This is a genomic window from Pantoea rwandensis, assembly GCF_002095475.1.
Classification (GTDB): domain Bacteria; phylum Pseudomonadota; class Gammaproteobacteria; order Enterobacterales; family Enterobacteriaceae; genus Pantoea; species Pantoea rwandensis.
The window spans coordinates 1-57,671 of sequence record NZ_MLFR01000033.1 but is presented as its reverse complement, the minus strand read 5'-3'; the positions used below and the strand labels follow the sequence as shown (position 1 = coordinate 57,671).

Sequence of the window (57,671 nt, the reverse complement as noted above, 5' to 3'; positions counted from 1 at the left end):
GTGGACGTGCAGCAGGCACCTGCTGTGTCGGGGCGTTGCCGTGCTGGATACGCTGCATCACTTCCGCCGTGGGGCCGAAGTCCGCTTGCGTGCCGTTGTGCAACACCATCAGCTTATCGGCCTGCTTAAGAATGTCGGGTTTATGGGTCACCACCACGCAGGTGATCTGCGCTTGTTTAATCCGTGTAATCACTTGCGCCAGCATGGCGTCACCCGCTTGGTCGAGGTTGGCATTTGGCTCATCCAGCACCACCAGGCGAGGCCGATCGTAAAGCGCTCGCGCGAGCGCCACGCGCTGCCGCTGGCCACCTGAGAGACCCATGCCGTTTTCTCCCAGTTGGGTTTGATAGCCTTCCGGCAGCTGCAGGATCAGCTCATGCACGCCAGCCATTTGTGCGGCATCCATGACTCGGCTGTCATCCATGTCACCAAAGCGGGCGATGTTCTCCGCCACGCTACCTGCAAATAGTTGGACATCCTGCGGAAGGTAGCCGACGCGTGCGCCTAATGCTTCACTGCGCCACTGTGTCATCGGAGCATCATCGAGACGAACACAGCCACGTAGCGGAGACCAGGCGTTAACGAGGCAGCGAGCCAGCGTGCTTTTTCCCGCGCCGGACGAACCGATGATCACCAGGGTTTCACCGGCGGGCAGGGTGAAATCGATGCCACGCAGCACCGGCTGTGTCTGAGTGGGCGGCGCCGCCGTTAAGGACTCGACTTTGAGTGCGCCAGTCGGGCAGGGAAAGTCCATGCCGGATTCCAGCGGTGGGAATTCAGCCAGCAACTGGCTCAGGCGTTTCTCCGCTTCTTTGACACTGCTCCATTGGCGTGAAGCCCCGATCAACTGATCGATAGGTGCCAGGGCACGGCCCAGCAGGATTGAACCCGCAATCATCATGCCGGCGGTCATCTCATGTTGCAGCACCAGCCAAGCGCCCACGCCTAATGCCAGAGACTGGATAGTCAGGCGCAGGCCCTTGTTCCAGCCCTGAATCGCCGACATGCGGGCGCTGGCCAAATTTTGTTCGCGGACATAGCCCAAATGTTGCGTGGCCCAGCGCTGGCGCAGATGCGCCAGCATGCCCATACCGGCAATCACCTCGGCATTACGCAGGTTGGCGCTGGCATCGCGGCGTGAAGTCATCGCCAGACATCCGGCTTGCTGCAGATGTGGGCGCGTCATACGTTCATTGAGCCAGCCGACAAACATCAAAATGGCTGTTCCGGCGAGCGCAAAACAGCCCAGCAACGGGTGAAACATAAACATCACCAGCAAATAGACCGGGAACCAGGGGGCATCAAACAGGGCAAACAGCGACTGACCTGTAGCGAACTGGCGGAGCTGCTGCAAATCTTCCAGTGGCTGAGCGGCGTTGAGTTTGCCGCTTTTCAGGTTGGCGCTGAAGGCCGCGTCATAGACGCGTGGCGCCAGTGTGCGGTCAAAGCCAGTGCTCAGGCGGAGTACTACCAAGCTGCGTACCCACTCCAGTGCGCCCAGCAGGGCATACATCATGATCACCATCAGTGAGAGCATCAGCAGCGTCATGGTGTTGTTGGAGGTTAAGACCCGATCGTAGACCTGGAGCATGTAGAGCGCCGGGGCCAGCATCAGGAGATTAATTACCCCGGAGAAGACGCCAATATGGATGAAACTGCGTTTATAGCTCAGCAGGGCGCGAGCAAGCTCGCCGCGCGCCTGATCTGCCAGCCGGGCATTGCCTGTTGTCATGTTACGTTAGCCTTGTTCCCCATGAAGTCGGGGCAACGAATACGGCCTGCGGCTTCTGTTTGCAGGCGATGTGGCAAACCGCTACACTCCGCGATTGCCGGAAAGTGAGGCCTGGCGCTGGAACGCCAAGCCTCGCCGCTGAAGGGCTTAACATTCATGCAGCTTCAACACTGCGTTGAAATTAGCCCGTCAGTGACGTCAGGTTTTCTGGCACCCTATCAGGCTGCATGCAGTAACTCGTGAGAGGTTTCTGCCTGCGCCACTGCTGCAGTGGTCACGCCACTCGCACTGCTTGCCTGGGCGTAGTAATTGATCGATACGCCAGAACCGGCCAGCGCAGTTTGAATATGCGCGTAGGTGTCGGTGATATCAGAACCTTTCGACTCAAGGTATTTATCCAGCACGTACTCAAAGGCTTGAGTGCTGGTGCTGTCGAAGGTCAGATCGTAGATGATGGCGGCATTCAGTGAGCTACTATCAAACAATGCAGCGTTGGACAAAAGACTGGCAAAGGTGCCGGTCACGGCAATCGCCGAGTTGCCGTTTGCTACGCCAAATTCATGCTGCGCAACATAATCTACCGCGACATTAAAGCCAGTCACTTTAATCAATGGCGCGGAGCTAAGGAATGATGTCAGAGTTGATGATGCGGGTGCGGCACCGTGATCCGTGGCTGGAGTCGTCCCCAGAGTCAGGGTATTCAGTGCGCCACTGGTATTGAATTCATATTTGCCATTTCCGTTACTGTCGGTGGTGGTCCAGTTGAATCCATTGGTAGAGGTCAGTACGTATTTACCCCCCCCAGCAGCGGGTGTGGTGTGATTAACCCCTTGGCCAGCATAAATGGTGAAGGGATAGGGGCTGTTAGTCCCCGCTTGATAGCTAGCAGCCCCGGTATGATAAACCCCACTGGTATCCTTGATTGACCCTAAATAAGCGGGGTTATTGGTGTTGATGTTGGTTTGGTCGAAGTTGTTACGCCAGGTAGTGACATCGGTCTGTAAAGACATACTGCTTACTCCTTTTGTGATGGGCCAGGTACCATCCTGACCCTGATTTCTTCAAGTTAACTTGCTCAAGTTTCTGGTTTTAAAAGCGATATTCCAAATTGGCGGTTAAGGTTCGGCCGGGGTAGAAGTTGTAGCCCATACTGGTGGTGGTACCGTCCATCTGATTGGTCAGATTGGCGAGATAAACGCCCAGTTTGAGATCGTCGGTGACTTTGTAATTCGCAAAAAGGTCGACTTTGAATGTTTTTGGCCATAGGTTGGCGGTAATCCAGCCATCATGATCGGGCAGTGATTGCTGTGAGTTCTCTTCTGCTGCCGAACCCGGCTGAGCATCTTTGACATACCAATAAGCGGCGCGCTGTTTGCCACGGTAGATAAGGGTTGCGCCCAGCTCCAATTGGCCATGATAAGGAGTGATCGCCGCGGTGAGACTGCCACGGATCGGCTCAATCTGGCTGGTTTCCATCCAGTTCCAGCCGGAGTAACAGCTCTGTCCACCATTTCCGCTACCGCGCGTAATCGTGGTAGTGCCGTCATCGGCAATGCTTTGGGTGTAATAGTTACCGCTGGGTGAATTCGCGCTGCACATTTTATTGTCGTGACGCAGTGGCACCGTCAAATTGCTGCGGATATAAAACAGTGGTTGCTGATAGGCGAGATTAAATTCAAATCCTTGGCGAATTACCGCGCTGAGATTATTAACACTGCCGACACTTTGTCCGGCACTGCCGCCATTTTCACCAATAATATCGTTGCTCATCCACAGTGGACCGTAGCCGATATAGTCTTTGATGCGGTTGCGGTAGAAGCCTACCCCGGCGCTGAAATCATCGGACTCGGTAAACAAGGCAGGGCGATGATAATTGAGCCCTAATTGTAGAGAGAGATTTTTTTCAGGCTTCAAATCAGGGTTGGCAACAAAGGCTTGGCGCATCCAGGCCCCGGATATGTACATCTCACCGCTGGAAGGCGCACGTTCACCATAACCTAATGAAGCATAAGGGGTGAGCCCAGTGCCCGGCAGGGTATACTGGACCGCTAAGTTGCCGGACTTGAGATTGTAATGATGCTTCTGGTTATCCGTCACCCAGCGCGTGTAGCCATTACTGTTGCTGGGGTCAATCTTAACTGCATCGGTTGCAGCGGTGAGTTCTTCGAGGGCTTTTTCCGTGGCATCCGCATAGCTGTCACCCGCACTAATGTACTTGTCTATTAACGGTTGGAACCCTGTAATTGTGCCACCCTTGCCGATATTCCCGCTGAGATAGCGAGGTGAATAAACATCCATTGCCACGTGCTGGAACCCGACTCCGGCGCTAATTTGTAGCGGGCCATCGTCGTCGGTGCTGAGATTAAGGGCGAGGCTTTGGGTGATAGTGCGCGAGTCGGTGTCCCATTTAGGCACCACATAGGTCAGACCCCATTGTGCATATTGTTTCTGCAGCGCATCTTCTTCAGAAAGGCTATCAACAGTTTTCTTTTCCCGGCGCAATTCTGCGCCTGCATCCAGTCGCCAGTTGCCCACCACCGGCAGTGAGAAATGACTGCTGTTAGCCAGCTTGATGCCATTGGACTGGTTATCGACGTCATAATGCAGCGGTTGGTTATAAGCGTAGGAACCACTAATACCAAGCCAGCCCTGCTTTCTTCTCTGCTGCTCGTGGTAAATCTGAATACTGGGGTTAATAAGGTCAGAAAATTCACCCTGATATTTCAGGCTGATCACACGGCTATCCAGCTCATTTTTCACCGACCACGGAGCACCGAACCATTCCGCTTCAGTGCCATTATTAGACGCTTTAATTTGCGGTTTTTGATCGCTTTCAAAACGCGAGTGGCTGGCTGAGGCGAACAAATCCAGACTTTGGTTGAATTCGTCGTTGAAGTAATGTCGCAGGCGGAGCATTTGTGAATCTGCTGTCCGCTCAGTGCCTTTTAACGCACCGGATTTAGCTGCCTGTTTTAGCCATTGCAAGCGCTGAGGTGTCAGCATGCAATTGTTCAGGCCATCCTGAAAACCGCCAGAGACGCCTGTAATGCCACCGTAGCGGCAGTTTTCGGCCGAATTGTAATAGGTGTTTTGATCATCATAGAACTGCAGATTGGTCGCGTGAAACCCATTAAGCATCTCACCTTGATTGAAATTGCTACCCACGCTGTAAGCATCATTTTTGCTGCGTGATACGCCGAGCAGTACATCCCAGCTTTCATCGCGCCCAGCAAGGAAGGCAGCACCCGAAGGTTTTTGCCCGTTGGCATACTCACTGAAACCCGTTGAGCCGCGCACCATACCGCCGAGCGATTTGCCAGGGCGCAACACATCGTCCATATCCAGGTAGCGGAAATTAACGCTGCCTCCAAGACTGCCGAGCGTGCCGGTGGAGGTATTCACGCCGCGCATGACATCAATTGATTGCAGGAACAGTGGCTCAACATAGATTGAACCGGTTTGACCGATATCTCTCGTAAAAGCGGTGAAGTTTTGTGAAATGCCTTCAAGTTGTTGTGAAACACGACCATAGCCCGCCACGCCTTGAATGCCAATCGACACATCTGGACGCGCATACAAGCTGTTCATCGAGGTGCCGGAGATCTGATCCACCACGTCACTCAGGTGACTGGCATTGCGGCGTTCCAGGTCTTTTTTGTTGGCACCGGCGTTCAGCATGGTTTTGGGTGGTGGTGCAGCAGGTTTACTACCCGTCACGGTGAGGGTATCTGCTGAAGTCGGCTTGGCGTCCGCTTCGGTGGTGGTGGTCTGCTGCGCCAGCGTCTGTGCGCTGGAAAATGACATCAAGATCAACAACGTAATCTTGGAGAGCGTGCCGGTGTATCTGGCCGCGTTACGATCCCAAATCATGTCGGTATCAGCCTGTTAAAAAGGAAACAATCCCTTATGTTTTTTATGAGTATGCGAATGATAATGATATTGATAAGTATTTCGTTTTTATCTCGCACATGTCCGGCGTTTGGATTCAGAAAAGGAGAGTTGCAATCGTAAAAGCGGCTCAACCAATCAAGGTTTATCTGAATACATTTTCTGCAGGTGCCAGGATGCTATGAGAAGAACAAAATATCGGCTACCGCATTCCAGACAAAACTTGTCAATTTCGGAAATATTTTTACATTAAAATTACGGTGGGATGACAAATTGCAACCATTTTTAAGTGAGTTCTCTGCAAATCGCCGCAAGAAGTGAAAGGCTATTCCTCAGGTAAATGCCCGTTCGCCCACTTTTTGGGTGCGATGCCAAATTGATTCCGGAACACTTTACTGAAGTGGCTGACATTGGCGAATCCTACGGCCTGCGCCGTTTCTGTCACATTGGATCCCGAGGAGAGCATGCCCAGCGCGACATCCAGACGGATGCGCGTTAAAGACTCGTGGACAGTGGCGCCGTATAACGCATTAAAGCCCGCCTGCAGACGCTTTTCATTCAGCCCAACTGCATCGGCCAGTGACTGCACGCTCCATGTTTCCTGATGACGGTCTTCGAGCATGGCACGCGCTTGCAGTAAACGCAGCCGGTCCGAGGGGACAGCACGCAGCGTTGAAGCATTACCGTGCTCACGGGAACACTTATCTAGCACCGCCGCAATGGCTTCGCTAACTTTGGCACAGAGAAAAACATTTCTCGCTTTATCATCAAGATAGCGGCACTGGCTGATTTCAGCCGCTAAACGTTGCAGTCCGCTAAAGATGGGCATTTGCGCTACGCTGGCGTTGATGTGTGGCATCCCGCCCAGGATGGATTTCATGTATTTCAACACGTCATCCATGCTGAGACCGGTCATGCCGTCTAGCGCGTCGGGTGTCAGGTGAATATTGACCAGACGAAACTCGGGTTCAGGGGTAAGCGTATCCCATCCTGACACCTGTTCACCGGTGGCAGTGAGGCTGACGCACCCAGCATTCAGCCGGAAGGTCTCTCCATTATCAAAGCCCGCCTCGATACAGCCGCGTAAAAGAATGCTCATCGACAGAGAAGCGCTACCCTCGACTTTAAAGGTCCAGGCGTCATCCGGGCGTCCATTCATAAAGCAAATATTCACACCGGGGCGTGGTTGTTCCATTTGTATAATACGCGCCCAGCTCTCGGGAAGGGCTTGCTGAGTCACTTGGGCGGGATTGTGGCGCGAGGTATCCATCGCACTCCTTGCTGTGTCTGCCATAACATTTTCCCTGTCGTGCATATCGCTGATGTTAGCGTGCGGCGTTATTTTTATTGTAAATGATTATCATTATTGATAATAACAGTGGGAGAAGTGATGACAAGCAATTATCAACCCATTCTTTTCTGCGGATTTAATGGATTTTAAGCCCTAACTTGAGCTGAATATGGGCCTGTTAACCACAACTGGCCAATAAGGTTTTCGCCGTGAAAAGCACAATGAGGATAGAGGACAGGCGCTAAAAAATACGCGATAGGGCTTGCCATCACCGGCAAATCAGTCCACAATAGCGACCTTTCCGGCATTTCATGCGGTAAATTCTATAAAAATCAATGAGTTAGGTATATTTTTTGCTTTCCAGGTAAAAATTCTCTTTTGCCGTTTGGTTTGAAAATTATCCACAGCGTAACCGCTATTCTGCCTTGCTACTCTTGCCATTTTACAAAATTTCGTAAACAGACTTATCCACAGCTTTGCATTGATGCAATTAAGCTAAATCCAGCTTTATTTATTTACATTATTTAAGTAAGTAATTGAATTTATTGAATAATATTTTATTTCGAAATGTGGAAATAATGCATTGCAACTGCTATGACAGTTGAATGACAACAAGTTTTTATTTTTATGCACAGCATGTGGAAAAGGTTTTAGCGCATAACCTTTGTTATTTTTTGTTCAGGCATCACGCGGCAATCCTTTCTCGATTACCCGTACCAGCCTTTTTTGCTGCGCAAGCTGGACTTCAATTGCATTTTCACTGCGTTTTTGCCGCTGTTGGCTGATTGCCCAATGAATATGTTCATCCAGCATCGGATGTTCACCCTGCCGCAACTTGAGTGTCTCAATGATCTCCGCACGATAAGGCGCATTCCCTAACGCCACTGCCACATTTCTCAACCAGCGCAGATGCCCAATACGTCGTATTGCGGAGCCTTCTGTGACACGCAAAAATTTCGCCTCATCCCATTTGAACAAGTCGATCAACGCAGGTGCGTGAAGAACGGCGCGGGGGGAAAAATCTTCTTCATCCGTCAGTTGGCCATAGCGATTCCACGGGCAAATCAGCTGGCAATCATCACAGCCATAAATCCGATTACCAATCATTGGGCGGAACTCTTCTGGAATCGCGCCTTCCAATTCGATGGTGAGATAAGAGATACAGCGGCGTGCATCCACGACATAAGGTTCAACAATGGCGGATGTTGGGCAAATGGTGATGCAGGCGACACAGCGCCCGCATTGTTCTTCTTGGGGGTTATCAACCGGCAATGGCAGGTCAATCAGCAGTTCGCCGAGGAAGAACCACGAGCCTGCTTCACGGTTCAGAATCAGGGAATGTTTGCCGGTCCAGCCCAATCCTGCTTTAACCGCAATCGGGCGTTCAAGAATCGGGGCGGAATCAACAAACGGGCGGAAATTAAGTTCGCCACAGTGTTCCTGGATCATTTCCCCGAGCTTTTTCAGTCGATTGCGCAATACTTTGTGATAATCGCGGCCCAGCGCATAGCGACTGACGTAGCCCAACTGCGGGTTCTTTAAGGTGCTAGCAAAAGCGGCTTTCGCGGGAAGGTAATTCATACGCACGCTGATCACGCGCAATGTGCCGGGCAGAAGTTCATGTGGGCGAGCACGCATCATGCCGTGACGCGCCATCCAATCCATCTCTCCGTGATACTGCTTTTCCAGCCAGGCTTGAAGTTTAGGTTCTTCGGCGCTGAGATCGGTATCGCAAATACCAACCTGCTGAAAGCCGAGTTCGCGCCCCCACTGTTTTATCTGTTGGGCAAGCTGTTGAAGATCGAGAGGGTATGACATGAGAAACCAGGAAGTTGAACCAAACGCACGCAGTTTATCACACTCTGTCTGGCCTGCGCAGGCGATGAGGAAACTGGAGCGTGATGCTGCTGACAGCTTGGGTGTCACGCTGTATGAACTGATGCAGCGTGCTGGACAGGCGAGTTATGAGCTGGTGCGAGCGCTGTGGCCGCAGGCGCAACATTGGCTGATATTGTGCGGTCATGGCAACAATGGCGGCGATGGATATGTCGTGGCGCGGCTTGCGCAGGCGGCCGGCCTGAATGTCACCTTGCTGGCTTGTGTCGGCAACAAGCCTTTACCTGAAGAAGCACGGCTGGCGCAGGAGGCTTGGCTGGCAGCGGGGGGAGTTATTCACGCTTCTGAAGCAGCATGGCCAGAACAGATTGATGTGATTGTGGATGCGCTACTGGGCACAGGTATCAATCGCGCCCCTGCTGCTCCCTATGATTATCTGATTGAATTAACTAATGCGCATGCTGCCCCCGTTCTGGCCATTGATATCCCATCAGGTCTTGATGCCGCTACCGGCACCACGCCCGGCAGCGCCGTTGTTGCCGATCACACGCTCAGCATGATCGCGTTAAAACCGGGTCAATTGACCGGTAAAGCGCGTGATCACGTGGGCCAATTGCATTGTGACCTGCTGGGTTTAGGTGGCTATCTTGCTGGGGAGGAGGCTCCCCTCTCGCGCTACGATGCACAGGATCTGACTCACTGGCTGAAACCGCGCCACGCGACCTCGCACAAAGGCGATCACGGCCGCCTGTTAGTCATCGGTGGCGATACGGGCACCGCGGGTGCCATCCGCATGACGGGGGAGGCGGCACTTCGCAGCGGTGCCGGGCTTGTGCGCGTGCTGACACATGAAGATAATATCGGCCCGATTCTCACTGCGCGGCCGGAGCTCATGGTCGAAACCTTGAGTGAAAAATCGCTGGAGCACGCGCTGGAATGGGCTGGTGTCATCGCCATCGGACCGGGGTTAGGGCAACGCGATTGGGCCCATCAGGCCTTGAAGAAGGTTGCGACCAGTGAAAAGCCGATGCTTTGGGATGCTGATGCACTCAACCTGCTGGCAATCAATCAGGATTACCGTCAGAATCGCATTATTACGCCGCACCCCGGCGAAGCGGCACGTTTATTAGGTGTGAAAACCGCTGAAATCGAACGTGATCGCTTGCACGCCGCGCAGACCTTGGCGAAACAATATGGTGGCGTGGTGGTGCTAAAAGGCGCTGGCACCATTGTGGCTAGCGCGGCGGGTGAAATGGCGATTGCTGATGTGGGTAACGCGGGCATGGCGTCAGGTGGTATGGGCGATGTGCTGACCGGCATCATTGCGGCCCTGATCGGGCAAAAACTAAATTTATTTGAGGCAGCCTGCGCGGGCTGTGTCGCTCATGGGGCAGCAGCCGATGCCGTTGCCCGGCAGCGCGGGACGCGAGGCATGTTAGCCACTGATTTGTTCGAACTGCTGTGGCAGTTTGTTAATCCAGAGATGATCCAACAATAAAGCATGAAGACCTGTGTTATTCCTTTGCCCGATGAGGCAGCAACCCTGAATCTGGGTGCGCAACTGGCGCGCGTATGCAGTAGCGCGGCGGTGATCTATCTTTATGGCGATCTTGGTGCCGGTAAAACCACTTTTAGTCGCGGCTTTTTGCAGGCGCTGGGCCATCAGGGCAATGTCAAAAGCCCAACTTATACGCTGGTTGAGCCGTACGAGATCGGTTCACGCACGCTGTACCACTTCGATCTTTATCGCCTTGCCGATCCCGAAGAGCTGGAGTTCATGGGGATTCGCGACTATTTCAGCGGCGATGCCCTTTGCTTGGTGGAGTGGCCGCAGCAGGGCACTGGCGTGTTGCCGGAGCCCGATCTGGCGCTGACGCTACGTTATGTGGATACGGCACGTGAAGCGGAAATCAGTGCCGCTTCTGCCATGGGGGAAACCTTGTTACAACAGTTCCAGCAAGGCAGGGAGCAGGCATGATTTCATGGATGAAAGGGATTTTGCTGGCGGCACTCTGTCTCTTCTCTGCCTCGACGCTAGCAGCCACACTGTCTGACATTAAAGTCGAGAACGGTGACAGCCAGGCGAAAGTGACACTGAGCTTCAACGGCCAACCTGTGTATGGTTTTTTTCCGTTACACAACCCTAGTCGCGTGGTGCTGGATATTCGCCAGAGCGGTGCGATTAAAGGCTTACCTCTCAATTTTAGCGGCGAGAATATCGTTCAGCGTATTCGTAATAGCCAGCCGAAAGACAAACAGAGCATTCGTCTGGTATTCGAACTGACGCAAGCGGCAAAAACCCGTGCAACCACACAACGTGACGGCAACCTATATCGCGTTGTGTTCACCATTCAGGGTACGCAACCCGTGCGCCGTAGCGCCGCTGCAGCGCCAGTCACGACGGCACGCCAAAGCGAAACGCCTGTGAGCCAGGCTAATCCTTTTAATGCAAATCCGGTCACCACGGTGTCGAACAGCAACACCACTGTGCATCCGGGTGGGGCGGTGACTCGCAACGACCAGGTGATCGTGGCGATTGATGCCGGTCATGGCGGCCAGGATCCCGGTGCATCGGGCCAGCACGGCCTGCATGAGAAAAATGTCACTATTGCCATTGCGCGCAAACTTAAAGCGTTAATGGATCCGGACCCCATGTTCAAACCAGTCTTGACGCGTAACGGTGACTACTTCATTTCAGTGATGGGCCGTTCAGAGGTGGCGCGTAAAGAGAATGCCAACCTGCTGGTCTCCATTCACGCCGATGCCGCGCCAAACCATTCTGCGACCGGTGCATCGGTCTGGGTACTGTCAAACCGTCGTGCGAACAACGAAATGGCCAACTGGCTGGAGCAGAAAGAGAAGCAGTCTGAACTGCTGGGTGGTGCCGGGGATTTACTGGCGAACAGCCAGGCCGATCCCTACCTAAGCCAGGCGGTGTTGGATTTGCAATTCGGCCACTCTCAGCGCGTAGGCTATGACGTCGCGGTAAAAGTATTGCAGCAACTACGCGGTGTCACACCGTTACACAAACGTTTACCGGAGCATGCCAGCCTTGGCGTGTTGCGTTCCCCGGATATCCCTTCTTTACTGGTTGAGACTGGCTTTATCAGTAACGCGGCGGAGGAGCGGCTGCTTGGCAGTAGCGCGTATCAGGAGAAAATTGCTCAGTCGATTTATAAAGGACTGCGTAACTATTTCCTCGCGCATCCGCTGCAATCCATCCCAAAGGAGGAAAACCGGCCGCTGGACAGCGCACCAGCGGTTAGCGTTGCCAGCAACCCGGCAACCGGCACGGTGCAATATACAGGCGCTACACAGCGCCATACGGTGACACGAGGCGAAACGCTCTCTGGCATCGCCGCAAAATATGGCGTCAGCATGGCGACATTACGCGATCTCAACAGTTTGAAACGCGATGTGGTTTGGGTTGGCCAACGTTTGAAGGTGCCAGCAAAATCCGGTGTTAGCGTTACGGCCGCGAGCCGCCCAGCGCGACATAAAGTGGTACGCGGTGATTCGCTCACCGGCATTGCCGCCCATTATGGCGTTAGCCCGAAAGCCATCATGCAGGCAAACAATATGAAGTCGAGCAATGTGATGTTGGGGCAAAATTTAAAGATTCCGCAATCCTGATTGCTGGCTCTTCGGAGCCAGCCCGCTACAAGGATCACCACCATGCCAATACAGATTTTACCCCCGCAGCTGGCGAACCAGATTGCCGCAGGCGAAGTGGTTGAGCGTCCTGCATCGGTTGTAAAAGAGCTGGTGGAAAACAGTCTTGATGCCGGTGCCACGCGCATCGACGTGGATATCGAAAAAGGCGGCGCAAAGCTCATTCGCATCCGCGATAACGGCTGTGGCATTGCTAAAGCGGAGCTGGCGATGGCACTCGCGCGCCATGCCACCAGCAAAATTTCCTCACTGGATGATCTGGAGGCGATTGTTAGCCTCGGTTTCCGCGGCGAAGCGCTTGCCAGTATCAGCTCGGTTTCCCGTCTGACGCTCACCTCACGTACTGCTGAACAAAACGAAGCCTGGCAAGCCTATGCGGAAGGGCGTGATATGAATGTCACGGTTAAACCTGCAGCCCATCCGATAGGTACCTCGCTCGAAGTGCTGGATTTATTCTACAACACCCCAGCGCGCCGCAAATTTATGCGTACCGAAAAGACTGAATTCACTCATATTGATGAAGTGGTTCGCCGCATCGCGCTGGCCCGCTTTGACGTGGCGATATCGCTCACGCACAACGGCAAACTGATGCGGCAGTACCGCGCGGTGGATCAGGATGCTCAGCGAGAGCGTCGGCTCGGCGCCATCTGCGGTACCACATTTATGCAGCATGCACTGCGCATTGACTGGCAGCATGACGATCTGGCATTACGCGGCTGGGTGGCCGATCCGGCGGGTTCACGTCAGGTTACCGATCTACAATACTGCTACGTAAATGGCCGTATGATGCGTGACAAGCTGATCAACCACGCCATCCGCCAAGCCTATCAGACGCAACTTGGCGATGATCAACAACCGGCTTATGTGTTGTATCTGGAAATTGATCCTCATCAGGTGGATGTGAATGTACACCCCGCCAAGCATGAAGTGCGCTTTCACCAGTCGCGATTAGTGCATGACTTTATCTGGCAGGGCGTGATGAGTGCACTGCAGGCCAGCCGTGCGGCGGCATTACCGATCGCGCATGCAGAAGAGCCGATCCCACAGTGGCAGCCGGAAAATCGCCAAGCAGCGGGGGCAAATCACTTCGCACAGCCCGCCAGCACACCGCGCCAGAGCGGTGGTGCGACCACGAGCGGCGCGCAAGCAGGTTGGCAAAGCAAAGAGCCGGTTTATCGCGCACGTGAAGGGGCCGCTTATCAGCAACTGATGAAAACACCAGTGGTTGAAGCGCCACGGGATGTTACTCCCCCCTCGAAGCCTGCTGCCCGGCAAGCTGACGTGCGAGAAGCGCCACTGGCTGCGCATGCACAGAGCTTTGGTCGCGTGTTAAGCGTAATACAGGAACGCTATGCGCTGCTGGAACGAGGCACGCAGTTGCAGCTTCTTTCGCTGAGTGTGGCTGCGCGCTGGTTAAAACAGGCCCAGTTACAACCGGGAGAAGAGGGGCTAAAGCCTCAGCCATTGTTGATCCCCGTGCGGCTGAAAATAGCCAAAGAAGAGTTAAATATTATTGAGTCTCAAGCCGCGCTGTTGGGCTTGATGGGCATTGATTTACAACGAGAAGGTCAGCATGTGACCCTACGCGCTGTGCCTTTACCGTTACGAACACAAAATTTACAAATCTTGATTCCAGACCTGTTAGGCTATCTCGCCCGGCAGCAAGAGGTTTCTGCATCCTCACTGGCCCAATGGCTGGCAAGACGGGATGATGCAGAAACAGCGAACTGGAATCACTCGCAGGCGATTGCACTGCTGACAGAGCTGGAACGGCTTTGTCCGCAACTGCTGAAGTCGCCGCCTTCAGGTCTGTTACAGACCATTGAGATTGAGAGCGCGATTAACGCGTTGAAGCATGAGTGAACTAAACCAGGCTGGCCGGCCAAAGGCAATTTTTTTGATGGGGCCTACAGCTTCCGGAAAGACGGCATTAGCCATTTCGTTGCGTCAGCAACTTCCGGTTGAACTAATCAGCGTTGACTCTGCCTTAATCTATCGCGGGATGGATATTGGCACGGCGAAACCGTCGGCTGAAGAGTTAGCACTGGCGCCCCATCGTTTGCTGGACATTCGTGACCCGGCGGAAGCGTATTCCGCTGCAGAGTTTCGTCGCGATGCTCTGGCAGAAATGGCGGAGATTACCCAACAGGGTAAGATTCCGCTGCTTGTTGGTGGAACCATGCTCTACTTCAAGGCGTTGCTTGAAGGATTGTCGCCGTTGCCCTCGGCCGATCCCGACGTGCGCCAGAGGATAGAGCAAATGGCGGCGGAGAAGGGGTGGGAAGCCCTGCACCGCCAACTGTGTGAAATCGATCCGGTCGCGGGTAGTCGTATTCATCCGAATGATCCGCAGAGACTTTCGCGAGCACTGGAAGTTTTTTTTATTTCGGGTAAAACTTTAACGGAACTGACAAAAACATCCGGCGAAGCGTTACCCTACGACGTGTACCAGTTTGCTATCGCTCCGGCGAGTCGTGAACTGATACATCAACGCATTGCGTTGCGTTACGACCAGATGCTAGCGTCAGGATTTGAAGCGGAGGCTCGTGAACTGTTTGCACGAGGTGATTTGCATACGGACATGCCTTCCATTCGTTGTGTAGGTTATCGCCAGATGTGGTCTTATCTTTCTGGTGAAATCGATTACGACGAAATGGTTTATCGGGGAATTTGCGCCACCCGGCAGCTCGCTAAACGCCAGATGACTTGGTTACGTGGCTGGCCTAACGTCCACTGGTTAGACAGTGACGAGCCAGAATTAGCCCGTAATGCGGTGCTTCAGGTAGTTAGTGCGTAGCAGGGATGATTGTGTACAATTGGTCCGTTATCGTGCGCAAATTTTTACGCAGTTTTTCTGAACCACGGTTCTTAAAGTAACAAACAACAAGCATATAAGGAAAAGATAGAATGGCTAAGGGGCAATCATTACAAGACCCGTTTTTGAACGCATTGCGTCGTGAACGTGTACCGGTTTCGATCTATTTGGTGAATGGTATTAAGCTGCAAGGACAAATTGAATCCTTTGATCAGTTCGTCATTCTGTTGAAAAACACGGTTAGCCAGATGGTGTATAAGCACGCCATCTCTACAGTGGTTCCTTCTCGTCCGGTTTCGCACCACAGTAACAACCCGGGCGGTAGCGGTGGTAGCAGCAATTACCATCATAGCGGAAGCAACCAGGGCGCTCAGTCGCAGCCACAACAAGACGGCGATAACGCAGAATAATTTTGCGATGCCGTAAAGCCAGGGCTGGGGAGCGTAAACGTTTTCCTGTCCTGGTTATTTTATTTTAGCGAGGTTATAGCTTGTTTGACCGTTATGATGCCGGTGAGCAGGCCGTACTGGTACACATCTGGTTCTCCCAAGACAAAGAGCTGGAAGATTTGCAGGAGTTCGAAACTCTTGTCTCTTCTGCGGGCGTCGAAGCGCTGCAAGTGATAACTGGCAGCCGTAAAGCGCCACATCCCAAATATTTTGTCGGTGAAGGAAAGGCAGTTGAAATTGCCGATGCGGTGAAAGCGAGTGGAGCATCGGTCGTGTTATTCGATCATGCCTTATCGCCTGCCCAAGAACGAAATCTCGAGCGCGTGTGCGAATGTCGTGTTGTCGATCGCACCGGCTTAATTCTGGATATTTTTGCCCAGCGCGCCCGTACCCATGAGGGTAAATTACAGGTCGAGCTGGCACAGTTGCGCCATATGGCAACCCGTTTGGTGCGTGGATGGACGCACCTTGAGCGCCAGAAAGGCGGTATTGGTCTGCGTGGTCCAGGTGAAACTCAGCTGGAAACGGACCGCCGTTTGTTGCGTAATCGCATTAGTCTCATCCTTTCCCGCCTCGAGCGTGTAGAGAAGCAGCGTGATCAAGGTCGACAAGCACGCGCCAAAGCGGACGTGCCAACGGTCTCGCTGGTGGGTTACACCAACGCCGGTAAATCCACGCTCTTTAACGCCATAACGTCTGCTGATGTTTACGTAGCAGATCAGTTATTTGCCACACTGGATCCCACATTACGTCGGCTAAATGTGGCCGATGTCGGTCAGGTGGTACTGGCAGATACGGTGGGTTTTATCCGTCATTTGCCCCATGACCTAGTGGCGGCTTTTAAAGCCACATTGCAAGAAACGCGTCAGGCGACGCTATTACTGCACGTGATTGATGCTGCCGATTTACGCGTTAACGACAATATTGAAGCCGTGAATGAAGTGCTGGCAGAAATCGAATCTGATGAAATACCAACGCTGTTGGTGATGAATAAGATCGATATGTTGGATGGCTTTGTGCCGCGCATCGATCGTGATGAAGAGAACAAACCCACTCGCGTGTGGCTTTCCGCTCAGAGTGGTGAAGGTCTACCCTTACTTTGGCAGGCGCTGTCTGAGCGTTTGGCCGGAGAAATTGCGCAGTATGATTTACGTCTGCCGCCGGAAGCGGGCCGCTTGCGCAGCCGCTTCTATCAGCTGCAGGCGATTGAGAAAGAATGGAATGAAGATGATGGTTATGTTGGTTTGCATGTGCGAATGCCGATTGTTGACTGGCGTCGTTTGTGTAAGCAGGAGCCATCATTAGCCAGTTATATTGTTTGATATTGCCCTAACGCCTTTACCCAACTGATTGAAAAGTGTTGTGACAATTGCTGTAAGCCGCAGATAAGCAGGTTTTGACCGACTATTTCGGATTTCAGCAAGGCGGCAACTGAGTGAATCTCCGGGAGCTTACGTCAGTAAGTGACTGGAGTGAACGAAGACAGCCAACGCAGCTGCAATTCGAAAGAAGAAGGGTAAAAAACGTAAATACAATAAATGGAGTAGAGACATGGCGTGGAATCAGCCCGGAAATAACGGACAGGACCGCGACCCGTGGGGAAGCAGCAATAATCAAGGCGGCAACTCTGGGGGAAATAAGGGAGGGCGCGAGCAGGGGCCTCCTGATCTGGATGATATCTTCCGTAAGCTGAGTAAAAAACTCGGCGGACTGGGCGGTGGCAAACAGAGTGACAACAATGGTCAGCGCGGCGGTGGTAGCGGTGGCAAACTGGTTGGCATCGTTGCTGTAGCCGCAGTAGTCATCTGGGCTGCCAGCGGTTTCTACACCATCAAAGAAGCGGAACGTGGCGTGGTAACTCGCTTCGGCAAATTCAGCCATCTGGTTGAGCCGGGCCTGAACTGGAAGCCGACCTTTATCGATCAAGTCCGTGCTGTCAACGTTGAAGCCGTGCGTGAATTGGCGGCTTCTGGCGTGATGTTGACTTCAGACGAAAACGTGGTGCGCGTTGAAATGAACGTGCAGTACCGTGTGACCGATCCTGAACGCTATCTGTATGCGGTGACGAGCGCTGACGACAGCCTGCGCCAAGCCACCGACAGTGCGCTGCGCGGTGTCATTGGGCGTTCCACCATGGATCGTATCCTGACGGAAGGCCGTACTGTTGTGCGTAGCGAAACCCAGCGTGAGCTTGACGAAACTATTCGTCCTTACAACATGGGTATCACGCTGCTTGACGTGAACTTCCAGGCGGCGCGTCCACCGGAAGAGGTGAAGGCTTCGTTTGATGATGCCATCGCGGCGCGTGAAAACCGCGAGCAGTACGTGCGTGAAGCCGAAGCCTACTCGAATGAAGTGCAGCCCCGTGCGAACGGTCAGGCGCAGCGTATTCTTGAAGAAGCCCGCGCATACAAAGAACGTACCGTGTTAGAAGCACAGGGTGAAGTGGCCCGCTTTGCGTTGCTGCTGCCTGAATACAAAGCCGCTCCACAAATCACCAAAGAGCGTTTGTATATCGAAAGCATGGAACGTGTGCTCAGTCATACTCGCAAAGTATTGGTTAACGACCGTGGTAACAGCCTGATGGTGCTGCCACTGGATCAACTGATGCGTGGTGGCCAGGCTTCTGGTAATCAAGGCGGTCAGAAAAATACCAATTTGATGAAGTTGCCATCGTCTGGCAACACTGCCAACAACGATGATTCTTCATCCTACAGTCCAAGCAGCATCATGGACCAGCGTCGCGCCAATGCGTTACGCAACGATACCCAGCGCGCAGGGAGGGAGTAATCGATGCGTAAGCCAATTATTGCCGTAATTATTGTCGTACTGGTGGCGCTGTACGCATCACTGTTCGTGGTGCAAGAAGGTGAGCGAGGCATCGTGCTGCGCTTCGGTAAAGTTCTGCGTGATAGCGAGAACAAGCCGCAGGTCTATGCGCCGGGTCTTCACTTCAAGATTCCGTTTATTGAAACAGTGAAGTCATTGGATGCCCGCATCCAGACCATGGACAACCAGGCCGATCGTTTTGTGACTAAAGAGAAGAAAGACCTGATCGTTGATTCCTACATCAAATGGCGTATCAGTGATTTCAGCCGTTACTACCTGGCAACCGGTGGTGGCGACGTTTCTCAAGCAGAGGTACTGCTGAAGCGTAAGTTTAGCGACCGTCTGCGTTCTGAAATGGGTCGTCTGGATGTGAAAGACATCGTCACGGATTCCCGTGGTCGTCTGACTACCGACGTGCGCGATGCCCTGAATACGGGTACTGCGGGCAGTGATGATGAAGTCGCGACGCCAGCAGCAGATGATGCTATCGCCAGCGCGGCAGCCCGTGTTGAGCGTGAAACCAACAGCAGCGAACCTGCGCCGAACCCGAACAGTATGGCGGCTCTGGGTATCCAGGTGGTTGATGTCCGTATCAAGCAGATCAACCTACCAGCTGAAGTGTCAGATGCTATCTACAACCGTATGCGTGCTGAACGTGAAGCCGTAGCGCGTAGTCAGCGTTCACAAGGTCAGGAAGAGGCAGAGAAACTGCGTGCGCAGGCAGACTACCAGGTGACGCGTACTCTGGCAGAAGCCCAGCGTCAGGCGTTGATTTCTCGTGGTGAAGGGGATGCGCAGGCAGCGAAACTGTTTGCTGATGCTTTCAGTCAGGATCCTGATTTTTATGCCTTTATCCGTAGCTTGCGTGCCTATGAGAACAGCTTCTCTGACAATCAGGATGTGATGGTATTAAGCCCGGATAGCGATTTCTTCCGCTTTATGAAGGCGCCCACTAACACCACGCGTTAATAACTGATATAACCTTGAGGCCGACAATGTTGTCGGCCTTTTTTTTGGGAAAAATACAATGAACACAACCATCTGGATGGCACTGGCGCTCGTCTTGGTGCTGGAAGGGTTGGGGCCGATGTTCCTGCCACGTGTCTGGCGTCGCATGATCCTGTCCATGGCACAGTTACCCGATCGCATCCTGCATCGTTTTGGCGGTGGCTTGGTGGTGGCGGGTGTCGTGATTTATTACATGCTCAGCGTCCATGCGAATAGTTGAGGCTGAATTTTTGTGATGTCGCAGGGATAAATTGTGTTTTGCCCTCAATGTTTCCCCTACATGTTGTGAGTTGACCAAAACTCAGGCAAAAAACCGCGCAATCGTATGCTAAAAGTGCTGAAAGAGACAAAATCCGGTGGTAGAATCCATTTTTAAGCAATCGGTGGTTTTGAAAAAATGGGTAAGAACGTCGTCGTACTGGGCACCCAATGGGGTGACGAAGGTAAAGGTAAGATCGTAGACCTTCTGACTGAACGCGCGAATTATGTTGTGCGTTACCAGGGTGGCCACAATGCAGGCCATACACTTGTCATCAACGGTGAAAAAACCGTCCTCCACTTAATCCCATCTGGCATCCTGCGTGATAACGTCACCAGCATCATTGGTAATGGTGTTGTACTGTCGCCTGAAGCGCTGATGAAAGAGATGAAAGGTCTGGAAGATCGCGGTGTGCCGGTACGTGAACGTCTGCTGATCTCTGAAGCATGTCCACTGATTCTGCAATATCACGTAGCAATGGACCTAGCGCGCGAAAAAGCGCGTGGCGCCAAAGCTATCGGTACTACTGGTCGTGGTATCGGCCCAGCTTACGAAGACAAAGTTGCTCGCCGCGGTCTGCGCGTGAGCGATCTCTTCAACAAAGAAACCTTCGCCGTTAAGCTGAAAGAAATCGTCGATTTCTACAACTTCCAGTTGGTTAACTACTACAAAACCGACGCTGTAGACTACGAAAAAGTGCTGAGCGATACGTTGGCTGTCGCTGACATCCTGACCAGCATGGTAGTTGACGTTTCTGACCTGTTGGACGGCGCGCGTAAGCGTGGCGATCTGATCATGTTCGAAGGTGCGCAGGGTACCCTGTTGGACATCGATCACGGTACCTATCCGTACGTGACCTCGTCTAACACCACTGCAGGTGGCGTGGCGACCGGTTCAGGTATTGGTCCGCGTTACGTAGATTACGTACTGGGCATCGTTAAAGCTTACTCAACACGTGTTGGTGCGGGTCCATTCCCAACCGAGCTGTTTGATGAAACCGGCGAATTCCTTTGCAAGCAAGGTAATGAGTTTGGCGCGACCACCGGTCGTCGTCGTCGTACCGGTTGGCTGGATGCGGTTGCTGTACGTCGTGCGGTACAGATCAACTCCCTGTCAGGTTTCTGCATGACCAAACTGGACGTGCTGGATGGCCTGAAAGAAGTGAAAATTTGTGTGGCTTATCGTATGCCAGATGGCCGCGAAATGACCACCACGCCACTGGCTGCGGAAGGTTGGGAAGGCATTGAGCCAATCTACGAAACCATGCCAGGCTGGAGCGAAACGACCTTTGGCGTGAAGACGCTGGAAGGTTTGCCGCAGGCAGCACGTGATTACATCAAGCGTGTAGAAGAAGTGACCGGTGTGCCGATTGATATCATTTCCACTGGCCCAGACCGTAGTGAGACCATGATTTTGCGCGACCCGTTCGACGCATAATCTTACTTGGCCGGACACTGTCCGGCCTTTGTTTATCTGCTCTTTGACTCCGCTCACTCTCTTTTTTCTTGCAATTATCGATACTTGCTTAAGAAAAAACGCACCGGCCTCCATGCTCTGGTTTATCATCATACTTAAACACCACGCCGACCGGCGCATAACCCTAACGCCCGATGATTCACCGAGGTATATGTGCAGCTAACGAGTTTTACCGATTATGGTCTGCGTGCGCTGATTTACATGGCGACGTTGCCGGAAGGTAAGCAGACCAACATTACCGAAGTCACCGATACCTACGGGGTGTCGCGTAACCATATGGTTAAAATCATTAATCAACTGAGCCGGGCTGGCTTTGTCGCCGCAACACGCGGTAAAAACGGCGGAATTCGTTTAGGCATGGACCCGGAAAAAATCGTGATTGGTCAGGTTGTGAGAAAAATGGAGCCTTTGCAGCTGGTGAACTGTGAAGAGTGTGCCATCACCCCAGCCTGTCGTCTGCGTAATGCACTGAACAGTGCAGTCCAACTATTCCTGAAGGAATTGGACAACTACACGCTGGCTGACCTGGTCAGAGATAACGATTCGCTGTACCAAATTTTATTGTCCGAACCGCCGGTGGCAATCCAAATTAAATGACATCGGAGGAACCGTAATGTCAAAAGATCCTTTCCAGGATAGAGAAGCAGAGAAGTACGATAACCCCATTCCAAGCCGCGAATTTATTCTGGCGCTGTTAGAAAAGCGTGAGAAACCCATCAATCGTGATGAAATTGCCCAGGAATTGAATATCACCAGCGAAGAGCAGCTCGAAGCGCTGCGCCGTCGTCTGCGCGCCATGGAGCGTGACGGTCAGCTGGTGTTTACCCGTCGTCAATGCTACGCCTTGCCAGAACGCCTCGACTTACTGCGTGGAAAAGTGATTGGCCATCGTGATGGCTATGGCTTCCTGCGCGTGGAAGGCCAGAAAGACGATTTCTATCTGTCGGCTGAGCAGATGAAGTTCTGCCTGCACGGCGATGTGATTTTGGCACAGCCAGGCAGTGCGGACCGTAAAGGTCGTCGCGAAGCGCGCGTCGTGCGCGTGCTGGAACCGCGTAATAGCCAGATTGTGGGCCGCTACTTCACCGATGCCGGCACGGGCTTTGTGGTGCCGGATGACAGCCGCCTGAGCTTTGACATCCTGATCCCGCAAGACGATACGCTGAATGCACGTATGGGCTCAGTGGTGGTGGTGGAGATCGTCCAGCGCTCAACTCGCCGCACTAAAGCTATCGGTAAAGTCACCGAAATTCTCGGCGATGATATGGGCACCAGTCTGGCTGTCGATATGGCACTGCGTACCCATGAGATTCCGCATACCTGGCCGGAAGAAGTGGAGAAAGAGATTTCGAAGCTAAAAGAGCAAGTGCCAGAAGCGGCGAAACAAGGCCGCGTCGATCTGCGTGAGTTACCGCTGGTGACCATTGACGGTGAAGATGCGCGTGACTTTGATGATGCGGTGTACTGCGAGAAAAAACGCGGTGGCGGCTGGCGTCTCTGGGTGGCGATTGCAGATGTGAGTTATTACGTGCGTCCGGGTACGGCACTGGATGCGGAAGCGCACCAGCGCGGCACCTCCGTGTACTTCCCCTCTCAAGTGGTGCCGATGCTGCCAGAGATTCTCTCTAACGGCCTCTGCTCGCTCAATCCACAGGTGGATCGTCTGTGCATGGTCTGCGAGATGACGGTCTCGGCGGGGGGTAAGCTGACGGGTTTCAAACATTATGAAGCGGTGATGAACTCCCACGCGCGCCTGACCTACAACAAGGTGTGGAGCATTCTGCAGGGTGATGTTGAGCTGCGTGAGCAGTACGCCGCGCAGGTGAAGCATCTGGAAGATCTGCATCAAATGTATCAGGCGTTGGAAATTGCACGCGAACAGCGTGGTGGCATCTCCTTTGAAACTGACGAAGCCAAATTTATTTTCAATGCTGAACGTCGTATTGATCGTGTAGAACGCACCGTACGCAATGATGCGCACAAGCTAATCGAAGAGTGCATGATTCTCGCTAACATCGCCTCTGCACGCTTTGTCGAGAAAAATCAGGAGCCTTCGCTGTTCCGCGATCACGATCGTCCAACGGAAGACAGCATCAAAAGCTTCCGCACCGTATTGAATGAGCTGGGCTTGAGCCTGCCAGGCGGCGCGAAACCGAACCCCATCGATTATGCCGACTTGTTAAAGCAAGTGGCCGATCGTCCCGATGCGGAAATGCTGCAAACCATGCTGCTGCGTTCGATGAAGCAGGCAGTCTACGATCCTGAGAACCGCGGCCACTTTGGTCTGGCACTTCAGTCATATGCGCACTTTACATCGCCGATTCGTCGTTATCCCGATCTGCTGCTGCATCGTGCCATTAAGTATCTGCTGGCAAAAGAGCAGGGCACGCTGAAGGGTATTACTACGCCAACTGGCGGTTATCACTACGACATGCAACAGATGCTGCAACTCGGCCAGCACTGTTCATTGACCGAACGCCGCGCTGACGAAGCAACACGCGATGTGGCCGATTGGCTGAAGTGTGACTTTATGCAGGATCAGGTGGGTAACGTCTTCAATGGTGTGATCTCAAGCGTCACTGGCTTTGGCTTCTTTGTCCGCCTCAACGATTTGTTTATCGATGGCTTGGTGCATGTTTCTTCACTGGACAACGATTACTACCGTTTCGATCAGATCGGTCAACGCTTGATTGGTGAATCTGGCGGCCGTACTTATCGTCTGGGCGATGCGGTGGAAGTCCGTGTGGAAGCTGTACACATGGATGAGCGCAAAATCGACTTCGCGCTGGTCTCCAGCAAACGCGTTCCACGTGGCGAAGGTAAAACTGAGCGCGAACGTGAAAAACGCGGTGGCAAGCCACCGGCCAGACGTCGCCGTGATGCAGGAAAAAAGGGCACTTTTGAGCCTGATTCAGCGTTCCGCAGCGAGAAGAAAAAGCCTGTAGCGGCTGAACAACTGGCGAAAACCGAGAAAAAAGGCAAAAAAGTCTCTGAGAAAACCCGTAAAATCGCCGCCGCCACGAAGGCCAAGCGTGGGCCGAAGAAGAAACCTAACGAAGCCTGAAGGGTTGATCGCATCTTGAAGCAAAGGTCGCCATGAATGGCGACCCTACGTAAGGTCAGCGTGTTGTAATGGCGACCGTACGATAGATCAGCGCATTTTGATGGTGACCCTAGGTAAGGTCAGCGCATTTGATGGTGACCCTACGTAAGGTCAGCGTGTTGTAATGGCGACCGTACGATAGATCAGCGCATTTTGATGGCGACCCTAGGTAAGGTCAGCGTGTTGTGATGGCGGCCGTACGTTAGAATAGCGCGTTTTGTAGGGTGCGCATTTATGCGCACCTAGTTAATACCCCAATATTCAAATATCTACATCCAACCTTGAGCAAACAAATGAGTGAAATAATTTTTGGTATTCATGCCGTGCAGGCGCTGCTGGAACGTGATCCTCAGCGTTTCCAGGAAGTCTTTATTCTCAAAGGCCGTGACGATCGTCGCCTGCAGCCACTGATTGCCGCACTGGAAGCTCAGGGAATCGTAGTGCAGGTCGCTAACCGTCAATGGCTGGACAGCCAAGTAGAAGGCGGTGTGCACCAGGGTATCGTGGCGCGTGTGAAGCAGGGTAAAAACTATCAGGAAGGCGATTTACCGGATCTGCTGCAAAGTTTGGAGAAACCGTTCCTGTTGGTACTGGATGGCGTTACCGATCCGCATAACCTCGGTGCCTGTCTGCGTAGCGCAGACGCCGCTGGCGTGCATGCGGTGATTGTGCCAAAAGACCGCGCGGCCCCACTCAATGCCACAGCGAAAAAAGTCGCCAGCGGCGCAGCTGAAAACGTGCCGTTGATTCGCGTTACCAACCTGGCGCGCACCTTACGTCTGCTGCAGGAATATAACATTTGGGTCGTCGGCACCGCAGGTGAAGCCGATCACACGGTGTATCAGAGCAAAATGACTGGCCCAATGGCGCTGGTGATGGGTGCTGAAGGTGAAGGGATGCGTCGTCTGACTCGCGAGCATTGCGATGAACTGATTAGCATTCCGATGGCAGGTAGCGTCTCTTCTCTGAACGTCTCTGTAGCGACCGGTGTGTGCCTGTTTGAAGCGGTGCGCCAGCGTCAGGCGTGATCCTCGCCGCAAAAGTGTTTTTGTACCAGGCATAACTGCACATCATCTCCATACTTGAACCATGCGTTCAAGTATGGAGGATGCAATGTGATGCCTTGGACAACCCACAGTGTTTTCAATCAGCCTCAGCCACTCAGCAACACTAACCTGTTTACCCGCGACAGCGCCTTGGTCGAAGCGGTCACTCGTGAAGGTGCTGGCTGGGATCGTGAATGGCTCGCCTCCGTCGGGCTGCAACTTGGCAGCGCCGAATCGCTTGAATTAGGCCGCCTGGCCAACACCCAATCACCAGAATTGCTGCGCTATGACGCGCGTGGAGAGCGGCTCGATGAAGTCCGTTTCCATCCTGCGTGGCATCTTTTGATGCAAGGCTTGTGCGCCAGTCGTTTACACAATCTCAGCTGGCAACCGGATGTGCAGCCGAAAGCGATGGTAGCGCGTGCCGCTCGTTTTATTCTGCATGCCCAAGTGGAAGCCGGTTCGCTCTGTCCAGTCACGATGACGCACGCTGCCATCCCGTTACTGCAAAACCATCTGCCTGACACTTATGCCAGCTGGCGTGAACCCCTGCTCAGCGATCGCTACGATGCGCATCACCTGCCGGGTAGCCAAAAAACGCGGCCTGTTGATTGGCATGGGGATGACGGAGAAACAGGGCGGTACGGATGTCTTGAGCAATACGACACGCGCAGAGCCGCTTGGCGTGCGCGGATCGGGTGAGCCTTATCGGATTACCGGCCACAAATGGTTCTTCTCGGTGCCACAAAGTGATGCGCACTTGATTCTGGCGCAAACGTCACAGGGACTGAGCTGTTTCTTCCTGCCACGGCTGCTGCCGGATGGGACGCGTAATGCCATTCGTATCGAACGATTGAAAGACAAATTGGGGAATCGTTCCAATGCCAGTGCCGAAGTGGAGTTTCAGGACGCGATTGGCTGGTTGATGGGCGAAGAGGGTGATGGCGTCCGCTTGATCCTAAAGATGGGCGGCATGACGCGCTTTGACTGTGCACTGGGTAGCCATGGTTTGATGCGTCGAGCACTCTCCATCGCTGTTCATCACGCGCAGCAGCGTCAGGTGATGGGTAAAAATCTCAGCGATCAGCCGTTAATGCGCAGCGTGCTAGCGCAACAGGCGCTGCAACTGGAAGGGCAAACCGCGCAGCTGCTGCGATTGGCACGTGCCTGGTCAACACCTGCCAGCGCACATGAACGTCTATACGCCCGGCTGTTCACGCCCGCGGCAAAATTCGGCATCTGCAAAGCGGGTATGCCATTTGTGGCGGAAGCGATGGAGGTGCTGGGCGGTATCGGCTATTGCGAAGAGAGTGAGCTGCCTCGCCTTTATCGCGAAATGCCGGTCAACAGTATTTGGGAAGGTTCGGGTAATGTCATGTGCCTCGACGTATTGCGCGTTTTAGGACGTCATGCGGATGTGATGACGATGCTGAATGATGAGTTCGATGCAGTGAAAGGCAGTAACCGTCACTTTGATCGTCGCTGGCGTCAGCTACGGCTGCAATTGAATAACCTGCGTGAAGGCGTGGCACGAGACGTGACGCAAGAGCTATTGCAGTTGGCGAGCGCGGCGGTGCTACTCAAAGTGGCTGAACCGCCGCTGGCCGATGCCTGGTGTAATCAACAGCTGGATATGCGTGGCCGACGTGGGCTGAGTGACGATCTCGCCACGCGCTTACTGCTGCGCGCCGGCGCCAGTTGAGGGAGCGCCATACAGAATGGCCGTGCCATACCAAAAACCGGGCAAGGTAGTTTCATCCAGCATCAGAATTTGATAATAGACCGCGCCCAGTTGGTTGGCTCGCGCGGCCAGTGCGCGCTCCGCATCATCGGGCGATCCACGTGTGGTGACCGTGATATTGCCGAGTTTACGCAAGCCGTCACTTTGCGCACGACTGATCTCTTGCGCGTGGCTGGTGGGCGGTGGCGGTGCCTGAGGCGTGGTTTTGAACGCAGCACAGCCACCTAACAACAGGCTTATGACCAAAAAAAGACGACGCATAGCTTGATCCAGAAAGAGGAAGATGGCTCCAGTTTAAGCCATCTTCCTGACTCGTATCAGTCCTTCAAATGAAAAATGCTCACTAACTGCGTTAAATGATGTCCTTGCTGGCTTAACGTGTGTGCGGTGGACTCGGATTGGGAAACCATATCACTGCTTTGATGAGTAGCTTGGCCAATGTGATTCATCGCCAGATTGACCTGACCAATGCCAGCCGCCTGCTCCTGTGCGGCAATATTGATTTCGCCCATCAGCGTTTTTACCTGCTCAATGTGGCTGACGATGTGCTGCATCGCCTCGCGCGTCTGCTCTGAAAGCGAATGTCCCGCCTCGACTTTGTCGATTGAGGTAGTGATTAACGCATCGATCTCTTTCGCCGCCGTGGCGCTGCGTTGCGCCAGGGCGCGAACTTCCGCCGCGACCACCGCAAAGCCTTTACCATGCTCACCGGCACGCGCGGCTTCAACCGCGGCGTTGAGCGCCAAAATATTGGTCTGGAAGGCAATGGATTCAATGACATGAGTGATATCGGCAATGCTCTGTGATGCGATGCGAATTTCAGCCATGGTTTCCACTGAGCGTGCGACAGTATTGCCACCCAGATCGACAGTGCCGGCCGCTTCACTCACCAGCGCCATCGCCTGACGCACGTTGGCGGCGGTTTGTGCCACGGTCGCGCCAAACTGTTCCATGCTGGCAGAAGTCTCTTCGACGCTGCTGGCCTGACGACCAATCTGTTCGCTGATGCTGGAGCTACTGGCCGCGATGGTATCCGTACCCCGGCTGATATCACGCGCGGCATGGCGTACCTGGCTCACCACTTTCTCAAGCCCATCACCGATGCCATTGATGGCAGAGATCAGTTGGCCGATTTCATCCCGGCGTGAGGAGTCGAGATGCGCCTGCAAGTTACCCGCTGCATATTGTTCCGCCAGATGGATCACCTGCTGTAATGGGCGGGTAATCGCGCGGCGGCTGTACCACATAAAGCCCACGGCAAAGGCGATCACCAGTGCAAGGCCCATCGCTATAAACAGGTTACGGCTCTGAGTGATAGGCGCGAGCAGGCTGGCACGGCTCACTTCTCCGGCAATAACCCAATTCCAGCCCGGCAGCTGTTGCCACGCCAGCAGTTTGGTTTCGCCATCAAGTTCAATACTCAGTAATCCTTTTGGCTGCGTTAACAACTGTTGCTGCACGGCGGTATTCCAGCGCGGTAGTTGGCCCTCTGATTGGCGATCAAACAGATACTGTCCTTGTGTGCTACCCGGCGCACCGTTCAGTACAAAGAAACTGCCGCTATCACCGAGATGCCGTGCCAGCACTTTGTCACGCATCAGCGCGTATTGCGCATCGATTTGCACACCCACGAACAGAATGGCGATTACGGTACCACTGTCGTCCTTAACGGGCTGATACTGCGTGATATAGCGATGGCCAAACAAGGTAGCCAGGCCACGATATACTTCGCCTTGGTTCACGCTGCGCCAAGCCGCACTGCTGCGATCCAGTTTGGTGCCTATCGCGCGGCTACCATCTTCCTTTTTCAATGAGGTGGCGATGCGGAAATAATCCTCACCGTCGCGCACAAAAATGGTCGATACCGCGCCAGTGCGGTCCAGAAAATCATCCACCGCGATTTGATCCAGATTGAGGGTTTTCAGCCCTGCGCGCAGAGTCGGGGTGCTGAACTCGCCCACCTGAATGCGTTCGCTTTCATCACGGCTAAAGCGCTTGGGCAGAAAGCTCTGGAACAGTTTAGTGTAATTCGCCACTTCTTCTGACAAGGTGGCATTGAACATCGTGGCCATCTCATTGATGCCCGATACCTGATTCTGCATATCGTCTGTGGCGAGTTGTTCCAGTTGACGAGCAGCGTTATGGCTCAGGGTCAGAGTGAGGGCAAATAGCACAATGGCGACACTGATAGACGTCAATACAGACAGTTTAATGCCAAGACTCATGGCGCTGAGAGAGAGACGCTTCATAAAGTACCTATTAAAGAATATTTGAGGGGTACAAGATCAACGGCAAATGCGGCAAAAGGTTTAGTACAGAAATTATTCTGATGACATGTGAAGTCGCTCGCGTTTTGCCGTTCAACGCTTACACTGTGACGGGTGATAATCATTCTCAACGGAGGCGGTATGATTGAGTTGGCAACGGAAAACCTGGCAGGCATTGAGTGTATTCATGCGGCTCCCGCGGGACTGCGGCAGGCACGCTTACCCACCATCCTGTTTTATCACGGATTTACCTCATCCAAAGAGGTGTACAGCTACTTTGCGGTGGCACTGGCGCAGGCTGGATTCCGCGTGGTGATGCCGGACGCCGATATGCACGGATCGCGCTACAACGGGGATACCGAAACGCGTATGACGCACTTCTGGGAGATCCTTAGACAGAACATTGACGAAGTCCCGTTGCTAGAAGCTGCACTGCGTGAGAAGGATTGGATTGCGGATGAGCGTTTTGCGGTGGCCGGGGCCTCGATGGGCGGTATGACGGCACTGGGAGCGATGGCGCGCTATCCACAGATTCACAGCATCGCTTGCATGATGGGCTCAGGTTACTTTATGCAATTGAGTCAAACGCTGTTCCCGCCGCTGGTGGCGCGCACGCCAGAGCAGAAAGAGACGCTAGCCGCCCGCCTCGCACCGCTGGCACCTTACGATCCCAGCCAGCAATTAGACAAGTTGGCTAATCGCCCCTTGCTGCTATGGCATGGTGAAGCTGATGAGGTGGTGCCGTTTGCCGAAACGGTCCGGCTGGAGAAAGCGCTGCGTGAAGCCGCGTTGAATGACAAAATGACCTACCTTTCGGAAAAGCAGATTGGCCACAAAATTACGCCATCCGCTCTCACCGCGTTGGTGAGTTTTTTCAAACACCATCTTTAGAAACAACTCGGGCTGGCAAACGATGCCAGCCCGTTACGTCGTCCGATATTACAGTTGTGAAGCTAAACGATCTGCTGCACTGGTATTCGCACTGACTGGGTTACTACTGCCAGGCGTATCCAGCCGGTTGACGTAGACATAGCCTGAAGCCGCATTGCTGCTGTTACTTCTCATCTGCTGCGCGTAGTCAGCGGAGCTGGCAAGAGCGGGTGTAGACAGGAAGAGACCCAGTAAAGTGGCGAAAATGAGGGTTTTCATCATCGACCTCCTACTCACAGGGATTTCACTCTCAGACGCGCCGGATAAGCCAAACCGTTGCGCCTGTAAATAGTTTAGTAGTTTGTCACATTGATGCCAGATCGCCCTGTTGAACGCCTCCATCAGCAATTTTGAATAACCCTTCACTAACCTGCTGAATCTTAATCCTTAGCACAAAAGGTGCGCTTAACTGGCACGACCCCCACGATTTGATGAATTGTGCGCTTGAGTTTCCTGGGGTACGCCAGTATGATTACGCGTCAATTTTTCAGCTGCATTCAGAGGTGTGTTTCATTTAAATGATTCACAACCTATAACGTTCCTTGCTTCCATGGGCCGCAGCTGACCCCGACAGGAGGCTGAATAATCCGTAAGGAGCTATCGATGCGTCATTACGAAATCGTATTTATGGTCCACCCTGACCAGAGCGAACAGGTTCCAGGTATGATCGAGCGTTACACTGGTGCTATCACCGGTGCACAGGGCACGATTCACCGTCTGGAAGACTGGGGCCGCCGTCAGCTGGCTTACCCAATCAACAAACTGCACAAAGCTCACTATGTTCTGCTGAACGTAGAAGCGCCGCAGGAAGTGATTGACGAGCTGGAAACTAACTTCCGCTTCAACGACGCCGTTATCCGCAGCATGGTTATGCGCGTTAAGCACGCGGTAACTGAAGCATCTCCGATGGTTAAAGCGAAAGATGAGCGTCGTGATCGTCGCGAAGACTTCGCTAGCGAATCATCAGATGACTCAGATGCTGGGGATTCTGAAGAGTAATCCGACATGACGGCAAATCGACTGCGCCTGTCAGGCACTGTGTGCAAGACGCCAGTTCGAAAAATCAGTCCGTCAGGGATTCCACACTGCCAGTTCGTGCTTGAGCATCGGTCTGTGCAGGAGGAAGCCGGTTTTCACCGGCAAGCTTGGTGTCAAATGCCGGTGATTATCAGCGGCAGCACCCACCAGGTGATTACTCAACATATAACGGTCGGTACGCAACTCACTCTCGAAGGATTCATTAGCTGCCATCAGGCACGCAATGGTCAGAGCAGAATGGTGTTACATGCCGAGCAGATTGAATTGATAGATTCTGGAGACTAGCCAAATGGCACGTTATTTCCGTCGTCGCAAATTCTGCCGTTTCACAGCGGAAGGTGTTGTAGAGATTGATTACAAAGATATCGCTACACTGAAAAACTACGTTACCGAAAGCGGTAAAATTGTACCGAGCCGTATTACCGGTACTCGTGCAAAATACCAGCGTCAGCTCGCTCGTTGCATCAAGCGCGCTCGCTACCTGTCCCTGCTGCCATACACTGATCGTCATCAGTAATTGGTAGTTGTCCATTAACGACTTTAAGAGGATAAGGTAATGCAAGTTATTCTGCTTGATAAAGTAGCAAACCTGGGCAGCCTGGGTGATCAGGTTAACGTTAAAGCGGGCTACGCTCGTAACTTCTTGGTTCCACAGGGTAAAGCTGTTCCTGCTACCAAGAAAAACGTTGAGTTCTTCGAAACACGTCGCGCTGAACTGGAAGCCAAACTGGCTGACGTTCTGGCTGCTGCTAACGCACGTGCAGAGAAAATCAACTCACTGGGCACCGTTACCATCGCGTCTAAATCAGGCGACGAAGGTAAACTGTTCGGTTCAATCGGTACCCGCGACATCGCTGATGCAGTCACTGCAGCTGGCGTTGAAGTGGCTAAGAGCGAAGTGCGTCTGCCAAACGGCGTTCTGCGTTCTACCGGTGAGCACGAAGTTGACTTCCAGGTTCATAGCGAAGTGTTCGCTAAACTGGTTGTGAATGTAGTGGCTGAGTAATCTACTCAGTTGTGCGAAAACGCCGGCCATGTGCCGGCGTTTTTGTTTCTGCGATTTACTGCGCGCGGATAAAGCTGCCGTCGGGCTGACGGGTGAACAGCACCGGGCCGTTGCTTCCATCCACCGTTAAGCCTGTCACCACGCCTTGTGCATTCTGGCGCACCTTCACCTGCTGTCCGTTTTTCAGGGCGCTGAGCGGCTGATCGCTGCCTTCCACGCGCGCCATCGCGAACACATCATTCACTGGCAGATTATTGTCGCGGAACAGCTGCGCCAGCGTTTGGCCCGATGACACCGTATAGTTGTGCCACTCCCCCTGAGAATCAGTTTTCGGCTGGGTGCTCTGTGGCTGCTTGTTGTCGTAAATCTCCGCCTGTAACGGTACCTCTTTGCTACTGTTATCTACCGGGCGTTCGATGGGATATTGCGGTGTACTGCTGGGCCAAAGAAACGCGAGCAGGAGCACCAGCAGAGCAATCACGATACCGCGACGATGGAAGGCTGGAAGCGGATCCATCCAGCGCACATTATCCAGCAGATGCCAGACACGTAATAGCACGGCGGGCACGCGGGAAGGGGTGTCAGAAGCCATTCTTAAATCCTCCTCGCTGGCGGCCTTACGTTTCAACTGCGGCAGCCAACGTTGCAACCTCGGTAATGTAAAAGTACGCGGTACGCGCGTCCTGCGACGTCGTGGGGCGATTTGGCCCATGTATTCTCTCTTTCTTAGCGCTACAGCTATAGTATGGGCAATACGGGCGTGAAGTGCCTGCCAGCATTGAAAAATTTGACCTGTGTATTGTTTCTCTTTCGCTGAGAAATGTCATCTCTGCCGCAGCAGATTTTACGCCAGCCGCCCGCGCTGTTATGCTGCCGTTTCTATTTTCTCCGGGATTAAGGAATCAAAATGACCACCCCTTCATTCGACAGCGTCGAATCACAAGCAAGTTACGGTATCGGTTTACAGGTTGGCCAGCAGTTGCAGGAATCTGGACTGCAGGGTCTGCAGCCGGAAGCACTGCTTGCGGGTCTGCGTGATGCGCTGGAAGGCAACTCACCGGCTGTCCCTGTTGACGTGGTACACCGCGCGCTGCGTGAAGTGCACGAACGTGCGGAAGGCGTGCGTCGTGAGCGCATTGAAGCCATGGCTGCGGATGGCCATAAATTCCTGGAGCAGAATGCCCAGCGTGAAGGTGTGAGCAGCACTGAATCTGGTTTGCAGTTCAGCGTGATCACTCAAGGCGATGGCCCAATCCCTTCTCGTCAGGACCGTGTACGCGTTCACTACACCGGTAAACTGATCGACGGTTCTGTGTTCGACAGCTCAGTCGCGCGTGGCGAACCTGCTGAATTCCCGGTCAGCGGCGTAATCGCTGGCTGGATCGAAGCGCTGACCCTGATGCCAGTGGGTTCTAAGTGGGAACTGGTGATTCCACAAAACCTTGCATATGGCGAGCGCGGTGCTGGCGCATCCATCCCGCCATTCAGCACCCTGGTATTCGAAGTCGAGCTGCTGGAAATTCTGTAAAGAAAGCGGGCGCCATGAATGAATGGCGCCCCTACATCTGATACATAACTTACTGCTTCTGCAAATCTACCTGCCAAATCGCAAAACCTATCTCGTCACTGCCTACCGCTTTCATCGGATAATCAGCGTACTTCTCAATAAACTGCGTGGCTTTCTTGCCCGGTGCGGTTTCAAAGCGAATATCCAGCGGCGTATCACTGTGAATGGGCGCTAAACGCCAGTTGTGATCGGCCTGCGGTTTCACTTCGCCGTGTGCTGTGGTTTCGCTACTGATATAAGCCGCGACCACAGAACGGTTCTCATCCGGTGAAGCAAATGCCACGTATTTATCGCCGGTGCCGGCAAACTTGCCGCCGTAAGCACGATAGTTGTTGGTGGCGACGAGGAATACCGCATTAGGATCGATGGGCTTACCCTGCCACGTCAGATCTTTAACGCGTGATGCGTCTTTGTTGATCAATGTGCATTCACCGTCATAGCGTGCGGGCTGCGTCACATCGATTTGATAATCGACACCGTCAATGACGTCGAAGTTATAAGTACGGAAATCCCAGTTAATCAGCGCTTGCGGCTTATTGCTGTGCGGATCGATCTGATTAAACTGCCCGGCTGAACACTCCAGCCACTCTTTCACTTGCGCACCGGTGACTTTCATCACCACCAGCGTGTTGGGGTAAAGATAGAGATCGGCGGCATTGCGGAAAGTGAGCTCACCTTTCTCTACTTCGGTATAGCTGGCGGGATCGTTTTTACGCCCACCGGCTTTAAACGGCGCAGCAGCGGAAAGCACCGGCAGGCGACCGAGATCGGGATCGCCCTGGATAAAGTGTTCAACATAGGCGCGCTGTGCATTATTGACGATCTGCACGGTAGGATCGTCCTGCACCAACGACAGATAGCTGTACATCACATCAGCCGATTTACCGATAGGTTTGGCGACAAACTCACGCGTGGCGCGATGATCCTGCTCCAGTACTTTCACCAAGCTTGTATCTTCCGCCGCCAGTGACTTTTTGCCGACGGGATCATAGATAGGTCGCGCTTCAGCTTTGCCCTGTGTAACCTGCCATTTGCCGCCCTCGTTATTCAGCACCAAATCGACCACACCGAGATGATCACCCCACATTCCGGGCATCACCGAGGGAACACCGTTCAATGTGCCTTGTGCAATGTCAGCGCCTTTAATGGCGGCAAACTCTTTGCTGGGGAACACGGCATGCGCGTGACCAAACATAATGGCGTTAATGCCCGGCACTTGGCTGAGGTAGTAGACCGAATTCTCCGCCATGGCGTGATAAGGCTCACTGCTTAAACCGGAGTGCGGAATGGCGATGATTATTTCAGCACCTTTTGCGCGCATTTCCGGCACATAGCGCTTCGCTGTTTCCGTAATGTCATCAACGCGCACTTTTCCCTGCAGATTGTTGCGATCCCATACCATAATCTGCGGCGGAACGAAGCCGATATAACCAATTTTTAACTGATGTGCGTTACCGCTACGGTCGGTGACGGTGGTTTCTTTGATTAAGTAGGGTGTGAACAGCGGTTTTCCGCTCTTTTCATCGATAATGTTGGCATTGACGTAGGGGAAACGCGCGCCAGCAATCGCTTTCTGCAAATAAGGTAAACCATAATTGAATTCGTGATTTCCCAGGTTGCCAACCTCATAGTTCAATGTGTTCATCGCTTTGTAGACAGGATGCACATCGCCCTTTTTCAATCCCTTAGCGGCCATGTAATCGCCCAGTGGACTGCCCTGAATGATGTCACCGTTATCGACCAGCACACTGTTTTTCGCTTCTGTGCGCGCCTGTTGAATGAGCGTCGCAGTGCGTACCAGACCAAATTTCTCGGTTGGCGTGTCTTTGTAGTAATCGAAATCCATCATATTACTGTGCAGATCGGTGGTTTCCAGAATGCGCAGATCCACTGTAGCGGCTTGCACCGAGGCGGCTGTCACACACAGCGCCAGTAACGACATGCTCGCTTTGAACATGGCTTTCTCCTTGTTTTACGAATGGGCCTCTCAAAATAATGTAAAACGATTACGATTTATCATTTCAATTTGTGATGTGTCTCAGACTTTCACGCATCAGCAGGCTTCGCTGTTCGGTAAAAAGGGATTAAGGATCACGCCATAGCCGCCAACCTTGAACTATGGTATTGATAATCATATAGATTGCCGTTTCAGACAGTTCAGCCGCAGAGCATCGGGACACAACTGCTAAAATGTGTAGAGGTGAGCTGTTGATGTCTGACAGGCAGAATCAGCGGAAAAGAGGTGAAAAATGTTAGATAAAATAATCCAACTGGCGCGTGAAGCGGGCGATGCCATTATGCATGTCTATGCGGGTGAACAACCGATGGATGTGACACGCAAGTCGGATGATTCGCCGGTAACGGCTGCCGATCTCGCGGCGCATAAGGTCATCGTGGAAGGGCTGGCGGCACTATCACCCGAAGTCCCGGTGTTATCGGAAGAAGATCCGCCGAGCTGGGCCGTACGTCAGAACTGGAAAAAATATTGGCTGGTTGATCCGCTGGATGGCACCAAAGAGTTCATTAAGCGTAACGGAGAATTCACCGTTAACATTGCCCTGATTGAAAAGGGTAAGCCGGTACTGGGCGTCGTTTATGCACCCGCGCTGGGTGTGATGTATTCGGCAGCCGAAGGTAAAGCCTGGAAAGAGGAGGGCGGCCATAAAACCCAGATTCAAGTGCGCGAGGCACGTCCACTGCTGGTCGTCGTCAGCCGCTCGCATATGGATAAAGATGAAGAGCTGAAAGAGTATCTGACACAGTTGGGCGACCATCAAACCACCGCAATCGGCTCTTCATTAAAATTCTGCTTGGTGGCGGAAGGTAAAGCGCAACTTTATCCGCGCTTCGGGCCAACCAATATTTGGGATACCGGAGCCGGTCACGCGGTGGCGATTGCGGCCGGTGCCCATGTGCATGACTGGCAGGGAAAAACTCTTGACTACACACCGCGTGAATCCTTCCTGAATCCGGGCTTCCGCGTCTCGCTGTTTTGATTCCTGGTGCGCATGAATGCGCATCCTACGAAAATTGCACCCAGCAATTTCGCGATTAAAATCCGAAATGGGTAAAGATATTAAGTCGGGCAATGTAGGGGCGCCATTAATGGCGCCCTCTGTTTTACTGCAACAGTTCACGAATCAGTTTCATCGCTTGCTGCACCTCATCCTGTGTCAATGCACCCTCTTTGGCATAACGGACATGCCCGGTCTTATCCAGCACCAAAATGGCTGAACCGCCTTTCTCCAATTCCCAGACCTTACGCACGTTGCCGTTGCTGTCCACGATAAACTGCGACCAAGGATATTGCTGTTTATTGCTCTCAATGCTGCTGCGCACAAACATGCCGGTGCCGGGAATGGCATCGTCAGTATTCACAATAGTGGTGGTCTGATAGCGGTCATGTGGGAATTTTGCCGCTTTGATGGCTTCAATCAGCGCGGCGTTCTGTTCTTTAGCCGAAGAGCGTCCGGCAATATGTAAGATGACCCGCACTTTTCCACTCAGCTGCGCGCTATTCCAAGGTTGATAGCTAAACTTATCTTGTTGATAAAGCAGCTCGCCTCTATCGCTCACACCCACCGGTGGCACGCGATCACCGATCTTAAAAGCATGGGCTGAGACAAGGGTTGGGGCCAGCAATGCCAGTGCTATCAAAGAGTGTACCAAACGCATGTTGATGCTCCTTAGTGATCCGACCAGTTATTCATGTTTTTGCAATATTAGGCGTGGATGATGCGCCTGTCGCGATGAGTTAACAGCTTTGCAACCCACGCCACAATTCCTTAATGAGTGAAGGTTTATACTGGGTTTTGTGAACGTCATAACAGAGTGTTCTGTAATGATGTGTCAATTCAGTAAAAAATTCACTTTTTCGGAACATACGCAACGAATCATGTTCTATATTTACGCCTCATTTGCGCTTCATGGGCTCGTACCGAATTTGGCAACGGCGAAGCGTATTACATCTGTTCAGGAGTTAAACAGCATGAAAATCTTCCAGCGCTATAATCCGCTGCAAATTGCGAAATACGTAAAAACGCTATTTAAAGGAAGGTTGTACATCAAGGATGTTGGCGCGTTTGAGTTTGATAAAGGCAAAGTGATGTTGCCACGCGTCAAAGATAAACAGCACCTTAGCGTGATGTCTGAAATCAATCGCCAGGTGCTGCGACTGCAAGCCGAGTACAACTAAGCAGTAAAAACAAAGGGCGCCATGCAAGTAGGCGCCCTCAGTAGCGGCGCGAGGAATCGCGCCTTGTTTTTTTCCAGCCACTCAACGCTACGGCGACTCAAGCTCATCTGTCGCGTTCTTCGTCACATTCAGCACGGGCGGACGCTCATCAATACGCGTGACCAACAGCTGGTCAATGCGGTAACTATCGATATCGACCACTTCAAATTTATAGCCTGAGAACTTCACGAAATCGGTGCGTTTCGGGATTTTGCGCAGCATATACATCATAAAACCACCAATGGTTTCATAGTTGCCAGACTGCGGGAAATCATCGATATCCAGAACGCGCATCACGTCATCAATCGGTGTGCCGCCTTCAACCAGCCACGAATTTTCATCACGCGCCACAATTTGCTCTTCCTGACCCTGACCGACCAAATCACCCATCAGCGTGGTCATCACGTCATTTAGGGTAATGATCCCCACCACCAACGCATATTCGTTCATGATCACCGCGAAGTCTTCGCCAGCGGTTTTGAAGCTTTCCAGCGCTTCAGAGAGCGTTAAGGTGTCCGGCACAATCAGTGCAGAACGGATCTGCACGCCGCTGCTCAGCGTTAAGCTTTGATTGCCCAGTACGCGCAGCAGCAATTCTTTGGAATCGACATATCCCACAATATGGTCGATGTCGCCATCGCAAACGATAAATTTAGAGTGTGGATGCTGCGCGATTTTGGTTTTGAGCGTGTTTTCATCTTCGTGCAAATCGAACCAGACCACGTTCTCACGCGACGTCATGGAGGAGGGTACGGTACGCGATTCCAGCTCAAACACGTTTTCGATGAGCTCGTGCTCCTGCTTACGCAGTACCCCCGCCAGCGCACCGGCTTCCACTACTGCGTAAATATCATCTGAAGTGATGTCGTCATTACGCACCATCGGCAGTTTAAAGATGCGGAAGAACACGTTCGCCAAGCCGTTAAACAGCCAGACCAGCGGGCGCATGATAAACAAACAGAAGCGCATTGGGTTGATAATACGCAGTGCTACCGCTTCTGGCGCAATCATGCCGACGCGCTTCGGTGTCAAATCAGCGAATAGAATAAACAGGCTGGTGACCACGGTGAAAGAGCAGATGAAGCTAAGTTGTTCGGCTAAATCGGCGGGAATAAAGCGGCTGAACAGACTGTTAAAGGCGGGAGAGAAAGCCGCATCGCCGACAATACCACCGAGGATGGCCACGGCATTCAGGCCAATCTGCACTACGGTAAAGAACATGCCAGGCTGTTCCTGCATTTTCAGTACGCGCTGTGCGTTGATGTTGCCTTCATCGGCCAGCAATTTCAGTTTGATTTTACGGGCAGCAGCCAATGAAATCTCTGAGAGAGAAAAAAATGAACTGATCACAATCAGTAAAAGAATGACAAGTAAGCTATCGAGCATAAAAGATCCGTTGGGTTAATCACTTGTCATTTTTGGCCTGGGCAGCGCGGGCGCACATCCAGTACTCACCCGTCAAACAGGGCTATCCGTGCCAAAAATGTCTGCGCCATTTCGACAAGGAACGTGAACGTCGGGGCAGAAAGGGAAGCAGGTCATGCCTGCTGGATGCTGATTATAGCAGCAGCGCTTATCATGCCGCCAGAGGCGCGCATGCTAGCCTCGGATTAATCTGAGACGCACCCCTCAGGCGCAGAACTGCGGCTTGGTTGTTGTATCGCTCCCCCCATTTACCGACAATAGGAAATGATTTGGCTTAGTGACCATTTTTCCTCAGCCATCCGCCAAAAAGAGCGGCTATGCTGATGGGTAAGCGAGTGGTGGTGATAGCCTCCGATAAGCATTAACGCCCCTGCGGAATAAGGGGCAGGCATTATTAACAGGAGTACGCGTGCCGCGATTGCATATTTATTGTTTGGCCAGCCTGTTGCTTGCTGCACCTGCCGTTGAGGCAGCAAAAGTGCGCTTGCAGCTGGAAGGGCTAACCGGGGATTTACAGAAGAACGTCAGGGCGCGCTTGTCCACTATTGGTACCGATGAAGTGTCCAGCGATGGTCGCTTTCAGGCGCGTGTCTCACAAGCGATCAAAGAAGGCTTGCGGGCACTTGGCTATTACGAACCTGAAATCAATTTCGAATCTCGTCCCGCGCCGGCACAGGGCGGCCGTCCGGTGCTTATCGCTCACGTCAAACCCGGCGAACCGGTGAAAATCGGCGGTAGCCACATCGTGGTCGAAGGTGCGGCGAAAAACGATGATGATTACAAAGCCTGGGTGAAGCAGGGCACGCCGAAAATCGGCACACAACTGAATCACGGCGAATACGACAAATTTAAAAACGGCTTCTCCAGCCTGGCACTGCGTAATGGTTACTTCGACGGTGACTTTAAGCAAAGCCAGCTTGGCGTTTCGGTCGAAAGACGCGAAGCTTTCTGGGACATCGACTACGACAGTGGCCCGCGCTACCGTTTTGGTGATGTCAGTTTCCAGGGCTCGCAAATCAACGAAGCCTATCTGCGTAATCTTGTGCCGTTTAAAAAAGGCGATCCGTACAGCTCTCGCGATTTGGCGGAATTAAACCGTCGCTTATCCGCCACGGGCTGGTTTAACTCGGTGGTGGTTGCCCCTGAATTCGATAAAGGTCGTCAGACTAAAGTGCTGCCGCTCAATGCGGCGGTATCGCCACGGGTTGAGAACACCATCGAAGCCGGTGTGGGTTATTCAACCGACGTCGGCCCGCGCCTGAAGGGCACATGGAAAAAACCGTGGATCAACAGCAGCGGTCATAGCCTGACGGCCAGTTCCTATATTTCTGCACCTGAACAACAGCTCGATCTCAGCTATAAAGTGCCCTTACTGAAAAGCCCGCTGGAGCAGTATTACACCTTCTCCGGCGGCGTGAAGCGTACCGATCTCAACGACACCAAAGCGGACACCACTACGCTGGGCGCTTCGCGTAACTGGGACAGCAGTTCCGGCTGGCAGCGAGCGGTTAACCTGAAATGGAGCCTCGACCACTTCACCCAAGGTAGCGTCACTAACACCACCATGCTGCTCTATCCGGGCGTCAGCCTGAGCCGCACCCGTTCACGCGGCGGTTTGATGCCAACCTGGGGTGATTCGCAGCGTTATTCAGTGGATGTTTCCGATACCACTTGGGGATCGGACGTCGACTTCCTGATCCTACAAGCGCAAAACGTCTGGATCCGCATGATCGGTGATAAGAACCGCTTTGTGGCACGCGGCAATCTGGGCTGGATCGAAACCAATAACTTCGACAAAGTCCCGCCGGACCTGCGCTTCTTTGCCGGGGGTGACCGCAGTATTCGCGGCTACAAATATAAAGATGTCTCGCCACGCGACAGCGATGGCAAGTTGACCGGTGCGTCAAAAATGGCCACCGGCTCGCTGGAGTATCAATACAACGTGACCGGCAAGTGGTGGGGCGCGGTGTTTGTCGATTCCGGTGAAGCAGTGAACGACATCAAACAGAGTGATTTCAAAACCGGAGCCGGTGTTGGCGTGCGCTGGGCTTCTCCGGTAGGGCCGATCAAATTTGATATCGCGCGGCCGATTGGCGATGACAAGGAACATGGTTTGCAATTCTATGTAGGACTGGGGCCTGAACTATGAAGCTGTGGAAAAAGGTCCTGATTGGATTTGGTCTTTTTTTGGTGGTGCTGTTTGGCAGCGTGGCGTTTTTGATTGGTACGACGCCTGGGCTGCATCTGTTGTTGAAAGGCGCCGATCGTTGGGTGCCAGGTTTGTCGATCAACAAAGTCGAAGGCGGCTGGCGCGATCTCACCCTGAGCGGCGTGAAGTACGAGATGCCGGGCGTCAGCGTGGATGCCGGGCGCTTCCATCTGGCGCTCAACCTGAACTGCCTGCTGCACTCCTCGGTGTGCGTGAATGACATTGGCCTGCAGGATGTCAGCGTGGTGGTCGACAGCAAGAAAATGGCACCGGCCGCAGCGCCTCCGCCGCAAGAAGAGAGCGGCAGCGCCAATCTGAGCACGCCGTATCCGATTACGCTGAGCAAGGTCGGACTGCATAACATCAACGTGAAAGTTGATGACACCTCAATCTCGCTACTGGACTTCACCACCGGCCTCAACTGGCAGGGACGCGCGCTGACGTTAACGCCAACGCATATTCAAAGTCTGCTGATTGCGCTGCCTAAGGCGGCGAAAGTGGTCGATGAGCAAGTGGTGCAGCCGAAAGTACAACAGCCGCAGCCGGACGAGAAACCGCTGGGTGAAACGCTGCAAGAGATGTTCGCCAAACCGCTGTTACCCGAACTGCCTGACTTCCAGCTGCCTTTGGATATCACCGTGCAGGAGCTGCTGGGTGAACAGCTACGCTTGACCGGCGATACCGATGTGTCGATTACCCGTCTGTTGCTGAAAGCCAAAACTGCCGACCGCCATCTTCAGTTAGAAACCTTTGATATCGATTCACCGCAAGGGCAGTTGAACGCCAGCGGTGATGCGCAGTTGGCGGATAACTGGCCAGTGAATTTCGCGCTAAGCGGATCGTTGAATCTCGATCCGATCAAGGGCGAGAAGATCAAAATGAATCTCAGCGGTGCGATGCGTGAAGAGCTTAAGCTGGGGCTAAATCTCTCTGGCCCGGTCCGCGTACAACTGGATGCCGCAGCACAACCGGCGGTAGCCGGTCTGCCACTGTCACTGAAACTCACCAGCCCGGAATTGCGCTGGCCGCTTACCGGCCCGGTGCAGTATCAGGCGGATAATCTGGATTATCAGTTCAAAGGCAAAGCCACTGATTACGTCATGTCACTGCGCACCGCTGTGAAAGGTGAAGGCGTGCCGCCAGCGACCCTTTCGCTCGACGGGAAAGGCAACGTGCAGCAGTTCAGCCTAGACAAGCTGCGCGTGGCGGCATTGCAGGGTAACGTCGATTTAACCGCGCTGGTGGACTGGAGCAAAGCCATCAGCTGGCGCAGTGAACTGACGCTCTCCGGCATCAACACCGCCAAACAGTATCCCGACTGGCCAGCCAAACTTGACGGTAAAATCACCACCCGAGGCAGTCTGTATGGCGGCAGCTGGCAGCTCAGCGTACCGCAGTTGGACCTTAAAGGTAACGTGAAGCAGAACGCGGTGAGCGCCAAAGGCTCACTCACCGGTAACAGCTATAACCAGTGGAAAATCCCCGGTATCAACATCGCGTTGGGCCGTAACCATCTGGATGTGAAAGGCGAACTGGGCGACACGCTCAACCTGGATGCCAATATCGATGCACCGCATCTGGATAACGCATTACCTGGGCTCGGCGGCGTGGCCAAAGGCACGGTGAAAGCGCGTGGGACCTTACAAGCACCGCAGCTGTTAGCTGATCTCACGGCAACCGGTTTACGCTGGCAGCAGTTGCAGATCCGCCGAGTGGCGCTGGAAGGTGATGTTAAATCCAGCGATCAAATCGCCGGTAAGCTGCAGCTACGTGTCGAGCAACTGCAACAGGATGCACTGAAGATCAATCTGTTGACGCTGAACGCCGACGGCAACGAGAAGCAGCATCAGCTCAAGCTCAACGTGCAGGGCGAACCCGTCTCCGGCCAGCTGGCACTGAACGGCAGCTTTGATCGTAAAACTGAGCGCTGGCAGGGCAATCTCAACAATACGCGCTTCGACACGCCGGTCGGTGAATGGCGTCTGACGCGCGCAATGACGATTGATTACCTCAACAGCAAGCAGACTGCGACCATCGGACCGCACTGCTGGCAGAACCCGAATGCGCAGCTGTGCGTGCCAGAGCCCATCGAAGCCGGGCCGAGCGGCCATGCCCATGTGGTGCTCAACCGCTTTGATTTGGCGATGATCAAACCGTTCCTCACCGATGCCACCAAACTGAACGGCGTGTTCAGCGGCGATGCACGCGTGAACTGGACGGCTGATGGCGCGCTGCCAACCGGCACCGTTGCGCTGAAAGGCAACGGCGTGAAAGTGGAGCAGGACGTGCAGGGCAATACGCTGCCGATTGCCTTTGATACGCTCAACCTGAATGCGGCGATGCGTAATGGACGTGCCCAGCTCGACTGGCTGATCCACATCGTCAACAACGGCCAGCTAAGCGGCAACGTGCAGATTGCCGATCCGCAAACCCGTCGTCAGCTGTCCGGCAACATCGGCATCAGCAATCTGTCGCTGGCGATGTTCAACCCGGCGCTAATGCAGGGTGAGAAGATCAAAGGCAACCTCAACAGTAATTTACGCCTGGGCGGAACGCTGCAACAGCCGCAGGTGTTTGGTCAGTTGGGGCTAAGCGATGTGAATGTGCTGGCGAGCTTTATGCCGGTTACGCTCACCTCGGCCAATCTGAACATGGTGTTCAATGGCATGAGTTCGACGCTCAACGGCTTGTTGCAGACCACCCAAGGCAATCTGAATCTGGGCGGCAATGCGGACTGGAGTCAGTTGGATAACTGGCGTGCGCGCATCACCGCGCAGGGCAGCCGTATTCGCGTCACCGTGCCGCCGATGGTGCGCATGGATGTGTCGCCAGACCTGGTATTTGAAGCCACACCAGCCGCCTTCAATCTTGATGGCAAGGTGGATATCCCATGGGCACGCATCACGGTGCAGGAAGTACCGGAAAGCGCGACGGGTGTCTCTTCGGATGAAGTGATGCTAGATCAGAATCTTAAGCCAATTCAGCCTAAAACCGCCGCGATCCCAATTAACAGCAACCTGGTGATCCACGTCGGTAACGATGTGCGGCTGTCAGCCTTTGGTCTGAAGGCCAAACTGAATGGCGATCTCAAACTGGTGCAGGATAAAACCGGCCTTGGCTTGAACGGGCAGATCAACATTCCTGACGGTCGCTTCCACGCTTACGGCCAGGATTTGATTGTGCGTAAAGGGGAGTTGCAGTTTGCCGGACCACCGGATCAACCTTACGTGAACCTGGAAGCGATTCGTAACCCGGAAGCCACCGAAGATGATGTCACCGCCGGTATCCGCGTTACCGGGCTGGCTGATGAGCCAAAAGTTGAAGTGTTCTCTGACCCGGCGATGTCGCAGCAGGAGGCGCTTTCCTACCTGTTACGTGGGCAGGGATTGAGTAGCGACGGCGACAGTAATGCATTAACTTCAGCGCTTGTTGGCTTAGGGGTTGCACAAAGTGGTCAGGTTATGGGTAAAATCGGCGAGACCTTCGGCGTCAGCAACCTTGCGCTTGATACCACCGGCGTTGGCGACAGCCAACAGGTGCAGGTGAGTGGTTATGTACTGCCGGGTCTACAAGTAAAATACGGTGTCGGCATATTTGATTCACTGGCGACTTTAACCTTGCGTTATCGCCTGATGCCCAAACTCTATTTAGAAGCCGTGTCGGGTCTCGATCAGGCACTGGATTTGCTCTATCAGTTTGAGTTTTAGCAATGCGAATAATTGTCTACGGCAGTTTACGGCGCAAACAGGGAAACAGTCATTGGATGACGAATGCGCAATGGCTCGGCGACCATCAGATTGAAGGGTTCGAACTCTACAATCTCGGTCACTATCCGGGGGTCATTGAAGGGGAGGGAACCGTCTATTGCGAGGTCTATCGCATTGATGCGAGCACCCTCGGCGAACTTGATGCCTTGCGCAGCAAGAATGGTGAGTACAAACGCCAGCTCTTGCAGACGCCTTACGGCAGTGCCTGGCTGTATGTGTATCAGCGTTCGATTGTCGGTCGCACCCGCATCGCGAGTGGTGACTGGCTCAAGCGCGATGACCTACCAGAGGCATAAATAAAAACACCGTCCATTGGACGGTGTTTTTTTATGCTCGCAAGGCGAAGAAGATTATTTCTTCTGTGCGCGCTCGTAAGAAGCAATGATTTCAGCTTTAGCCGCTTCTGCGTTGTCCCAGCCGTCAACCTTCACCCATTTGCCTTTTTCCAGATCTTTGTAGTGCTCGAAGAAGTGGGTGATCTGCGCTTTCAGCAGTTCTGGCAGGTCGTTCACATCTTTGATGTGATCGTACTCTTTGCTCAGTTTGGTGTGCGGAACCGCAACCAGTTTGGCATCTTCGCCAGACTCGTCGGTCATTTTCAGCACGCCAACGGGACGGCAGCGAATCACTGAGCCCGGCACCAGCGGATACGGGGTTGGCACCAGCACGTCAACCGGATCACCATCCAGAGACAGGGTGTGGTTGATGTAACCGTAGTTGCACGGATAGAACATGGCGGTAGACATGAAACGGTCTACAAACAGGGCGCCAGACTCTTTGTCCACTTCATATTTGATCGGATCGGCATTCGCTGGGATCTCGATAACGACATAGATATCTTCTGGCAGATCTTTACCTGCAGGCACCTGGTTCAAACTCATCTGGCTTTCCTTCATTGGTCGTATGTTGAGTGACGGCTATTATAGCCAACTGACTCTGAAAGTATGCCCCCTTTTTGGCGTTTCGGAATGCTCCAAAGGCCTACTTCGCGGTGACAAACAGCGAGACAATCCCTGCTGCAATCAGTGGTCCAACGGGCACTCCACGGAAAAACGCCACACCAATCACGGTGCCGATTAATAATCCACCAATCACTGACGGCTGTACGCTCATAAAATTGACGCCGCGCCCGCCTAACCAGGCCACAAACACCCCGACAATAATCGCCACTATCGACTGCCAGTTGGCAAACGACTTGAGCAGAGACGATGCTGGTAAAGTCCCGCTGGCCAGCGGTGCCATCACGGCGACGGTCAAAATAATGATACCGATCTGAATGCCTTGTTTCTCCACATAGGGGAAGAACTGCGACAGCGGTGTCAGCTTGATGGCGAGCAGGATCAGAATGGAAATGGTAACGGCACTGTTATGAACGAAATAGCTCAGGACGGCGAGGCAGACCAGAATAATGGTAGAGGCATAAGCAGCCATGATTTCTCCCTGAAGATGGATGGATGCGCGGGTCAGTGCCCGCGCTGACGTTTTTTTACGCCCCCATTTATCAACAATCATTGGGACGGGTGCAACTGCCTTTGTTGATTGATTGTCATGACTCCCTCAACTTTGGATAAAGTTTCTACGATCGGCTGCCGATAATCTCTCCGTTTTAGGGCTAGTGGAGTTCTGCCTTTTTTCATACACACGGGAATGATCATGAAACAGCTATCGATTAAAAATGGAATACGTGCCTTGCTCTTCTGTATGACGCTGCTACTGCTGGCGGTGAGTTTTATGGGCATCTATGCCATCAATGCGGGCAACCAGTCATTGGATGCCATCAACCGTATTCAGGGCATTGAGCAGAACAAGCTGTACCAAAGCCGTTCCGAACTGATGCGTGCTCGTGCCAACGCCGCCCTGGCAGTGCGTAAAATTGAAATTGGTTTGTTAGATGACGGAGCTAAAGTGACCGGGCAGGCGCAGGCTGCGGTGGACAGCTCGCATAAACTGCTTAAAGCCTTTGTTGATGCAGGCACCGTCACGGCCCACGGTAAGGAGTTAGCGGATGCTGTCGTGTCGACCTATACGATTTACGACAAAGAGGGCATTCAACCGATGATGGATGCGCTGAGTAAACAGTATACCGATGAGTATTATCAGGTGCTGGAAGGCAAACAATCTCAACTTGCCGCTAACTATTCCAAAGCCGTCAATGATTTCAGTATTTATGCCGATGAAGTCTCTGCTGCGCGTATGCAGCAAGCTGCTGATAATGAAGTGAAAATGAAAGTGCTTATCGGTGTGGCAATGGTCTTAACGCTGCTACTGATCGTGCTGTCATGGCAGCTTTTGCGCCGTCTGTTTATGGAGCCACTGAATCAAGCCATCAAGCATCTGGAGCAAATCGCGGCGGGTGATTTATCACAACCGTTGCCACAAGCAGGTAAAAACGAAATTGGTCGCTTAAACGGCGCATTGGCTGAAATGCAATTGGCGCTGAGTGGGTCAGTCAGTCAGGTGCGTGAAGCCAGCTTGCAGATTGATGTAGGCAGCCGTGAACTGGCCGCCGGCACCGTCCATTTATCGCAGCGTACTGAGGAGTCTGCGGCTTCACTGGAGCAAACCGCTGCCAGCATGGAGCAACTCACCGCCACTGTGCGTCTCAACGCCAGCAACGCGCAGCAGGCCAACCAGTTGGCCAGTAATGTGTCTGATAGTGCCGAGCGCGGTGCAGAAGTGGTGGGCTATGTAATGGAGAAGATGCAGGAGATTACTCAAAGTTCTAATCGTATCGGCGACATTCTCAGTGTTATTGATGGCATTTCTTTCCAGACCAATATTTTGGCGCTCAATGCGTCGGTAGAAGCGGCTCGTGCAGGGGAGCAGGGGCGCGGATTTGCCGTGGTGGCTAATGAAGTCCGTACTTTGGCCGGGCGCAGCGCCACCGCCGCAAAAGAAATTCGTGAGTTGATCAGCGAATCGCAGACGCGTGTGAAAGAGGGGAGTGACATGGCAACCCGCGCAGGCGAAACCATGGATGAGATCTCCAGTGAAGTGATGCGTGTCACTTCGCTGATGAAAGAGATTTCGATTGCGTCTGAAGAGCAGAGTCGCGGGATTGAGCAGGTAAACCAGGCGGTGACGCAGATGGATGAAGCCGCGCAGCAAAACGCTGCACTGGTGGAAGAAGCCAGCGCGGCAACGCAATCGCTGGAAGCGCAATCACAGCAGCTACAGGAATCGATGGCGCAGTTCCGGGTGGCAACTGCGTAAAGCATGAGCAACGCGCACTAACGCGCGTTGCTATTTTCCTCATCGGGAAAGCGCAAGATCATTTCGGCCAGTTGGTCATCTTCTGCCAGAAGATAGGCGGCGGGGATCTCCAGCGCTTTTGCCAGCAGTTGCAGCGTCAGTAAATCAGGCTGGTGCTTACCCACTTCATAGCGATTGATGCGCGCGCTGGCGGAAAACTCTTCAATGCCGGCGGCAATCCCTAACCCTTTTTGCGAAAAACCCTTTCCAAGACGCGCTTGTTTCAGGCGTCGACAGAAAGTGTCTTGCAGGGAGGAGGTCGGTTTCATGGCTACGAGAATCGTAGATTTACTGCTTGTCAGATACTACGAGTAACGTAGTATCGTTATTGAAACCTATAACGATAACTAAGGAGAGTAACGTGGGTGAAACCAAGCAAGACTGGCATCAGGCCGATATCATTGCTGCCTTACGTAAGAAAGGGACCTCATTAGCCGCTGTATCAAGAGAGGCGGGTTTATGCTCGACCACACTGGGTAATGCGTTGATTCGACCTTGGCCGAAAGGTGAATGGCTCATTTCTGAAGCCATTGGTGTTACACCGGATGAAATATGGCCAAGTCGATATTATTCATCACAAGGTGAATTGATTGATCGCCAGGCTAAAATACGCAGGGTGGAGTAAAGCAACAAAAAGCCCGCTGGTAAGCGGGCTTTTTTTACATCGAATCTCGCTTATGCGTGACTGTCTGGGTATTCACGGATAAAGCGCTCTACGTCATCGACCATAGCATCGTTGCCGCAGAAGAACGGGCAGCGCTGGTGCAGCGTTTCTGGCTGGATATCGAGGATACGATGCTCGCCATCGCTGGCTTTACCGCCGGCTTGTTCAGCCAGGAATGCCATCGGGTTGCACTCGTACAGCAGACGCAGCTTGCCTCTCGGGTGGCTTGCGGTGCTTGGATACAGGTAGATACCGCCTTTCAGCAGGTTACGGTGGAAGTCTGCCACCAGTGAACCGATATAGCGCGAGGTGTATGGGCGCTTGGTGGCGATATCTTCTTCCTGGCAGAACTTCAGGTATTTCTTCACGCCCTGAGGGAAGCGAATGTAGTTACCTTCGTTGATAGAGTAGGTGTAACCCTTCTCTGGGAAGGTCATGCGCTCGTGGCTCAGACAGAACACACCGAGTGAAGGATCGTAAGTAAACGCATGCACGCCCACGCCGGTGGTGTACACCATCATGGTCGAGGAGCCGTAAACCACGTAGCCTGCCGCAACTTGCTTGTTGCCCGGTTGCATGAAGTCCGCTTCAGTGATCGGCGTACCCGGCTCGCTGATGCGGTGGTAGATAGAGAAGATGGTGCCCACGGAAACGTTAACGTCGATGTTTGAAGAACCGTCCAGCGGGTCCATCAACACCACGTATTTGCCGTCTTCTGAACCTTCGAAGATCACGAACTCGTCTTCTTCTTCGGAAGCAATACCGGCAACCACACCACGCGCTTTCAGGGCAGCTTTCAATTTTTCATTCGCGAAGAGGTCCAGCTTCATCTGCTGTTCGCCCTGCACGTTTTCCACGCCGCTGGCACCCAGAATATCCACCAGACCCGCTTTGTTGATGTCGCGGTGGATAATCTTCGCTCCCAGTTTAATGGAGGAAATCAGCGCCGTCAGTTCACCTGTGGCGTGTGGAAAGTCGTGTTGCTTCTCGACGATGAATTCGCCTAACGTTTTCATAACACATTCCCTGAATCTACGATGGAGTGGTAGCAGCTATAACACGCTACCAACGTATGAACGCAGTTTAGCCGATTGAACTTTAAAAACCATAGTCCTAATCCGTTTCTTCCCACTCTGCTCGGGGTTACACTGTGCGCCGAACTTTTGAGTAATGGATCTCTTTATGCGTATTCACATCCTTGGGATTTGTGGCACTTTCATGGGCGGACTGGCAATGCTGGCCCGCTCGCTGGGACACGAAGTGACCGGCTCGGACGCCAATGTCTACCCGCCGATGAGCACGTTGCTGGAGCAGCAAGGCATTGAATTAACAGAAGGTTATGATGCCAGTCAGCTTGATCCTCAACCGGACCTGGTGATTATCGGCAACGCCATGACACGCGGCAATCCTTGTGTGGAAGCGGTACTGGAACGCAACATTCCTTATCTGTCTGGCCCACAATGGCTGCATGATTTTGTTTTACGTGACCGCTGGGTACTGGCGGTAGCGGGAACGCACGGCAAAACCACCACCGCAGGCATGGCAGCGTGGATTCTGGAGGCCTGTGGCCTTGAGCCGGGCTTCATCATCGGTGGGGTGCCAGGAAACTTCGAAGTTTCGGCAAAATTAGGAAAAAGTCCATTCTTCGTCATTGAGGCGGATGAGTATGACAGCGCCTTCTTCGACAAACGCTCGAAATTTGTCCATTACTGCCCGCGTACCCTGATCCTCAACAACCTCGAATTCGATCATGCCGATATCTTCGACGATCTCCGTGCGATCCAGAAACAGTTCCATCACCTGATCCGCATCGTACCCGGCCAGGGCAAGATCCTGCTGCCGGAGCACGATCACAATCTCAAGCAGGTGATGGCGATGGGATGCTGGAGCGAGCAGGAAACTGTCGGCGACAACGGGCATTGGCAGGCGAAAAAGCTCACGCCGGACTCATCGCATTGGGAAATCTGGCTCGACGGTGAAAAAGTCGGGGAAGTGAACTGGGCGCTGGTGGGTGAACACAACATGCACAACGGGCTGATGGCGATTGCCGCGGCGCGTCATGTGGGCGTGAAACCGGTGGATGCAGGTGAAGCGCTGAGCAGCTTCATCAATGCGCGTCGTCGTCTGGAATTGCGTGGTGATGTTAATGGCGTCAAGGTCTATGACGATTTTGCCCATCACCCCACCGCCATCCACGCGACGCTGGCGGCGTTGCGCAGTAAAGTGGGCGGAACCGCGCGTATTTTAGCGGTGCTAGAACCCCGTTCCAACACCATGAAAATGGGTGTCAGCAAAAACGATCTGGCACCGTCATTGGGCCGGGCGGATAAAGTGTTCCTGTTCCAACCACACCACATCCCGTGGCAGGTTTCTGATGTTGCGGAAGCCTGTATCCAGCCGGCACTGTGGAGCGCGGATATTGATACGCTGGTAGAAATGGTGGCGAAAGAAGCTCAGCCAGGTGATTCAATCCTGGTGATGAGTAATGGTGGGTTTGGTGGGATTCACCAGAAACTGCTGGAGCGACTGGGCCGGTAATGAGGCGGTGGCCATCAGTGAATGGCCACCTACAAACCGCGCAATTTCACTGCAGGGTCGTCATGATGGCGACCTTTTTATTGCGCATCTGTCAGCCACTCTGCTGCTTCAGAATGCGCGATAAATCGCGCCGCTACAGTATATTACGCTTCTGCCAGCTCGCGCAGATACTGGAAAATCACGCGCGCTGATTTCGCCGGTTTATTCGCGGCTTTCTCTTTCTGCGCATTGCGGATCATGCTGCGCAGCTGCTGACGATCGGCTTCAGGATAAAGGTTAATCACTTCTGCTATGACGTCATCACCTTTCTCAATCAAGCGATCGCGCAATTGCTCGAGTTTGTGGAACAGCGCAACCTGCTGGTTGTGACGGTTCTTCAGCTTATCCAGTGCCTGACGGATCGGATCTTCATCGCGCGAACGCAACATCTTACCGATCAGCTGCATCTGACGACGACGACCTTCCTTCTTAATACGCTGTGCCAGCTCAATGGCGGCACGCAGATCTTCGTCGAGTGGAATCTTGTCGAGGGAATTTTTCCCTAGTTCAACTAACTCGGCACCGAGGCGTTTCAGCTCTTCGGCATCGCGTTTAATTTCGCTTTTGCTGACCCAGATAATCTCTTCGTCTTCATCTTCTTCGTTTTGATTATCCGGCACATCGTCGAGCCAGTCATCGGGCTGCTTGGTCATCTCTTGGCTCCCTAAAAAAAAGAGGCTAATCCTACCAGTTTATCGGGCGACTGCGAAATTGTTCTCTGAGTCTGATAGACTCAATAAATTCATACTTAAGATTAGACGGCAGGTCGATGAACGTATCTACTCAGGTTGCAGAACAACGTAAAGTGTTAGAACAGGCTGTCGCACAGGCGCTGGAACTGGCGAAAGCCAGCACCGATGGTGCAGAAGTGGCGGTGACCAAAACCACCGGCATCGGCGTCAGCACCCGTTACGGCGAAGTCGAAAACGTCGAATTCAACAGCGATGGTGCGCTTGGCATCACCGTCTATCATCAAAACCGCAAAGGCAGTGCTTCCTCTACCGATCTTAGCCCGGATGCGATTAAACGCACCGTGCAGGCGGCGATCGACATCGCGCGCTATACCTCGGTCGATCCTTTTGGTGCACCCGCCGATCCCGATCTGCTGGCCTTTGAGGCACCGGACCTCGATCTCTACCACCCGTGGGAGATCGATGCCGATCGCGCTATCGAACTGGCCGCAAAAGCGGAGCAAGCGTCACTGCAGGCTGATAAACGCATTACTAACACCGAAGGCGGCAGCTTCAACAGCCATGTAGGTATCAAAGTTTTCGGTAACAGCCACGGCATGCTGCAGAGCTACTGCTCCAGCCGCCATTCACTCTCCAGCTGCGTGATTGCCGAGCAAGATGGCAACATGGAGCGTGATTATGCCTACACCATTGGGCGTTCAATCGACGAGCTGCAAAGCGCCGAATGGGTCGGACAAGAGTGCGCACGTCGCGTGTTGTCGCGTTTAGCGCCGCGTAAGCTGCCGACCATGAAAGCGCCGGTGATCTTCGCACCGGAAGTGGCGACGGGTCTGTTTGGCCATCTGGTGGGCATGATCAGCGGCGGCAGTGTCTATCGCAAAGCCACCTTCCTGCTGGATTCCCTCGGCAAACAGATTCTGCCAGAGTGGCTGACCATTGAAGAGAAGCCGCACCTGCTGAAAGGGTTGGCTTCTACGCCGTTTGACAGTGAAGGTGTGCGTACCCAGGCACGTGACATCATCAAAGATGGCGTGCTGCAAAACTGGCTGCTGACCAGCTATTCGGCGCGCAAGCTGGGCCTGCAAAGCACCGGCCATGCAGGCGGCATTCACAACTGGCGCATTGCGGGCCAGGGTCACAGTTTTGAAGATCTGCTGAAACAGATGGGCCGTGGTTTAGTGGTGACGGAAATGATGGGCTCCAGCGTGAGCGCCATGACCGGTGACTACTCGCGCGGTGCATCAGGATTCTGGGTTGAAAACGGTGAAATCCAATATCCTGTGAGTGAGATCACAATTGCGGGCAACCTCAAGGATATGTGGCTCAATATGGTAACTCTCGGTAACGACATTGAAACGCGCAGCAATATACAATGCGGGTCGGTGCTGCTGCCGGAGATGAAAATCGCCGGACAATAAAACATCGCTTCCTGAAAGCAGCCCACGTGGCTGCTTTTTTTTTTGCCCGACAATAATACCCCTAAATATTTCGCGTTGCAGAAGGGCGGCAAGCGAGTGAAGCCCCAGATACTTAGATCAGTAAGTGACTGAGGTGAGCGAGCGTAGCCAACGCGCCTGGAACCTGAAGTATGATGGGAAATAAGGAATATTTATGCGTAAGCATTTGATTGCAATGTTGTCTCTCTCGCTGTTGTTCTCCTCGGCTAGCGTTTTTGCCGCTGACCTGGAGAAAGATATGGATACCCTGAAAGATGGCCTGAGCGTGGTGAAGAAAACCTCTGATGCTCAGGAGATGCAAACCGCGCTCGGCAAGATGCGCCAGGCGGCGGAGGATGCTAAAAAGTCCACGCCGGAAAAACTGGAAGGTCAAGCTGCCGACAGTGCCCAGATTAAGGATTATCACGCCGGTCTTGATTCTCTGATTGCGCAGATTGATGTCGTCGACCAACTGGCGAAAGCCAATAAACTGGACGAAGCCAAAACTGAAGCGAAGAAGTTGGAAGATATCCGTAACGCCAACCATAAGAAATTCCGCTGATAACCCAGGCCAGCACCCCTGCTGGCCTTATTTCTCTCATCAAGCCCGCTTATTTCAACGCTCATTCTGCCTAAAACCATTACATCTCTGCATTTTGTGACCTGTTTCGCACAGTTCGTGCGTACTGCGATCTGGCGCACACTCAGCCGTGGGATTTCCACTTCGAGGTGGAAAAGATGCGTCTCCACAGGCGCTAACGGAAAGCGTAATTTCTTTTCAACGCGAATTATCTCTAATGGTCCGCAGTTAACAGGAGTTACAAGGTGAGGAGTGAAGCTGTCCCGCTGAAAACAGTTACGCCAGAAGCAATTCAGGCGCTGGCGGATAACGTGATGAAGCAGATTGCGGCGATTTACACCGCACACCACATTGAAGCTAACGCCGTTCAGCAGCAGATGCTGGCCTCGCATGTGCGGGCGATGGCAGCGCGTTCCCTCACGGGTGAAGCGCTACCGGATGTGGAAGCCGAATTGTTTGAAGATATCTCGCCAGAAACCATGGCGTTGGCCCAGCAGGTGGTGGATCTGTTTGGCAATCTGCCAAAAGAAGAAGCCTGGCTGCTGTCAGTGCATATCGAAGTGGCGAAATCTAACGAAGCATGAATTGAGAGGAAATGAACATGGTGACAGTCGTGATTGGTGATCGTCTGGGTAAAGGTCAGAAAGTCGCAGCCGGTATTGAGAAAGCCGGCGGTCGTGCCGTTGTGGTGCCGGGCGTGGCAGCCGATATGAAGCTGGGCGATGTGATGAAAGCGGAAAACGCTGACTTCGGCATCTCTTTCTGCGGCAGCGGCGGCGCAGGTGCCATCACCGCGCAGAATAAGTACGGCTACAAAGCTAAACACGGTATGCGTTCGATTGACGAAGGTGTCACCGCGATTAACGAAGGCGCTACCGTATTGGGCTTCGGCTTTATGGATAAAGAAGAGCTGGGTGAGCGCTTGGTGCAGGCCTGGAACAAAAAATACGGCAGCTAAGTATGAAACAGCAATATGACACTCAGGTCACGGTGCAGGGCAAAGGCGACAGCAAAGCAAAAGCCTTTGCCGATGCACTGAGCAAGGTGCAGCAGCAAGTGCTGCGCACCAGTCAAAAGATTCTGTTGCGCATTGAACCCATAGATGTGCGGGTGCTGCGCGCGCAGGAGAGCGTGCGCACAGAGAAGTTCTTGTTCTTCTTTCTGGCGCGCGAACGGCGGAATTACAGCGTTGAGCTGGAGATCACCGTCAGCGTCACCGTGATTGATACCGATAAGGTGGAATTCACAGCGACTCAATAAAGACGATAACAAAAGGTACAACAACATGTTTTTAATCATTTTGTTTAAGTCGTTGATCATTGGCGGATTGGTTGGTGTTGGGGTAGGGGCAGGCGCGGCGCGCATGTTTCATGCACCCACCACACAAGGTATGGGCGCGTTTCGTACTTTGGGTGAACTGAACTCCTGCGAAGGCGATCCTGCATCGCACTTCTCCTTTGGTCTTGGCTTCTTCTTTAACGCTTGGGCATCGTCTGTAGCCGCAGGCTCCTTCACACAGGACGTTGACCACCGCATTCTGCCTAACTGGGGTGCGGCTGCGTTGATGGTAAAAAATCGTAACGTCGCGGAAACCCTGCATAACCCGAAACGCATGGCCATTGCCTGCGGCATCATCGGCATGATTGTGGTGGCGTTCCTCAACAGTACCGCCTCTGCAGTGCCTGCTGCGCTGCAGGTGACAGCTGTGAAAGTGCTGGTCCCTGCGGCGAACCTGCTGGTTAACACCGTCATGCCAGTGATCTTCTGGCTGGCCGCGATTGATGCGGGTAAGAAATCCGGTTTCTGGGCGACCATCTTTGGTGGTCTGGCGCAGCTGATTATGGGTAACGCGGTACCGGGTCTGGTGCTGGGTATCCTGATTGGTAAAGGCGTGGAAGAGAGCGGCTGGAACAAGGTCACTAAAGTGATGATGTTCGCTATCGTGCTGCTGTTCGCACTGAGCGGTTTCTTCCGTGGCTTCGATATGAAGCTGCTGCAATCCTTCCAACTGGGTATCCCGGGCTGGCTGGATATGATCCACAACAGCCTGAGCGGCAAATAAGGAGCCTCGAGAATGAACGAGACTGAAAACAAAGGGTTCTGGTATGCCGACTGGTCGTTCCCGATCTTTGTTGGCCTGCTGTCATCTGGCGTGTTTGCCGGTACGCACATGTACTACCTGTACGGCATTGGTGCCTTTAACGAAGTGGCATTCGTATCCATGCTGCGTTCCGGCATGGAAACCGGCGTGTATGGCGCAGTCGCGGCGTTTGGTGCCAGCTTCCTGTTCGCCCGTATCATCGAAGGTTCGCTGGTCGGGATTCTCGATATTGGTGGCGCGATTCAAACCGGTGTAGGACTGGGAGTGCCTGCACTGCTGTTGGGTTCAGGCATTGTATTCCCAGTTGCCAACTTCGCGGCATCACTGGCCACCGGCTTGGTGGTGGGGGTAGCGATTGGCTATCTGATCATCCTGGCGCGTAAATTCACCATCAATCAAAGCGATTCCACCTACGGTGCGGACGTGATGATGGGCGCAGGTAATGCCTCTGGTCGCTTCCTTGGCCCATTGATCATCTTGTCTGCGATGGCCGCGTCGATTCCCATTGGCCTCGGTTCACTGATTGGCGCGCTGCTGTTCTATCTCTGGAACAAACCGATCACCGGTGGTGCGATTCTCGGTGCCATGGCGTTGGGCGCGATGTTCCCGATTTCGCTCTGATTTTTGTGTTACCAGGTCGCCATTAATGGCGACCCTACAACGGCTCGGCATGTTTTGAGGGGCGGGGGCCGATTGTGGCTAGTAGTTTGTAGGGTCGGGAGCCGATTGTGGCTAGTGGTTTGTAGGGCCGGCAGTCGGTTGTGGCTAATGGTTTGTGGGG

The 57,671-nt window shown here is 53.3% G+C and carries 52 protein-coding genes and 1 pseudogene (1 of these 53 running past the window's edge); 36 read left to right on the top strand and 17 right to left on the bottom strand.

Annotation, left to right across the window (positions count from 1 at the left end; translation table 11 throughout):
- The 5 genes from HA51_RS23060 to queG form a co-directional block, all read right to left on the bottom strand.
- Positions 1 to 1,732, bottom strand: partial view of a type I secretion system permease/ATPase gene (locus HA51_RS23060; RefSeq protein WP_084937287.1) — the 5' portion only. 77 nt of this gene lie to the left of the window's left edge; the window shows 1,732 of its 1,809 coding nt (coding positions 1-1,732); the start codon lies at positions 1,730 to 1,732; its stop codon lies off the left edge, out of view.
- 218 nt (positions 1,733 to 1,950) lie between these two features.
- Positions 1,951 to 2,742 (bottom strand): hypothetical protein, encoded by a 792-nt coding sequence (locus HA51_RS23055; RefSeq protein ID WP_084937284.1) that lies wholly within the window; start codon positions 2,740 to 2,742, stop codon positions 1,951 to 1,953.
- 79 nt (positions 2,743 to 2,821) lie between these two features.
- A complete protein-coding gene (locus HA51_RS23050; RefSeq protein WP_084937282.1) occupies positions 2,822 to 5,602 on the bottom strand; it encodes a TonB-dependent receptor domain-containing protein in 2,781 nt (926 codons plus the stop codon).
- 343 nt (positions 5,603 to 5,945) lie between these two features.
- Positions 5,946 to 6,914 (bottom strand): helix-turn-helix transcriptional regulator, encoded by a 969-nt coding sequence (locus tag HA51_RS23045; RefSeq protein WP_158087386.1) that lies wholly within the window; start codon positions 6,912 to 6,914, stop codon positions 5,946 to 5,948.
- 675 nt (positions 6,915 to 7,589) lie between these two features.
- Positions 7,590 to 8,729, bottom strand: coding sequence for a tRNA epoxyqueuosine(34) reductase QueG (gene queG / locus HA51_RS23040; protein WP_084937278.1), 1,140 nt, complete (start codon positions 8,727 to 8,729; stop codon positions 7,590 to 7,592).
- Between queG and nnr the strand changes: the two genes are divergently transcribed.
- The 15 genes and pseudogenes from nnr to HA51_RS22965 all read left to right on the top strand — a co-directional run bounded on the left by nnr (position 8,728) and on the right by HA51_RS22965 (position 27,106).
- Positions 8,728 to 10,245 (top strand): bifunctional ADP-dependent NAD(P)H-hydrate dehydratase/NAD(P)H-hydrate epimerase, encoded by a 1,518-nt coding sequence (nnr, locus tag HA51_RS23035; RefSeq protein ID WP_084937276.1) that lies wholly within the window; start codon positions 8,728 to 8,730, stop codon positions 10,243 to 10,245. The two genes, queG and nnr, sit on opposite strands and share 2 nt — an antisense overlap.
- 3 nt (positions 10,246 to 10,248) lie before the next feature.
- Entirely contained in the window at positions 10,249 to 10,725 is a 477-nt protein-coding gene (gene tsaE, locus HA51_RS23030; RefSeq protein WP_084937273.1) for a tRNA (adenosine(37)-N6)-threonylcarbamoyltransferase complex ATPase subunit type 1 TsaE, read from the top strand.
- A complete protein-coding gene (gene amiB, locus HA51_RS23025) occupies positions 10,722 to 12,380 on the top strand; it encodes an N-acetylmuramoyl-L-alanine amidase AmiB (protein WP_084937270.1) in 1,659 nt (552 codons plus the stop codon). The genes tsaE and amiB overlap by 4 nt, the downstream gene beginning before the upstream one ends.
- Positions 12,381 to 12,422: 42 nt before the next feature.
- A complete protein-coding gene (mutL, locus tag HA51_RS23020) occupies positions 12,423 to 14,282 on the top strand; it encodes a DNA mismatch repair endonuclease MutL (protein WP_084937268.1) in 1,860 nt (619 codons plus the stop codon).
- On the top strand, positions 14,275 to 15,216 hold the full coding sequence (miaA, locus tag HA51_RS23015; RefSeq protein WP_084937266.1) for a tRNA (adenosine(37)-N6)-dimethylallyltransferase MiaA: 942 nt from the start codon (positions 14,275 to 14,277) through the stop codon (positions 15,214 to 15,216). Before mutL ends, miaA begins: the two co-directional genes overlap by 8 nt.
- A gap of 110 nt (positions 15,217 to 15,326) precedes the next feature.
- A complete protein-coding gene (gene hfq / locus HA51_RS23010; RefSeq protein ID WP_034829366.1) occupies positions 15,327 to 15,644 on the top strand; it encodes an RNA chaperone Hfq in 318 nt (105 codons plus the stop codon).
- 80 nt (positions 15,645 to 15,724) lie between these two features.
- Complete coding sequence (gene hflX / locus HA51_RS23005) at positions 15,725 to 17,005, top strand: ribosome rescue GTPase HflX (protein WP_084937263.1); 1,281 nt, start codon at positions 15,725 to 15,727, stop codon at positions 17,003 to 17,005.
- A 229-nt stretch (positions 17,006 to 17,234) separates the two neighbouring features.
- Positions 17,235 to 18,473: an FtsH protease activity modulator HflK gene (hflK, locus tag HA51_RS23000; protein ID WP_084937261.1), complete on the top strand. Its 1,239-nt coding sequence runs from the start codon at positions 17,235 to 17,237 to the stop codon at positions 18,471 to 18,473.
- A gap of 3 nt (positions 18,474 to 18,476) precedes the next feature.
- Positions 18,477 to 19,481: a protease modulator HflC gene (hflC, locus tag HA51_RS22995; protein WP_084937258.1), complete on the top strand. Its 1,005-nt coding sequence runs from the start codon at positions 18,477 to 18,479 to the stop codon at positions 19,479 to 19,481.
- A 58-nt stretch (positions 19,482 to 19,539) separates the two neighbouring features.
- Positions 19,540 to 19,740, top strand: coding sequence for a DUF2065 domain-containing protein (locus tag HA51_RS22990; protein WP_084937255.1), 201 nt, complete (start codon positions 19,540 to 19,542; stop codon positions 19,738 to 19,740).
- Positions 19,741 to 19,917: 177 nt separating this feature from the next.
- Positions 19,918 to 21,216: an adenylosuccinate synthase gene (locus HA51_RS22985; RefSeq protein ID WP_084937253.1), complete on the top strand. Its 1,299-nt coding sequence runs from the start codon at positions 19,918 to 19,920 to the stop codon at positions 21,214 to 21,216.
- A 192-nt stretch (positions 21,217 to 21,408) separates the two neighbouring features.
- Positions 21,409 to 21,852, top strand: coding sequence for a nitric oxide-sensing transcriptional repressor NsrR (gene nsrR, locus HA51_RS22980; RefSeq protein WP_084937251.1), 444 nt, complete (start codon positions 21,409 to 21,411; stop codon positions 21,850 to 21,852).
- Positions 21,853 to 21,868: 16 nt separating this feature from the next.
- Positions 21,869 to 24,319, top strand: coding sequence for a ribonuclease R (rnr, locus tag HA51_RS22975; RefSeq protein WP_084937249.1), 2,451 nt, complete (start codon positions 21,869 to 21,871; stop codon positions 24,317 to 24,319).
- Positions 24,320 to 24,651: 332 nt separating this feature from the next.
- Positions 24,652 to 25,386: a 23S rRNA (guanosine(2251)-2'-O)-methyltransferase RlmB gene (rlmB, locus tag HA51_RS22970; RefSeq protein WP_084937247.1), complete on the top strand. Its 735-nt coding sequence runs from the start codon at positions 24,652 to 24,654 to the stop codon at positions 25,384 to 25,386.
- A gap of 90 nt (positions 25,387 to 25,476) precedes the next feature.
- Positions 25,477 to 27,106: pseudogene (locus HA51_RS22965) on the top strand (isovaleryl-CoA dehydrogenase).
- Here HA51_RS22965 and bsmA read toward each other — a convergent pair.
- A complete protein-coding gene (gene bsmA, locus HA51_RS22960; RefSeq protein WP_084937245.1) occupies positions 27,080 to 27,406 on the bottom strand; it encodes a biofilm peroxide resistance protein BsmA in 327 nt (108 codons plus the stop codon). The pseudogene HA51_RS22965 and the gene bsmA overlap by 27 nt on opposite strands.
- 56 nt (positions 27,407 to 27,462) lie before the next feature.
- Entirely contained in the window at positions 27,463 to 29,394 is a 1,932-nt protein-coding gene (locus HA51_RS22955; protein ID WP_084937242.1) for a methyl-accepting chemotaxis protein, read from the bottom strand.
- Between the two features lie 159 nt (positions 29,395 to 29,553).
- On the opposite strand from HA51_RS22955, the gene yjfP reads away from it, so the two are divergent.
- On the top strand, positions 29,554 to 30,303 hold the full coding sequence (gene yjfP / locus HA51_RS22950; RefSeq protein ID WP_084937240.1) for an esterase: 750 nt from the start codon (positions 29,554 to 29,556) through the stop codon (positions 30,301 to 30,303).
- Positions 30,304 to 30,351: 48 nt separating this feature from the next.
- Here yjfP and HA51_RS22945 read toward each other — a convergent pair whose 3' ends face one another.
- Positions 30,352 to 30,561, bottom strand: coding sequence for a hypothetical protein (locus HA51_RS22945; RefSeq protein ID WP_084937238.1), 210 nt, complete (start codon positions 30,559 to 30,561; stop codon positions 30,352 to 30,354).
- Positions 30,562 to 30,945: 384 nt separating this feature from the next.
- Between HA51_RS22945 and rpsF the strand changes: the two genes are divergently transcribed.
- From rpsF to rplI, 4 genes are read left to right on the top strand one after another with little or no spacing between them, the layout of a single operon-like run.
- Positions 30,946 to 31,341, top strand: coding sequence for a 30S ribosomal protein S6 (rpsF, locus tag HA51_RS22940; protein WP_084937237.1), 396 nt, complete (start codon positions 30,946 to 30,948; stop codon positions 31,339 to 31,341).
- A 6-nt stretch (positions 31,342 to 31,347) separates the two neighbouring features.
- Positions 31,348 to 31,665 (top strand): primosomal replication protein N, encoded by a 318-nt coding sequence (gene priB, locus HA51_RS22935; protein WP_084937235.1) that lies wholly within the window; start codon positions 31,348 to 31,350, stop codon positions 31,663 to 31,665.
- 4 nt (positions 31,666 to 31,669) lie between these two features.
- Complete coding sequence (gene rpsR, locus HA51_RS22930) at positions 31,670 to 31,897, top strand: 30S ribosomal protein S18 (RefSeq protein ID WP_004392491.1); 228 nt, start codon at positions 31,670 to 31,672, stop codon at positions 31,895 to 31,897.
- A gap of 39 nt (positions 31,898 to 31,936) precedes the next feature.
- Positions 31,937 to 32,386: a 50S ribosomal protein L9 gene (gene rplI, locus HA51_RS22925; protein ID WP_084937232.1), complete on the top strand. Its 450-nt coding sequence runs from the start codon at positions 31,937 to 31,939 to the stop codon at positions 32,384 to 32,386.
- Between the two features lie 55 nt (positions 32,387 to 32,441).
- Here the strand turns inward: rplI and HA51_RS22920 are convergent, their stop codons facing one another.
- Positions 32,442 to 33,098, bottom strand: a complete 657-nt coding sequence (locus tag HA51_RS22920) for a LysM-like peptidoglycan-binding domain-containing protein (protein WP_158087385.1) — start codon at positions 33,096 to 33,098, stop codon at positions 32,442 to 32,444.
- A gap of 195 nt (positions 33,099 to 33,293) precedes the next feature.
- Here HA51_RS22920 and bamJ point away from each other — a divergent pair, with 195 nt between their 5' ends.
- Complete coding sequence (bamJ, locus tag HA51_RS22915; protein WP_084937227.1) at positions 33,294 to 33,914, top strand: BamJ family beta-barrel-assembly machinery protein; 621 nt, start codon at positions 33,294 to 33,296, stop codon at positions 33,912 to 33,914.
- 49 nt (positions 33,915 to 33,963) lie between these two features.
- On the opposite strand, the gene HA51_RS22910 is transcribed toward bamJ, so the two are convergent.
- On the bottom strand, positions 33,964 to 35,910 hold the full coding sequence (locus tag HA51_RS22910; protein ID WP_084937224.1) for a bifunctional 2',3'-cyclic-nucleotide 2'-phosphodiesterase/3'-nucleotidase: 1,947 nt from the start codon (positions 35,908 to 35,910) through the stop codon (positions 33,964 to 33,966).
- 292 nt (positions 35,911 to 36,202) lie between these two features.
- Between HA51_RS22910 and cysQ the strand changes: the two genes are divergently transcribed.
- Positions 36,203 to 36,949, top strand: a complete 747-nt coding sequence (gene cysQ, locus HA51_RS22905) for a 3'(2'),5'-bisphosphate nucleotidase CysQ (protein WP_084937221.1) — start codon at positions 36,203 to 36,205, stop codon at positions 36,947 to 36,949.
- A gap of 124 nt (positions 36,950 to 37,073) precedes the next feature.
- On the opposite strand, the gene HA51_RS22900 is transcribed toward cysQ, so the two are convergent.
- Positions 37,074 to 37,628, bottom strand: a complete 555-nt coding sequence (locus HA51_RS22900; RefSeq protein WP_084937219.1) for a YtfJ family protein — start codon at positions 37,626 to 37,628, stop codon at positions 37,074 to 37,076.
- A 313-nt stretch (positions 37,629 to 37,941) separates the two neighbouring features.
- Here HA51_RS22900 and HA51_RS22895 point away from each other — a divergent pair, with 313 nt between their 5' ends.
- Positions 37,942 to 38,148: a DUF1107 domain-containing protein gene (locus HA51_RS22895; RefSeq protein ID WP_031280153.1), complete on the top strand. Its 207-nt coding sequence runs from the start codon at positions 37,942 to 37,944 to the stop codon at positions 38,146 to 38,148.
- Between the two features lie 87 nt (positions 38,149 to 38,235).
- Here HA51_RS22895 and paeA read toward each other — a convergent pair whose 3' ends face one another.
- Positions 38,236 to 39,573 (bottom strand): polyamine export protein PaeA, encoded by a 1,338-nt coding sequence (paeA, locus tag HA51_RS22890; RefSeq protein WP_084937217.1) that lies wholly within the window; start codon positions 39,571 to 39,573, stop codon positions 38,236 to 38,238.
- Between the two features lie 448 nt (positions 39,574 to 40,021).
- Here paeA and tamA point away from each other — a divergent pair, with 448 nt between their 5' ends.
- Genes tamA through HA51_RS22875 form a run of 3 tightly spaced genes read left to right on the top strand, consistent with a single transcriptional unit; the run spans position 40,022 to position 45,884 of the window.
- A complete protein-coding gene (tamA, locus tag HA51_RS22885) occupies positions 40,022 to 41,761 on the top strand; it encodes an autotransporter assembly complex protein TamA (RefSeq protein ID WP_084937215.1) in 1,740 nt (579 codons plus the stop codon).
- A complete protein-coding gene (gene tamB / locus HA51_RS22880) occupies positions 41,758 to 45,528 on the top strand; it encodes an autotransporter assembly complex protein TamB (RefSeq protein WP_084937213.1) in 3,771 nt (1,256 codons plus the stop codon). Before tamA ends, tamB begins: the two co-directional genes overlap by 4 nt.
- Before the next feature lie 2 nt (positions 45,529 to 45,530).
- A complete protein-coding gene (locus HA51_RS22875) occupies positions 45,531 to 45,884 on the top strand; it encodes a gamma-glutamylcyclotransferase family protein (RefSeq protein WP_084937211.1) in 354 nt (117 codons plus the stop codon).
- Positions 45,885 to 45,938: 54 nt separating this feature from the next.
- Here HA51_RS22875 and ppa read toward each other — a convergent pair whose 3' ends face one another.
- Together ppa and HA51_RS22865 are read right to left on the bottom strand one after the other, a co-directional pair.
- The gene (gene ppa, locus HA51_RS22870) at positions 45,939 to 46,469 is read right to left on the bottom strand and encodes an inorganic diphosphatase (RefSeq protein ID WP_084937209.1); all 531 of its coding nucleotides are present in this window, start codon (positions 46,467 to 46,469) and stop codon (positions 45,939 to 45,941) included.
- A 100-nt stretch (positions 46,470 to 46,569) separates the two neighbouring features.
- On the bottom strand, positions 46,570 to 47,019 hold the full coding sequence (locus HA51_RS22865; RefSeq protein ID WP_084937295.1) for a DUF441 domain-containing protein: 450 nt from the start codon (positions 47,017 to 47,019) through the stop codon (positions 46,570 to 46,572).
- 222 nt (positions 47,020 to 47,241) lie between these two features.
- Between HA51_RS22865 and HA51_RS22860 the strand changes: the two genes are divergently transcribed.
- Positions 47,242 to 48,801 (top strand): methyl-accepting chemotaxis protein, encoded by a 1,560-nt coding sequence (locus HA51_RS22860; RefSeq protein WP_084937206.1) that lies wholly within the window; start codon positions 47,242 to 47,244, stop codon positions 48,799 to 48,801.
- Between the two features lie 17 nt (positions 48,802 to 48,818).
- Here HA51_RS22860 and HA51_RS22855 read toward each other — a convergent pair whose 3' ends face one another.
- Positions 48,819 to 49,109, bottom strand: a complete 291-nt coding sequence (locus HA51_RS22855) for a helix-turn-helix domain-containing protein (protein ID WP_084937203.1) — start codon at positions 49,107 to 49,109, stop codon at positions 48,819 to 48,821.
- Between the two features lie 92 nt (positions 49,110 to 49,201).
- On the opposite strand from HA51_RS22855, the gene HA51_RS22850 reads away from it, so the two are divergent.
- Positions 49,202 to 49,465, top strand: coding sequence for a helix-turn-helix domain-containing protein (locus tag HA51_RS22850; RefSeq protein ID WP_084937201.1), 264 nt, complete (start codon positions 49,202 to 49,204; stop codon positions 49,463 to 49,465).
- Between the two features lie 50 nt (positions 49,466 to 49,515).
- On the opposite strand, the gene fbp is transcribed toward HA51_RS22850, so the two are convergent.
- On the bottom strand, positions 49,516 to 50,520 hold the full coding sequence (gene fbp, locus HA51_RS22845; protein WP_084937199.1) for a class 1 fructose-bisphosphatase: 1,005 nt from the start codon (positions 50,518 to 50,520) through the stop codon (positions 49,516 to 49,518).
- A gap of 166 nt (positions 50,521 to 50,686) precedes the next feature.
- Here fbp and mpl point away from each other — a divergent pair, with 166 nt between their 5' ends.
- Complete coding sequence (gene mpl, locus HA51_RS22840) at positions 50,687 to 52,042, top strand: UDP-N-acetylmuramate:L-alanyl-gamma-D-glutamyl-meso-diaminopimelate ligase (protein WP_084937197.1); 1,356 nt, start codon at positions 50,687 to 50,689, stop codon at positions 52,040 to 52,042.
- Between the two features lie 143 nt (positions 52,043 to 52,185).
- Here mpl and yjgA read toward each other — a convergent pair whose 3' ends face one another.
- Entirely contained in the window at positions 52,186 to 52,734 is a 549-nt protein-coding gene (gene yjgA, locus HA51_RS22835) for a ribosome biogenesis factor YjgA (protein WP_084937195.1), read from the bottom strand.
- Positions 52,735 to 52,850: 116 nt separating this feature from the next.
- On the opposite strand from yjgA, the gene pmbA reads away from it, so the two are divergent.
- The 7 genes from pmbA (at position 52,851) to HA51_RS22800 (ending at position 57,511) form a co-directional block, all read left to right on the top strand.
- Positions 52,851 to 54,191 carry a metalloprotease PmbA gene (gene pmbA / locus HA51_RS22830; RefSeq protein WP_084937193.1) on the top strand — a complete coding sequence of 447 codons (1,341 nt, stop codon included), beginning with the start codon at positions 52,851 to 52,853 and terminating at the stop codon, positions 54,189 to 54,191.
- A gap of 193 nt (positions 54,192 to 54,384) precedes the next feature.
- Positions 54,385 to 54,771, top strand: coding sequence for a cytochrome b562 (cybC, locus tag HA51_RS22825; RefSeq protein WP_084937191.1), 387 nt, complete (start codon positions 54,385 to 54,387; stop codon positions 54,769 to 54,771).
- 263 nt (positions 54,772 to 55,034) lie between these two features.
- Positions 55,035 to 55,373: a glycine dehydrogenase gene (locus tag HA51_RS22820; protein ID WP_084937189.1), complete on the top strand. Its 339-nt coding sequence runs from the start codon at positions 55,035 to 55,037 to the stop codon at positions 55,371 to 55,373.
- Between the two features lie 11 nt (positions 55,374 to 55,384).
- Positions 55,385 to 55,747, top strand: coding sequence for an SFCGS family glycine-rich protein (locus HA51_RS22815; RefSeq protein WP_089561919.1), 363 nt, complete (start codon positions 55,385 to 55,387; stop codon positions 55,745 to 55,747).
- Between the two features lie 2 nt (positions 55,748 to 55,749).
- Complete coding sequence (locus tag HA51_RS22810) at positions 55,750 to 56,049, top strand: DUF4312 family protein (protein WP_084937187.1); 300 nt, start codon at positions 55,750 to 55,752, stop codon at positions 56,047 to 56,049.
- 25 nt (positions 56,050 to 56,074) lie between these two features.
- On the top strand, positions 56,075 to 56,851 hold the full coding sequence (locus tag HA51_RS22805) for a DUF4311 domain-containing protein (RefSeq protein ID WP_034829226.1): 777 nt from the start codon (positions 56,075 to 56,077) through the stop codon (positions 56,849 to 56,851).
- Between the two features lie 12 nt (positions 56,852 to 56,863).
- The gene (locus HA51_RS22800) at positions 56,864 to 57,511 is read left to right on the top strand and encodes a DUF4310 family protein (protein WP_084937184.1); all 648 of its coding nucleotides are present in this window, start codon (positions 56,864 to 56,866) and stop codon (positions 57,509 to 57,511) included.
- Positions 57,512 to 57,671: the final 160 nt, after the last annotated feature.

Bases quoted from the DNA above. Each gene is read 5' to 3' on its own strand.
- HA51_RS22860 (WP_084937206.1), top strand. From the start codon at position 47,242: ATGAAACAGCTATCGATTAAAAATGGAATACGTGCCTTGCTCTTCTGT.
- rpsR (WP_004392491.1), top strand. From the start codon at position 31,670: ATGGCACGTTATTTCCGTCGTCGCAAATTCTGCCGTTTCACAGCGGAA.
- HA51_RS22955 (WP_084937242.1), bottom strand. From the start codon at position 29,394: ATGAAGCGTCTCTCTCTCAGCGCCATGAGTCTTGGCATTAAACTGTCT.
- cysQ (WP_084937221.1), top strand. From the start codon at position 36,203: ATGTTAGATAAAATAATCCAACTGGCGCGTGAAGCGGGCGATGCCATT.
- yjfP (WP_084937240.1), top strand. From the start codon at position 29,554: ATGATTGAGTTGGCAACGGAAAACCTGGCAGGCATTGAGTGTATTCAT.
- paeA (WP_084937217.1), bottom strand. From the start codon at position 39,573: ATGCTCGATAGCTTACTTGTCATTCTTTTACTGATTGTGATCAGTTCA.
- miaA (WP_084937266.1), top strand. From the start codon at position 14,275: ATGAGTGAACTAAACCAGGCTGGCCGGCCAAAGGCAATTTTTTTGATG.
- mutL (WP_084937268.1), top strand. From the start codon at position 12,423: ATGCCAATACAGATTTTACCCCCGCAGCTGGCGAACCAGATTGCCGCA.
- mpl (WP_084937197.1), top strand. From the start codon at position 50,687: ATGCGTATTCACATCCTTGGGATTTGTGGCACTTTCATGGGCGGACTG.
- HA51_RS22815 (WP_089561919.1), top strand. From the start codon at position 55,385: ATGAACATGGTGACAGTCGTGATTGGTGATCGTCTGGGTAAAGGTCAG.
- HA51_RS23055 (WP_084937284.1), bottom strand. From the start codon at position 2,742: ATGTCTTTACAGACCGATGTCACTACCTGGCGTAACAACTTCGACCAA.
- cybC (WP_084937191.1), top strand. From the start codon at position 54,385: ATGCGTAAGCATTTGATTGCAATGTTGTCTCTCTCGCTGTTGTTCTCC.
- HA51_RS22900 (WP_084937219.1), bottom strand. From the start codon at position 37,628: ATGCGTTTGGTACACTCTTTGATAGCACTGGCATTGCTGGCCCCAACC.
- amiB (WP_084937270.1), top strand. From the start codon at position 10,722: ATGATTTCATGGATGAAAGGGATTTTGCTGGCGGCACTCTGTCTCTTC.
- HA51_RS22910 (WP_084937224.1), bottom strand. From the start codon at position 35,910: ATGTTCAAAGCGAGCATGTCGTTACTGGCGCTGTGTGTGACAGCCGCC.
- HA51_RS22990 (WP_084937255.1), top strand. From the start codon at position 19,540: ATGAACACAACCATCTGGATGGCACTGGCGCTCGTCTTGGTGCTGGAA.
- HA51_RS22800 (WP_084937184.1), top strand. From the start codon at position 56,864: ATGAACGAGACTGAAAACAAAGGGTTCTGGTATGCCGACTGGTCGTTC.
- yjgA (WP_084937195.1), bottom strand. From the start codon at position 52,734: ATGACCAAGCAGCCCGATGACTGGCTCGACGATGTGCCGGATAATCAA.
- HA51_RS22865 (WP_084937295.1), bottom strand. From the start codon at position 47,019: ATGGCTGCTTATGCCTCTACCATTATTCTGGTCTGCCTCGCCGTCCTG.
- tsaE (WP_084937273.1), top strand. From the start codon at position 10,249: ATGAAGACCTGTGTTATTCCTTTGCCCGATGAGGCAGCAACCCTGAAT.
- HA51_RS22945 (WP_084937238.1), bottom strand. From the start codon at position 30,561: ATGAAAACCCTCATTTTCGCCACTTTACTGGGTCTCTTCCTGTCTACA.
- HA51_RS22985 (WP_084937253.1), top strand. From the start codon at position 19,918: ATGGGTAAGAACGTCGTCGTACTGGGCACCCAATGGGGTGACGAAGGT.
- rpsF (WP_084937237.1), top strand. From the start codon at position 30,946: ATGCGTCATTACGAAATCGTATTTATGGTCCACCCTGACCAGAGCGAA.
- rlmB (WP_084937247.1), top strand. From the start codon at position 24,652: ATGAGTGAAATAATTTTTGGTATTCATGCCGTGCAGGCGCTGCTGGAA.
- pmbA (WP_084937193.1), top strand. From the start codon at position 52,851: ATGAACGTATCTACTCAGGTTGCAGAACAACGTAAAGTGTTAGAACAG.
- HA51_RS22895 (WP_031280153.1), top strand. From the start codon at position 37,942: ATGAAAATCTTCCAGCGCTATAATCCGCTGCAAATTGCGAAATACGTA.
- nnr (WP_084937276.1), top strand. From the start codon at position 8,728: ATGAGAAACCAGGAAGTTGAACCAAACGCACGCAGTTTATCACACTCT.
- priB (WP_084937235.1), top strand. From the start codon at position 31,348: ATGACGGCAAATCGACTGCGCCTGTCAGGCACTGTGTGCAAGACGCCA.
- HA51_RS22810 (WP_084937187.1), top strand. From the start codon at position 55,750: ATGAAACAGCAATATGACACTCAGGTCACGGTGCAGGGCAAAGGCGAC.
- rplI (WP_084937232.1), top strand. From the start codon at position 31,937: ATGCAAGTTATTCTGCTTGATAAAGTAGCAAACCTGGGCAGCCTGGGT.
- fbp (WP_084937199.1), bottom strand. From the start codon at position 50,520: ATGAAAACGTTAGGCGAATTCATCGTCGAGAAGCAACACGACTTTCCA.
- hflC (WP_084937258.1), top strand. From the start codon at position 18,477: ATGCGTAAGCCAATTATTGCCGTAATTATTGTCGTACTGGTGGCGCTG.
- rnr (WP_084937249.1), top strand. From the start codon at position 21,869: ATGTCAAAAGATCCTTTCCAGGATAGAGAAGCAGAGAAGTACGATAAC.
- queG (WP_084937278.1), bottom strand. From the start codon at position 8,729: ATGTCATACCCTCTCGATCTTCAACAGCTTGCCCAACAGATAAAACAG.
- HA51_RS22855 (WP_084937203.1), bottom strand. From the start codon at position 49,109: ATGAAACCGACCTCCTCCCTGCAAGACACTTTCTGTCGACGCCTGAAA.
- HA51_RS22920 (WP_158087385.1), bottom strand. From the start codon at position 33,098: ATGGGCCAAATCGCCCCACGACGTCGCAGGACGCGCGTACCGCGTACT.
- tamB (WP_084937213.1), top strand. From the start codon at position 41,758: ATGAAGCTGTGGAAAAAGGTCCTGATTGGATTTGGTCTTTTTTTGGTG.
- hflK (WP_084937261.1), top strand. From the start codon at position 17,235: ATGGCGTGGAATCAGCCCGGAAATAACGGACAGGACCGCGACCCGTGG.
- HA51_RS22875 (WP_084937211.1), top strand. From the start codon at position 45,531: ATGCGAATAATTGTCTACGGCAGTTTACGGCGCAAACAGGGAAACAGT.
- HA51_RS22805 (WP_034829226.1), top strand. From the start codon at position 56,075: ATGTTTTTAATCATTTTGTTTAAGTCGTTGATCATTGGCGGATTGGTT.
- HA51_RS23045 (WP_158087386.1), bottom strand. From the start codon at position 6,914: ATGGCAGACACAGCAAGGAGTGCGATGGATACCTCGCGCCACAATCCC.
- bamJ (WP_084937227.1), top strand. From the start codon at position 33,294: ATGACCACCCCTTCATTCGACAGCGTCGAATCACAAGCAAGTTACGGT.
- ppa (WP_084937209.1), bottom strand. From the start codon at position 46,469: ATGAGTTTGAACCAGGTGCCTGCAGGTAAAGATCTGCCAGAAGATATC.
- HA51_RS23050 (WP_084937282.1), bottom strand. From the start codon at position 5,602: ATGATTTGGGATCGTAACGCGGCCAGATACACCGGCACGCTCTCCAAG.
- hfq (WP_034829366.1), top strand. From the start codon at position 15,327: ATGGCTAAGGGGCAATCATTACAAGACCCGTTTTTGAACGCATTGCGT.
- bsmA (WP_084937245.1), bottom strand. From the start codon at position 27,406: ATGCGTCGTCTTTTTTTGGTCATAAGCCTGTTGTTAGGTGGCTGTGCT.